Below are 57,671 nucleotides of genomic sequence, written 5' to 3'. Positions count from 1 at the left end.
GTGCGCATCTACGTAAAAAAATTACGCCGACCCTCTAAAAATTATTTTGGGTTCAATTATTTTCTTCTCAAAATCCATAACCTTGTTATCCATATGGCCCAGTAACAAATCAAAAGAACTGGAAACCATGGAGGGTATACATTGTTGCACGGTAGTCAACTCAGGTTCGCAAGCTATGCCCATGGGATCATTGTCAAATCCGATAACAGCAACGTCTTCCGGAACGCGTATTCCCGCTTTTTTCAAATATTTGATAACCCCTATTCCAATTTCATCCCTTACAGCCAAAATTCCGTCTGGCTTCTCCTTCAATCCCATCAGCTGCTGCGCAAGCTCAAAACCATCTTTCATGAAGAAACCTCCTTCGGCCACCAACTTTGGGTCATCCGGTAAACCGTAATCTTTCAATGCCTGCTTATATCCTGCCAAACGTTCTCCAAATATCTGATGCTTGTAATGCGTGGAAATGTAGGCAATCCTACTTTTCCCGGACTCCACCATGGCCTTTACCGCATCATAGGCCCCTTGGTGGTTATTGACCAAAACTTGCGGAGCACTAGATTCTTCTGGCGCACGATCAAAGAAGACATACGGAATGTTTTCGTCCTTTAGGGCATCAAAATGACCTTCATGGATCGTATCCTTGGTTACGGAAGCTACTACCCCCGAAACCCTATATCCTATTAAGGAATCAATTATCTCCTTTTCAAAACCAGGTTTTTCGCTCGATTGGAATATCATCACCGTATACCCAGCTTCCTGAGCCGTCTCCATAAAATCGGAAACAAACTTTGCAAAAAAGTAAGGTCGGATATCAGGTACCACCACCGCCAGAACATTGCTCCTTTTATTTCTGAAATCCTGGGCCAGGCGGTTGGGTTTGTATCCCAGTTCATTGGCTTTCTCCTTGATCAACTCCCTAGTTTCTTTCTTTACCGAACCCGTATCACGCAATGCACGCGATACCGTGACATGATGAATCCCCAGTTCCCGGGCCACATCCTTAATGGTAATGTTGTTTTTCATAGGGTTTTGAATAGGGCTAATATAGAAAGCTCACGTGAGCTTTACAAGAAACAATATGTATTTTAACTTTTGACCTTAGCGTCTCCTGAGATAAAAATGGTGTTGACATCCAAACGGTTTTGTAAAATCAACATCTCCAAATCCCTACTATTCAATCATTAAAAAAGGCCGAATAACTCGACCTTTTAAAACTCAACTAAATCAAACTATTAATTATTTATTTACTGCCTGACTCCTATAAGTTTATTCATTGCTATCGGAATCAAACTACAATGAAAACCATTACAATTACGGCAAAAATCCAATGTACTAACTATAAAAATTCAACTGAATATTGTACTTTTTTTGCAATAATTGATGTTTCTGTCTAAAAAACTCGTTATTTAGTCATACTTTTTATACAATTTTATGAAACTTCAATTCTTGGATAGAAGCAGTTTAAGGGACAATTCCTTCTCTGCAAAGCACAACTACTACCCTTATTTTTTAAGACTGTGGCATTTCCATCCAGAATTGGAACTGGTTTATATCCTTAAAAGCGAAGGCACACGATTTATTGGGGACAGCATAGAAAGATTTCGGGAAGAAGAAGTAGTTCTGATTGGTGCCAATCTACCACATATGTGGCTAAATGACGAACAGTATTTTGGTGAAAGCTCGGATTTAATTGCCGAGGGATACTCTGTACATTTCCGCAGGGATTTTTTAGGTAATGAGTTCCTAAATGCCCCAGAACTGAAAGCAATAAACAATCTTGTTGATACCGCTCAACAAGGTATTAAGTTTGTTGACCTGGACATTTCCATTAAAAATGAAATAGGTCTCCTACTGGATAAGGATCCTTTTGAAAGAATGATCAGCTTTATTAACATCCTCAACGGTCTTGCGAAACATGAAAACAAGATTCTTCTGGCCAGTAAAGGGTATCTAAATACGCTAAAAGGATTGAAAGGGCAGGGCATGGATAAGACCTATGAGTTTATCTTTAAAAATTTCAACAAATCCATTACCCTTAATGAGGTAGCAGAGGTAGCCAGTATGAACCCTTCCGCTTTTAGCCGATTTTTTAAGAAAGTCAATAGAAAGACCTTTAAAGAATACCTAAACGAACTACGTGTGGGCTACGCCTGCAAACTAATCTCGGAGGACAAGTACAATATTACCCGGATTTGCTTTGAGTCTGGCTATAACAACATCTCCAACTTCAACAGACAGTTCAAAAGAATAACCGGAATGTCCCCTTCCCAATACAGAAAAAAGCACATTCAGGCCTAGACATCCCATTTTGGCAAAAAAAATACCATAAAAGGCGATAAAATGAAAAGTTGAGCATAATGCCGAAGGTATCTTTGATCTATAACTTTTGCTATGCCAACAACCAAAATAACCAACATTTTAGTCAAAGATGTACGTTTTCCTACCAGTAGGAATCTGGATGGTTCTGACGCCATGAACCCAGATCCGGACTATTCAGCTGCTTACGTGATTTTGGAAACTGATCATGCGGAAGGACTTCAAGGACATGGTTTGACTTTTACCATTGGGAGGGGGAATGAACTTTGCGTGGCGGCCATACAGTCCCTCTCCCATCTTATTATAGGTAAATCGTTGGATAGCTTTACCAGCAATATGGCCCAGTTTTGGCGTATGATCACAGGAGATAGTCAGCTTCGCTGGTTAGGTCCGGAAAAAGGGGTGATACATTTGGCCACTGGAGCTTTGGTAAATGCAGTTTGGGATCTTTATGCCAAAGTTGAACAAAAACCTTTGTGGAAACTCCTGGCAGATATGACTCCGGAAGAATTGGTTTCCTGTGTCGATTTCACCTATATCACCGACGCCATCACCCCGGAAGAAGCATTGGAATTGCTTAAAAATAATGCAGCCACCAAACAGGAGCGAATAGATTACCTTACCCAATATGGATATCCAGCTTATACCACTTCCGCTGGTTGGTTGGGATATTCGGATGAGAAAATGAGGACGTTGTGCAGGCAAGCCAAAGATGCAGGCTTCAAGCATATGAAAATGAAAGTGGGATCGGATTTGGCGGATGACTTGCGTCGTGCAGCAATTATCCGCGAGGAAATTGGAGAAGAACTGAAGCTAATGATGGATGCCAACCAGAAATGGGATGTGGATGAAGCCATTGCCAATATGGAGCAACTAGCCAAGTATAACCCTTGGTGGATTGAGGAACCCACCAGCCCTGATGATGTGCTTGGTCATGCTAAAATTGCCCAAGCTATAGCTCCCATTAAAGTAGCCACTGGGGAACACTGCCAAAACAGGGTTATCTTTAAACAATTAATGCAGGCCAATGCCATTGGTTTCTGCCAAATAGATAGTTGTAGGATAGGTGGTGTCAATGAAATTCTAGGGGTGCTCCTTATGGCTGCCAAATTTGGTATACCCGTGTGTCCCCATGCAGGAGGTGTTGGCCTTTGTGAATATGTTCAACACCTGTCCATGATTGATTTTATTGCCATCAGCGGTTCATTGGAAGACCGAATCATTGAATATGTAGATCACCTGCACGAACATTTTTTAGATCCAGTGGAAATCAAGGATGGCTGCTATATGCCTCCCCAGTTACCCGGATATAGTATTGAAATGAAAGAAGATTCCTTAAGAGATCATGAATTTCCAAATGGAATTGTTTGGCAAGCCGAAGTTTTGGATCATAACAGCAGCATTTGAATTTGAAGGTTTCCTAGCTTGATAAAATGATTGTATTTCTTAGGTATGCAAGTTTGGAAAAATGAACCACTATAAATTATCCTGAAAAGGCATAAGCCTACCTTAAACAAAATATATGAAACTAATACGATTTGGAGCCGTAGGGCATGAGAAACCAGGGGTTCAACTCGAAGACGGTTCCCGTTTGGATATAAGCGGATTTGGCCGTGACTATGACGAGGAATTTTTTGGAGGAGACGGATTGGAAGAACTAAAGGAATGGCTTTCCCTGAATCAGGAAAACTGTCCTGTTATAGGACAAGATGTCCGGTTGGGAGCTCCATTGGTTCGTCCTTCCAAGATTATTTGTGTTGGTCTTAATTATGCCAAACATGCAGCTGAGAGCGGTATGGATATCCCAGAGGAACCCTTGTTGTTTTTTAAGGCAACTTCTTCTATTGTTGGCCCCAATGATGATGTGATTATCCCCAAAAACAGTCAAAAAACAGATTGGGAGGTGGAACTGGCGGTTGTAATTGGCAAAAAGGCTTCGTATGTCGATGAAGAGTCCGCCATGGACCATGTGGCCGGTTACACCCTCCATAATGATTATAGTGAACGTGAGTTTCAATTGGAACGCGGAGGACAATGGGTCAAAGGCAAGAGTTGTGATTCTTTTGCCCCGGTAGGCCCCTTCATTGCGACCCAGGACGAAATTAAAGATCCTCACAATCTTGACCTGTGGCTCAAACTAAACGGGGAGATGCTTCAGAACAGCAACACTTCGGATTTTGTTTTTGATATTCCCACCTTAGTTAGTTATATCAGTTCATTTATGACCTTGCTTCCTGGTGATATCATATCCACAGGAACTCCGGCTGGAGTAGGACTGGGACTTAAGCCCCCAAGATACCTTAAACCGGGCGATGTTGTGGAATTGGGCATAGAAGGTTTGGGAAGTTCGAAACAACAGGCCAAGGCATTTGAGTAATCTAAGGTTCCTTCAAAAAGTTTACCTTACCCTATGCGAAACCAAAAACAAATAGCATTCAACCCTAAATACCCCTCTGTTGATTTATTGAGGGAAAAAGCACGCAAACGTATTCCTCGATTTGCTTTTGAATATTTGGACGGAGGTTGCAATGAAGAGGTAAACATTAGAAAAAATACTCGGGAAATCAGGGATGTGGAACTGATTCCCCATTATCTGGGTTCCTACACCCAAGCAGAACTGGAAACGGAACTTTTTGGCCATACGTATTCAACTCCTTTTGGCATTGCTCCAGTGGGGCTACAAGGCCTGATGTGGCCCAACTCGGCAGAAATTTTGGCCAAGGCCGCAGTAGATCATAATATTCCTTTTGTCCTCAGTACTGTAAGTACCAGCAGCATTGAACGTATAAGTGAGATAACTGAGGGAAAAGCTTGGTACCAACTCTACCATCCTGCCGATCTTGCGGTTCGGGACGACATGATCAAACGAGCTCAAGCAGCAGAATGCCCGGTAATAGTATTGCTTTGTGATACCCCAACTTTTGGATTCAGGCCAAAAGATATTAAAAATGGACTTTCCATGCCCCCAAGAATGTCCGTACGGAACATGCTGCAAATTTTGGGTAAACCGCAATGGGCTTTCGAGACCTTACGCCATGGACAACCAAACTTTGAGACCCTTAAGCCCTATATGCCAGGCAATCTAAATCTTAAGCAACTAGGGCAATTCATGGACCAAATGTTCAGCAAGCGAATGGATATGGAGAAAATTAAGCCCATTCGTGATATGTGGAAAGGCAAATTGGTACTAAAGGGCGTGGCCTGTGAACACGATGCCGAACTGGCACTTCAAATGGGATTGGATGGAATTATTGTTTCCAATCATGGAGGACGGCAATTGGATGCTGGGGAATCAACCATTAAACCCATGACCCGTATTGCGCAGAAATTTGGGAATCAGATTACGGTAATGATGGACAGTGGACTCCGTTCTGGGCCAGATGTGGCCCGTTGTTTGGCCAGTGGGGCACAATTTACCTTTATGGGGCGTTCCTTTATGTATGGGGCAGCTGCCTTGGGAAAAGCTGGTGGTGATCATACCATTTCCCTCCTCAAAACACAGTTAAAGCAAGTCATGGAGCAACTAGGTTGTACCAAAACCCATGAGCTTCAAAATTATTTATCAGATCATTAATTGGATTAGCATACCCATACCATGAAAAAAATCTTTCTTTTTGCCTTTGTGGCCACCGCCTTGTTTTCTTGTAAACAAGAAGAAGAGTCTCTTATGCCCACGAGTTCCACCATTGCCATTGATAGTGATGACTCCAAAGATTCCATAATTCTAAAGGCCGCTCATGTGGTTCCCACAGAGAATCAGTTGAAGGCCTTAAAAAATGAGTTTATTGCCTTTATCCATTTTGGTCCCAATACCTTCACCAAAAAAGAATGGGGCAACGGATTTGAAGATCCCAAGATTTTCAATCTTCAAAATTTGGATACGGACCAATGGTGCAAAGCTATGAAAGCAGCAGGGATGAAGATGGTCATCATCACTGTAAAACACCATGATGGTTTTGTGTTATGGCAAAGCAGGTATACCAAACACGGTATTATGTCCACTCCCTACCAAGATGGTAAGGGCGATATTTTGAAAGAACTCGCTGAATCCTGTCAAAAACACGGCCTAAAATTGGGGGTTTACCTCTCCCCTGCCGACTTGTATCAAATAGAAAACGCCGAAGGTCTTTATGGGAATTTAAGTGAATACTCCGATCGTGTTATCCCAAGACCCGTTGAAGGCAGACCTTTTAAAAACAAGAAGACGTTCACCTTTAATGTGGATGATTACAACGAATATTTTCTTAACCAGCTGTTTGAACTCTTGACCGAATACGGTCCCATTCATGAGGTATGGTTTGACGGAGCCCATCCCAAACGGAAAGGCGGGCAAAAATACAATTACCTCGCATGGAAAGAGCTCATTTCCGAATTGGCTCCCAAAGCAGTAATCTTTGGCAAACAAGATATAAGATGGTGTGGGAACGAGGCAGGAGCCACCCGGGACACGGAATGGAACATAGTTCCATATGAGACCAATCCCCATGAGATGAATCGTTTTGCCGATATCATGGAAGAAGACATAGGAAGCAGGGAAAAATTATATAATGCCAAGTATTTACACTATCAACAAGCGGAGACCAATACTTCTATTCGCGAGGGTTGGTTCTACAGGGACGAAGACTCCCAAAAAGTTAGAAGCGCTGACGATGTTTTTGACATTTACGAAAGATCCGTAGGTGGAAATTCCACTTTCTTGTTGAACATCCCACCGAACCGGGAAGGAAAGTTCTCCCCAGAAGATGTTAGAGTTCTGGAAGAAGTGGGACAACGTATTGCGGAAACCTATCAAAATAATTTGCTCCAAGATGCCAAAGGACCCAAAAATGTCTTGGACGGAAATACAGCAAGTTATGAGTTGTTGACCCCTACCTCCAGCGAAATTATCATTAGTACCAAAACGCCTATAACCGTAAACAGACTAGTATTGCAGGAGGCGATACAAAGTCATGGAGAACGAATTGAAAACCACTTGGTCCAAGCCAAGGTTGATGGGGATTGGGTGACCTTGGCACAAGCTACTAATGTGGGCTATAAACGGATTCTGAGATTCCCGGAAGTCACATCGGACCAATTTAAAATCCAAATATTGGAAACACGGGCCAATCCCGCTCTGGCCAATATATCAGCCCATTATTATAACACCAGACCCCCTCAACTTGAAATTTCAAGATCTAAGGAAGGGCTATTGAAAATAGCACCAAAGCAACACGATTTTGGTTGGAAACCCCATGGTGAAAATGCAGTGGAGAATTTAAATTCCAAGACCGAAATCCGATATACCACTGACGGAAGCGCCCCTACCAAAAACTCCAAGCTATATTCCGAACCTGTTCCAGTTGCTTCAGTGGGAGTAAAGGCAGTGGCCTTCGATAAAGAGGAAATGGGAAGTGTAGCGACCAAAACCTTTGGACTACTAAAAAATCAATGGAAAATTGTCCAAACAGACAGCGAAGCTGAAGATCATGGGGCCGATTTGGCCATTGATGCAGATCCTAACACCTTTTGGCAGTCCAATTCCGGGTCCAACCAAAAACATCATTTGGAAATTGATTTGGGAAGCGTAAAAACGCTAAGCGGTTTTGCTTATACTCCTCAAACAGCGCATGCCAATGGGATGATCGAAGTAGGTTCCATCAGTGTCAGCAGCAATGGTAGCGATTGGAAAAAAGTGGAAGATTTTGAGTTCGGTAACTTGATCAACGACCCCGTAACAAGACGTCATAACTTTAATTCACCGATAACGGCCAAATTCATCCGAATTGAATCAAAAACCATAGCGGGAGATCATACCGCTGCCGCCATCGCAGAGCTTGACTTTTTTGAATAGTCAGCACCTGAAATAGAAATATTTTATGACTTCATCTAAAAAAATTGGGTCATAAAAGGTCATTTTGGAACTTTCCTTTGCATATTCGTGGAGACTTAGCGACTAATTCATGCGAGCTATTCTTTATTTGATCATAGCGACCTCCTTATTGGGTCTTAATTTCCATTTGGCGAGGGTTGTTCTTACGGAAGTAGGCTTCATTGAGGCAGGATTTTGGCGCTTTCTGTTTGGAGCAGGAACTTTGGCCCTCGTTGGGATTAGGAGCCTTCCAAGTCTTCAATCCATAAGAAACAATCTTAGAGGTGTTGCACTTCCCGGTTTGATTGGGCTGTTCGGTTTTAATTTTTTCTTCTTTTTGGGTCTTAAATACAGTACGGCCATCAATGCGGCATTGATTATAAGTCTGAACCCGGCCATAACTTTGCTATTGTCCCGTCAAATCCTTAAAACCAAGATTGAGAAAATTCAGTTGTTGGGTATTTCCATCGCATTTGTAGGGGCCATTTATATCATTATCAAGGGGAATATTACCGACTTGGCGGACATCCAGTTCAACAAGGGAGATATTTTGATTTTTATTGCCAATGTTTTCTTTGCCCTTCACCATGTATGGGTAAAAAAATTTGCCGGGCATTTTTCCAGTATCAATTTTACCATGCTCACGGGCGTGTGTTGTCTAATTGGGTTTGCATTTTTACTTCCCTTAACGGGAATGGAAAATGTATTGGACCACAGCACCAAATTCTGGATGGCGGTACTGGGCATTGGATGCTTGGGGACGGCCTTTGCTTACTTCCTTTGGCAAAAAGGAGTACACATTGTTGGAGCGGATAAAGCGGGTATTTACATGAACGTTGTTCCTCTTTCTGCTGCCGTATTAACATTTTTCTTCAATGAAAACTTGTACTCCTACCACCTTATTGGGGGGCTTTTGATTATCACTGGATTATTGATAACAAATCGAGGTTCCTCCAAAGCCAACTAGCTAAAATTGCTCACTTTCCTTAAGATTTTCTAAGCTAAACGATACATCCGTCAATTGAAACAGGGTATCTGTCAATTGAACCACCCAATTTTCTTGAATCCCATCTAGTTTGATGCAATCACATTAAACTGAAACGATATGAAATTTTTTAGATTATTTCGATGCATGCTTCCAATATTTCTATTGGTCTCGATTTCCTGTAGTCCCGAAGATGGGGCAAATGGAGCTGATGGCTTAGCAGGTTTGGACTGCCATGATACCAATGGTGACAGAATAAATCAAGATTCTGAGGACATTAATAATGATGGACAATGGAACTATTTGGATTGCCAAGGGATAACTGGTGACCAAGGAAATGATGGTAACAGCGGTATTAGTTGCTGGGACACCAATGGGAATGGACAAGTAGATCCGGGTGAGGATGTCAATAATGATGGAGACCTCAATGGGCTGGACTGCCAAGGTATGGACGGTGAAAGTGGGGAAAGTCTTGAAATTATGACCCAATACGGATACATTACACTTAACTTAGATGGTACTCGACCTGATGATCAGCCCTTTCAAGATGAAACAACCTTTAAATTTTTACCTGTAAATGGCAACTATCAGGTACTTTACAACTATGTAGAAACAATAGACTCGCCTGACGGGATGGTACACGATTTCGTACTAAGACGATATATCAGCACCCCGGGAATAATTCCACAAGACACATTTGTGGAGATTAGCTTCAGTATTGTGGACCCTGGAGGAACAAACGAGTTGGTTCAATCAGGAACATTTCTATTAGAGCATTATGCGGTAATTGGCGTTGATAACAAGTACTTTACTATTACAGGTAATTTTGATATGGAAGACAATACAGTGTTAAATTTCCAAATATCAAATGTGAATTATGATTTGGAATCAATGCATCTCACTTTTGATTATTCTTTTACGTCCACTGATGGAGATCAAAACGACACCTTACATAATTTGGATATTTCTGGTTCAGCAGATGTTAGGTTGTTAGAAGACATAGGGTAACTTTTGGTATATATCCTGAATGAAGTCCAATAGCAATTGATGTTGTTGGACTTTTTTCAATTGCCATGAAATTAGTATGCCTTTTGAATAATTCCCTTCTTACCTTTATAGCCATTCACCTAACAGAAACCCTACACCCTAAGCATGAATTTCAACAACTTGGATGGTATTGTTCCTTTGGAACTGGTTTTAAAAATTTTTGACCGAATGGGAAAGCAAAGTTTTTCCAAAAACCATCTACTTCATAAAAAAGGGGCTATTTGCGAACATATATATCTTATTCAGAAAGGTCTGGCCCGAACTTTTTTTTACAAAGATGGGAAAGACATTACGGTTCATCTAGCCTCCGAAGGCGAAATCATTACTGCCGTGGATAGTATTATAAGCCTAAAAAAGAGTCGGTACAATGTGGAATTGTTGGAAGATAGCGAAGTGTTCTCCATTTCTTATGCCGACCTTCAGAGTTTGCTATCGCAGCATCCAGAATACGAAAAATACGTAAGGCTTGTTTTGGAACGCATGTACACCGAAGGTGCAGATCGTATTGAGGAGTTTTTATTCTTTTCCGCAAAAGAGCGTTATGACAATCTGGTCAAGACAAGGCCGCAACTCATCCAACGGGTAAATTTGGGCCATATAGCTTCCTATTTGGGCATGACGCAGGAAACTTTGAGCCGGATTAGAAAAGCCCCTTAATTTTTTGACATTTATCAAAGAATGATGGCCTGATGGATCATTAATTTTGCTGAAAACATCAATCTTATGCATTCAAAATTTGTCAAGTTATTTTTAAGGCTATCCTTATCCACCGCATTTTTATCTGCAGTTGCAGACCGTCTTGGTTTTTGGCCAGAAGGGCTTTATTCCTGGGGCAATTGGGACGTTTTTGTTCAAAGCACCCAAGCCATGAACCCCTGGTTTCCCGAAGCAATGATTCCTGCGGTCGCATTTTTAGCCACAGCTTTGGAGGTTATTTTTGCCCTCTTACTTCTACTAGGTCTAAAAACTGAATTGACGGCCAAACTGTCCGGTTATTTGTTGCTGGCTTTTGCTTTGGCCATTACTTTTTCTTCGAGCATTAAAGGCTCTTTTGACTATTCCGTCTTTACCGCTTCTGCTGCTGCATTTGCCTTGGCCTTGATGAAAGATAAATATCTGGAATTGGATACCGTTCTGTCTTCGGGTCAAGATCAACAATAGTTAAGTTTCCAGAGCATATAAGAAGCCCCGACCTACGGTCGGGGCTTTCTTGGATAGGAACTACCCTAGATGATTTGAGTTAGTCAACCCATCATCCAGATTCTTAAAAAAAACGCGAAATAGTGAAGCGTAAAAAACTGTCTTCCCTAAAATTGGACAGAATCAGCTCCGTATCGTCAATCTTGCTAAATATTCTGGCCTCTACCTCCGCTCGCCAATTGGAACCAAAGCGCCTAGAGGCTTCCAAACTAAAAATCTTGCTGCTCGACTCCAAATCCGTTATCCCTCCAATCAAAATTGAAGTGTCTTGCACATCGTTAAAAGCGATTCGGCTTCCAAAAAATATATCATTTTGAAGTGCATTTAGAGACAATTCATCCCGTTCATCGTACAGATATTCTCCCAAAAGTCCAATATCCAGGCCATTGCCATCAATATTGCTGAAAGTGTATTCCAGTCCCGCCACCAAAGCCGTAAAATCCTGTGCATCTGCATTACGGTAAATGGCCTCCAATTTCCAAAGGAACGCATCATGGGTAATCTGCACGTCCAACCCAGTTTGATTAATTACGGGATAAAAAGCATTGATATTTCCTTGGTTGTCAAAGACAAATAGCGGTTCCCTTCCATTCCCATAAAAATGGGAAATTCCCACATCAAAAATGCCGAAGTAATGTTTCCAACGTACAGCAAAATCCTGACGCCACTCTTCCGCTCCACTTTCATAACCCAAATCGTCCTGATCAACTACAGTTCCAAACCGTAATCGACCCTTCTCACCTGGAAAAGTCCGCTTTCTATGATAAGGCAAATAGAAAAAATCAAAAGTTCCAAGCTTATTGGTTATGTAGCTGAACTGGGCCATGGGTTGCCCCAATTTTTCCTCCCCATCAAAGGTTTCCACCGCATCGGTCTGGTTAATGATATCCACCAAATGATTGCTCTCTGCAACACCCCAATAGATTTTTTTGAGTCCAACGCTTAACTCCCAATTGCCCTTGGCCTTTTGGTAATAGAGTTCACGAATGTCCCAATGGGTACGCTCGTCATCCCTATCCAGCCTAAAAAAACCAGTAAAGTTGATACTTTCATAACCCTTGTTCCACTCCAAGGAGTAATCGGGTCGCAGAGCAAAGGAGGGGTAATGATCCAATTGTCCCGTAAATTGGGCATCATCCAAAAAATAACGGTATTCCGCCTCCAGTTCCAACTCCAACTCATGGACAGGTTTGGGTTTTTCCTTTTCCTGGGCAAAACCAACAGTGGTTGCCATCAAACCCAAGGCCACCCAAAAAAGTAGCTTCTTATGCATGTTTATCTTCAAAATTCTTTGGATTTAAAATCAAAGCCAAGGTATTTACAAGCCTGTACCATCACACAACCACATTAACATGCTTGTAGCGAACATACCTTGGCCTTAACATTCTGAATCAGACAAAAATGGAACGGGACTAGCTACCCGCTCTTTTCAAAGCCACTTCGGTAAAATCCTCCTCGGCCAATTCAGCGCCAAAGTTGTACTCTCCAAATTTCAACAGGGTTTCCTTATTGCTTTGATGGTTGACCATGTTGAAGGTAGCGGCTCTCCAGAATTTGTTTTTGTAGAGTTTGTAATCACTATAGACCAAGGTTTTCAACAAGGCATTTTTACGGTCGTAAAACTCTATTTTTTCCAAGCGATATCCTTTGCCCTTGTTGTAGGTGACCACTCTTCTCGTATACCCGGATTTTGGGTCTACGGGATCCTGCTCCACCACTAACAAATCTCCATCCTCTTTTAGGAATTTGTAGGCATACTTCTCTACCTCCTGGGAAGACAAATCTTCATAGGCAAACTCACTGCCCACAAAAGGACCTGATTTATTGTTTGATGAAATCCTTTTCACCCTTTTGATTGATGGCAGATATAGCCATTGATCATCCGCTCCAACTTTATGGGTAAACGTCAAAGTTGCGGTTCCCTTTACATCCTTTGGACTTTCAAAAACGATCAAGGATTTATCTCCGTCCTCAGTTAATTCCAGGGTACGGGTAGTCAAAAACCGTTCGCTGGTTTGACCGTTTTTGTTCTTCAAGGTCATTTTAAGCTCCACAATAGAGCTTCCAAAGCCTTCATCCGCTTTCTCAGCTGCTTTGGCAATCTGCAATCCACGTTCTTCCGCAGACTGGGCATTTGTAGTTGCCACAGCTAGAACCGAGGCAATTATTGGTACAAAAATTCTACTCTTTTTCATGATTAAATTCGAATTGTGTGTTTTTAAATTATTTATCGAGTTGCATTTGCATTTTAGGTTCGGTAACCGTTTTCTCTTCTTTTTTGCTGACCAAAATCAGTAAGGAGGGGAGGAGAATAAAGTCAATAACCAGGGCGGCAATAATGATGATTACGGTTATTCTTGCCATATAACTGTTCAATGCGAAGGTGGATGTGGACAAAACCACAAATCCAGCGAGAAGCACAATAGTAGTGGTCACCAAAGCCTTACCAACCGTTTCAAAGGCATATATAATGGCATCCTTGGCATTATAGCCCAGCTCTCTTCGGGCACGCAGGAACTTGCTCATAAAGTGTACGGTGTCATCCACAATGATTCCCAATGTCATTCCAAATACGATAACCATCCCTGTGTTAATGGTTCCTTTGAGCAAAAACCAAAGTCCAAAACCAACCAAAACAGGGGTTACATTGGGGATAATACTCAAGAACCCAAGTTTGACGTTTCGCAGGGCGATCATCAACACCAACGAAATCAATATCAAGGCTATGATATTTCCTTTGAACATGCTCTCTGCTTGGCGAAAACCAAGTTTGGAGAACATCAAGGTAGGACTTACGCCCAAGGAGTGCATTGCTTCAGGAGCATTGTCCTCCAGCCATTTTTCCGATCGTTCTGCAAATGCAATCATCTCGGCACTGGAGTTGTTTTCCAAGGTAACCGTTACCCTAGATTCCGATTTATCCACATTGATTTGGTTGTTCAAATCCAAGCCAAAAGGAAGGGAAAGTTCATACAACAAAAGATATTGCGCTGCTTCCTCCCTATTCTCGGGTACCTTATAAAAACTTTGGTCATCGCCGTGCATGGAGCGATTCACCCGTCTGGCTACCTCACTAAAGGCATTTACGTGCACTACCTCGGGTTGTTCTTCCAACCAGTCCTCAAACTCGTTCAGTTTTTGCAGGTATTCGGGATTGTTGATACCTCCACTTTCCCCACTTCCCACGGAGAATTCCACATTGTAAAACCCTGTCAGATTCTCATTGATAAAATCACTGTCCTGTCTAAACTGAACCGTGGTATCAAAATACTCCACAAACTCATCGTTAAAGACATTTTTACTGGCCAAATAGGCAAGCATTCCAATAATCGCCAAGGATATGATGGTCAATCTTACCGGTTGTTTAACCACAAACTGACCCAATCGGGCATACATGCCTGTGTGTAGTTCTTTATCCTGTTTCTGGGCTGCTTTTTTGGATTTCCAAATTGGGAAAATGGCCATAAGCGCAGGAAGAGTGGTCGTTGAAAACAAGAAAGCCATTGCCATTCCGAAGGCCACAATATTGCCTAAATCCCAAAACGGTGGCACATCGCCATAATTCAGGGTTAAGAATCCGATGACTGTGGTTAAACTGGTAATGAAAACAGGCATAAAATTGAGACGCATAGACTCTACCAAAGCCGCTTTTTTGTCCAATCCATCCTTGCGTACCTTTTGCAGATAGGTTACCAGAATGTGGATACTGTCCGCAACGGCCAAGGTCAATATCATGGTTGGGAATACTGCTGATGGAGGCGTTAGTTTGATTCCATTCAAGCCGATAAAGCCTACCGCACTCATGATTGAAAACAATACCACTACGAGGGTGGCCAGGGTAGCAAAAAAGTTGCGGGTCAGGATCAAGGTTACGATGACCACAATCAACAACATTACCATGGTGAGCATCAGGTCCTTTTGGGATGATTCGAAAAATGCCGTATTCAACGGTACCAGACCAGTGGTATACACATCAAAATTGGGGTGATTTTCCTGAAATTTTGACATCATCTCGCGGGTGGCGATGGTCACTTCCGGAATTTCTGCTGCGCTATTTTCCCCTGGAAGGCGTACCGTGATATTAATTGCGGTTACACTTCCTTCCTCATTGATGATTCTATGGACGAGCAGCGGTTCCTTTAAGGCTTTTTCCCTGATTTCAGCGATTTCTGCATCCGTTTTATTTGCAGAATCATAGGACAGATCATCCACATAAAGGTCATCGCCCTGCGCACTAGTATGCTGAAAATTGGTCACGGCATCCACCCGAGAAGAGTAAGGCGTGTTCCAAGCTTCCGCGGTAAGTTCTTCGATGGCAACCAGGTTTTCCCTAGTAAAAATGTTACCGTCCTTCGGGGCAAGTACTACAATAATGTTATCGTCCTTAGTGTATTTTTCCTGAAGGGCATCAAAGGCTTCCAACTCTGGGTTGGATTCGCTAAAAAATACGTGATAGTCCCCATCGAACTCCATCTTGCCTTGGGAGGCAAGACCCATGGCGAGTAAAATAGTCAAAATGAGAACAGGCCATTTGAACTTGATTACAAAATTGGCCCAATTCTTCGCAAATGCATTGGCTGCATTTTTGGTTTTCTGAATTGCATTCATTGATTAGGATTGATTAAGGTTTATGATGATGTTTATTTTTTGACGTTCTGACTTGTACGCTTTGGACATTTATTTTTATTTTTTTTACTAATAACTGTCCGGTCAACTTTATCTTTTGCTGTGACTATTTATAGATGAGAAACAATGATGGTCAAATTGATAATTGACCAGTCATCTATAAAAAAGTCAAAAAAAATTTAACTAAACATGAACTTCCGTAGCATCGACATATAATTATCCACAGGATAGGCACTTTTCATTTCTTTCATGGTTGTCATTGCTCCCTTTCCTGCGTCTTCAAAAAAGGCAACAATATCCATAGCATTTATTGCACTATTTATCTCTCCTTTTTGCTGCGCCTCCAGGACAACGGCCGCTATTTCATTTCTTATGGTTTCCTCCTTGGCCGCAATAGCTGATCTAATCTTCTCACTATGTTCGGCCATTTCATTGCCCAGATTACAAGCTAAGCAGCCCATTTTGCACTCCAATTCATTTTTGATTACGGAACATCGGAATTCATAAAAGTCCAACAGTCGTTGCTTGGGCGATTTGGACAGATCATCCAAAATCTCCTTGGCTGGTGTATAATTCAAATTGAAATAGGTGGTAATGGCTTTAACCGCAAAGTCCTCCTTGCTATCAAAATAAAAGTAAAAGGAACCTTTTGGTACTCCTGCTGCCTGTACTATGTCATTCACACTTGTGGCATTGTAGCCTTTGGACCAAAGGACCTCCATCCCTTTTTCCAAAAGCTCATTGCATTTTAATTCGCCCTTAAGTGTTTTTGTCTCCATAGCGAACACAAATATATGACCAGTCGTCTAGTAACCAAAAGATCTTTAAAAATTTTAACAATTCTATGGTGCCACTTCCTCGGAGGACATTTCAGTAATTGTGTCCAAAACCTTGACCTTTTCAAGCCCCAATACCTCCTCCAAGAAATTTTCGGTTTCTAGTTGCACCGATGCCAAATCCTTGGAAGTAATGTGGCTGGTCATTACATGATCACCCACCTTGTCAAAAGCAACTTTTCGTTTTAGCCCAGCTGTTGTCCCCAGTTGGTCAAACATACTTTGCATGGCAGGAACAGAAACCACATTGTCCTGAATGGAATCGTTTTTATAGAAATAGCCCAAAAATACTGGCTGGCCAACCTTGGCAAAAGTTTCAGGAACCATGGTATTGTCTACTAAAGATTGCAGATGGGTCAGCGCTTCCAATCTGTACTTGGTGGTCCAATACTTCATTTTGTCCGCTTTGGCCTCAAATTCATGATAATCACTCTTTTTGACCGCTTTGGCCAACTGTAATCCCCAAGGCCCAGAAAGTAGTTTGGCGTTGGGGTCATAAATCTCAACATTAGGGGAGTATAAAAGCATTGCTGCTACATCTGGATCTCCACCCGCCAAATGTAATGCCAGGGTCCCCCCAGTAGAAGTAGCCATAATGATTACCTTGTCTCCCAACTGTTTTGCCACGGCAATGGCCTTTTTTGCAGACTCCAATACTTGGTTGGCCGTTAGATCCAGCATGGCCTCTTCTTCTTGCAATCCGTGTCCGGCCAATCTTGGCAGGTACAAATTACACCCGTAGGCCTTAGCTGTGTTTATATGGATGGGGTTCCCCTCTTCCCTACTCGCCGACCATCCGTGAAGGTAGACAATGCTATACGGTGTTTTGCTGGGGATGCTATCAAACCACACGATACGGGCATCGTTATCCGGTTTTATATTGGGGATTGCTTTTTCTGCTTGTTGGATTTCCCGATCCAATGCCAATAAATTGGTATTTACTTCGGGCAATGTAGTGTCCAAATGCGGCTTTTCCACTTTTGGCCCCAGAAAGAAAGTCACAAGCAGCACAGCCAATACCACGAGCAGGCCTTTGAGGATTCTAAAAATTAGTTTCATTCAGCTATTGAAATGATTTCGGATTAGTCCCACAATCAACCCTTGGAAAACGTTCATCTAGGGTACGGACTGCAGCAATTGAATATAATCGGAATTTTTTACCACTACAATATATTCTTTTTCATCCATTTTGAGCGATTGCATGTCCTTGACATCCCCTGGCACATAAAAACCGCTGGTATGGCCTTCTATTGGAATGAAATCACCCGCGCCATCACCTTTTAAGAGGAGCCCATTTCCAGCATCATTTCTTGGGGTCTCTACTTCTGAGCTGTGCAGATTCCCCGCAATAAGTACATCCAAATGGCCATCATGAGTATAGTCTTTTACCAGAATTTGGTTGATGGAGGACAACTGTGCCAGTTTGGGCAGCTCATGGCTTATAAATTTACCATCCTTGTTTTCCAAGTAGATACTTGCAAAGGATTTTACCTGATAGTGCAAGGATTCTTCCAGGCTTCTTTCCGTATACACATCCGTTAGGGTAGCTTGTGAAAAGGACTCATAATCCTTGAACTTATCCTTAATTCCCGGCATTTGTTGGGAGGAACATTCCCTACCCCGTAAAGGAAACTTTTCGCCCTCGTTGAAATAACTCAGCACAATATCGTTGGTATTGTTGTTGTCAAAATCATTGAGGTAAATATCAAAAGTCTCGTCCTTGCTCGCTTTGTACTTATAATTCAATCCCAAATTCCCTACGATGTAGTCCTTGTCTCCATCCTGGTCAAAATCCCCTTCCTCTATACTGAACCACCAGCTTCGCGAATCCTCCAGTCCATAGGCTTGGGAAACATCTGAAAAATAGCCTTGATCGTTTTTGAGCAGGGTAATGTGCATCCACTCACCCACAACAATCAAATCTGTCCACCCGTCGCCATCAAAATCGGACCAGACTGCATCGGTAACCATTCCCAATTTTTCCAACATCGGAGCTACTTTTGGGGTCGCATCCATAAATTTGGGTATTCCTTTTTCGCTTACATTTTCCAAAATGTAGCTGTTGGCAGGTAAAGGGTAGCTTGCTGGCACCAATCGGCCCCCGACAAATAAATCCAAATCCCCATCCTTATCATAATCAAGACTATGCACCCGCGATCCGCTACTGCCCATCAGAGGTAATGCCGAAACCGATTTTTCAAAGTTTCCATTACCATCGTTTACATAGAGCCTATCTTGAAGTAAATGGGAATCCGATGAAAATTCATTACCCCCGCTTACCATATAAATGTCATTATCGCCATCATTGTCCGCATCAAAGATGTGAATCCCCATATCCTCATGAGCGCTATCTTCATTCAAAATATCCATTTCCTTTTTCTGGAATCCTTCCGAATTTTGATAAAAAATGGCAGCAGGGCTTTGTGCCGCACCTCCAACAACAAAGTCGTCCAATTGATCACCATTAAGGTCTCCCACAGCTACATTGGGACCCAACATGGACATTTGGTGGGGCAATAAAATTTCCTTGTCAAAATCATTGTAGGGATTTTCCAGGTGGCGGTGATCTACGGCCATCGATGGATCCACCTGCTGAAACAGCTGAGCGGAATTGGACGGCTTTTGACCTTCCTCCATGGCAACCGCCATACCGTAATCCATAATCAACGAAGAATTGACTTCGGGTCCCCTTACCAGCTGCACCTTATTATCTGGCCAAACAATCTTAATGGAATCTATCTTTTGTGTATTTCCAAGACCAAAGTGCAGCTGTGGGGCCACTGAGGATTGAAATCCCCTGGTCAGTGTCATTTCCTGATATTGATGGCTACCATTGGCATATAAGGTAGCCTTAGTTCCTATCCCAAAGGGATTTTTGTCCACGCCCTTAAATTTTAAGGTCAGATGGTTGCTCTTTTCTGAACTTTTGTTTTCAAAGACCGTGGCCACATCATCAATGTTATTGGTAACAATTTCGAGATCTCCATCATTGTCCAAATCCACATAAACCGAGCCATTGGCAAAACCTAAATGCTCAATGCCCCATTCTTTGTTTTTTCGTTCAAAAGTTAAGTCTCCTTTATTTTTAAAGACAAAGTTGTCTATTTTCTCAGATGGAATTGCAAGACTTTTGATTAGTGTACTGTCTTCGCTTACCCCTGTTTGCTCTATCTTTTTGAAAAAATCCCTGTTGTTTATTTCCCGTCTAGTTCCGTTGGAAATGAAGATGTCCTTCCATCCGTCATTGTCCAAATCGGCAAATAGCGGTCCCCAACTCCAGTCGGTTGAGGAAATCCCTGCCAAGCGGGACACATTGCTAAAATCAGGTAAGGAATCCAGAAGATTTCCATTGTTCATTTGAAGGCTATTCTGCATGTACTGATAATGAAAGCCAGCATTTACAGTGCTCCAGAACAAATCGGGGTTCATGCTGGCCATATTGGCCTTGGCCCTACGATTTATATTGGCGGTCATATCCACCTGCAACACATCCAACAGCAAATCGTTATTGAAATCGGCAATATCCACTCCCATTCCATAAAATGAGGTGTTCTTTGTCACCGCTCTTACTTGCTCTGAAAAGGTTCCATTTTTATTGTTCATGAAAAGGTAATCCGGACTGCTAAAATCGTTGGACACATAAAGGTCTGGCCAACCATCTTGATTGAGGTCGCCTACGGTTGCACTAAGGGAAAGACCAAAGGTCTTTAAACCGGCTTCCTCGGTTACATCAATGAATATTCCGTCCTCATTTTTAAATAATCTATCCGTTTCCAAAGGTTTTGGAAATTTTTGTTTGAATGCATAGTAAAAATTAGGGGCATTAAATCGTGTGGGGGGGTAATTGGCTACATATAAGTCCAAATCCCCGTCTAAATCATAATCAAAAAAAGTGCTTTGAACACTATTGCTGGGATCATCTATCCCAAATTCTTTGGCCTTTTCTGTAAATGTATTATCGCCATTATTAATAAACAATTGATTTTCCTTGGGTCCAAATTTCCCGCCAACCGAGCAGTAAATGTCCAGAAATCCATCGTTGTTTACGTCGGACATGGTGGTGCCGGTATACCATCTATCATCTCCTGAAACTCCGGCAGATTCCGAAATATCTTCAAATTTCAGATTTCCTTTGTTCAGGTATAATTTATTGGGAACCATATTCCCTGTGAAATATAGATCCACTAGGCCATCATTGTTGATGTCTCCTGCAGAAATTCCTCCTCCCATGTAGATATAGGCGTAGGTAAAGTAATTGAGGGAATCATTTTCAATTAAATTATTGGCAAAATCAATCCCTGATTCTTGGGAACCAATTTTTGAAAACAATCGAGGCTTTTGATCCTGGTTTTGTCTATTACATGACAAAAACAATAAAATTGTCAAGCCTACAATGAAAAATGCCTTGCCTTTATACTTCATTGGAGAGATATAATAAATTCGAAAACAGGGCTTTTACACCCTGTTTTCTTAGTCAACTTAAACTTAATTTAATTAACCATGTAAACTAACCAAACTACTAACTCTTAATACCCAGTATTTTGTGTTAAACTTCCACCACTGAGGTCTATTGCACCAATTGGAATTGGGAATAAATCATGCTTAGCCTCATAAGGGTTGATCAAAGCCCCAAATCCAGGAATAGTACGTGCCTCATTGGTATAATATTCCGTCAGAACAGCCTGGGAAACACCCCATCTTCTAAGGTCAAACAAACGGTGACCTTCCATACCCAATTCCAAACGACGCTCAAAACGAACTGCATCTCTTGCAAAATTGGCATCTGGAAAAGACGCATAGGGTTCAATCATATAATTGGCAGCATCACCTGAACCATCTGTCGCCTGCATGTAATTGGAATTTTTTGCCCTGTTCCTAACCAGATTTACATAGTTAAGAGCAGTAGGCAAGTCGCCTGTTTCCACTGCAGCTTCGGCAGCCATCAACAGCACATCAGCATAACGCATCACATTATAATTGACACCGGACAGTTGTTGTCCCCAAGCACCTGTTGCCTGCTGTGTCCCAGCATCATCTGCCCAGTAGACGTTCTTTTTGGGCAAATATGGACCTGAAATATCGCCATTGGCAAATTTGGCCCTGATCCAGGCCTCACCAATATGCTCGCCATAACCGTTATAATCAATTCCTCTTCTTCCTACTGTATAATCAGCTCTTGGGTCTAGATTACCCGCAAACGGAGTAAAATCAGTCGGTTGTGGAGGGTCTGTATCTGGAACGAAAGAAAGAATGTCCCAATCGCTCGTTACATCGGTCTGGTTATAGGTGTCAAGCAACGGAAGACCGCTGGCATCTGTTTGAAATGCATTCAGCAAATCTTGTGTTGGTTGATAAAATCCGCAACAAGACCCAAAAGGACCCGGATTGGGGAAATTAAGCGCCCCAACTACATTACCGTTGTAAGACTGACCGCTATCTGTGGTAAACTGAATTTGAAATATAGACTCGGAACCATTCTCCCCAGCCAATCTAAAGTTTTCCACAAAATCTGCCAGAAGCGCATATGGCCCATTGTTGATTACATCATTAAGCAACGTTAGTGCAGCAGCCCAATCAGATTGATACAAATGTGTTTTTCCCAAAAATGCCTTAGCCGTCCAAGAAGTAGGCCTACCCACATTCCCGCTATCGCGAGTGTCAGGTAGATTGTCTATGGCAAATTGAAAATCAGCTTCAATTTGGTCCCATACTGGACCTGGATTTGGTTGATTGAATTCAGATGCAGCATAATTCTCTTCAGAAATGAAGGGTACATTTCCATACATTACCTGAAGTTGAAAATATGCCAATCCTCTTAGGAACCTGGCTTGCGCAACTTGATCTATAAAATCCCCAGGATTTTCCAAGGAACTTGATAGAGCCATCACAGCATTAGATCGATTTACCAAAGTAAATAGTTCGCCCCAGCGCGCATAAAAATACCCATTGGCTGATGACCAGTTCATAATTTCGATTTCTTTCAAATCGGCTTGGTCATCATTGGTACTCCCTTTATGTGCGTCATCAGACAATACATCCATCCACCAATTGTCCGCTGCTCTACCCCAGCCATTTCCATAGCTGGTTGAGCTTACAGCATTCAATGAGGAATAAGCTCCTGTTAATAATAATGCTAGTCCATCTTCATTGGCCAAAGCATCATCAGATAATGCTCCAACCGCTGGAGTCTCTGTAAAATCATCGCTACATCCAATTACCAGGACTAGTAAAACCAGAAATAAATTGATAAAATTTTTCTTTTTCATTTTTTTAGAGTTTTAAGTTAATCCCTAAGGTGTAGATCTTTGGTTGAGGGTAAACCCTTCTATCTATACCTAAATTTAAATTTTGACCGACTCCATCCGCATCAATTGGAATCACTTCTGGGTCAAAGCCTTCATAGTCAGTTATCGTGAAGATATTGGTTCCTTGAAGGTAAAGTCGTAAAGAGCTCAAACCAATCTTATTGGTAATATCACTTGGTAGCGTATAACCAATTTGCATGTTCTTTAACCTTAAGTAAGATCCATCCTCAACAAAGTATGTATTGGCGGAAGCTTCTTCCAATGGATAGGAAGCGGTCAAAGCCGGAACACTGGTATTGGTATTGGACGGCGTCCAAGCATTGAGTACCCTTGTACTTCTGTTACTATTAAAGAATAGTCCAAAGTCTGTAAATACCTTGCTATAGTTGTAGACATCGTTACCCTGAGAACCAGTAAAGAACAACTGCATATCGAATCCTTTGTAGGAAAGATTGGCATTGATACCATAGGTGAAATCTGGATGCGGAGAACCTATCTTAGTTCTGTCATCACCATCCACAAGAGACTCTCCATCCCCATCGATATCTTCATACATGAATCTACCGTTACTATCCAGACCAGTGATTCTTCTTCCATAGAAGAAAGAAAGCTCATCACCAACCTCTGTACGGGTCACCGATCCATTTCTTAAATCGCCCCTTCCAGGTACTGGTGCGTCATTGATCAACCTTGTCACCTCGTTCTTGTAGTGCGACAAGTTCAATGCTATATCATAGGAGAAGCCACCAGCTGTTGTATTCCCATAACCAATAGATAGGTCGAAACCTTTGTTCTCAACATCTCCCAAGTTTACCAATGGTGCTTCTGCATCAATCGCTGTTGAGCTGATCAAACTAAAGTCCCTAGTGATTAAGTTTTCGGTTTTGATGTTAAAATATTCGGCAGAAATATTCAAACTACTGTTAAACAATGAAAGCTCAACCCCAAAGTTTGTAGTCTGCGAAGTTTCCCACTTCAAATCGGCATTACCCACTTGGGTCAATAAGGCCCCTGTGGTTATGCTTGATCCGTCAAATGAGTAGTTGGCAAATTGCTCACTCAAACTGGAAATATTAATGGTTGGGTTGTTGGCAGGTAAAGTTTGATTACCCAATTCCCCCCAAGATGCTTTCAGTTTTAAGCGATTGACAATACCATCCGTAGGAAAAAAGTCCTCATCACTGATAAGCCATCCGGCACTTACAGCGGGGAATACCCCTGTTTGATTGTCTCCCAAAAATCTGGATGATTGATCCCTACGTAAAGTACCTGTTAGGAAGTAACGACTTAGATAGGAATAATTTACAGAGCCAAATATGGAGTAGAGCGTATTTTGCCGATCAAAAGTAACATCTACGTTGTCCACGGTAGTTGGAACATTGGGCGCACCCGATCCATTGCTTAACAAATAAAAATTGGGATCCTCAAATAAGAAACCAGTACGTGATACTTCCTTACTTTTTTGCCCCTCTTCCAAGGCTTCGATACCAGCAATGGCATTGATGGTGTGATCACCGAATGTTTTGTTGAAATTCAGGATGTTTGTCCAACTCCAGTTATAACGGGTTTGATCTCTTTCCGTCAAAGTATTGGTAGAAATCGGCTCACCATTTTCAGGATCCAAAGACGTAAATCGTCTTGAATCGAAAATTTCGAAACCACCAGCTAGTGTAGACTTAAAGGAAAGACCATCAATAATCTGATAATCTAGATAAATGTCACCGATACCAGTGTAGCGCTTATCATAATCATTTCTTGTTCTATACAATTGAGCAACGGGATTCCTTGGATTTCCAATTCCTGGAGGAGCTGATCCTGCAAAGAAACCATCGTCATCGCGTACAGGTACCAATGGTGAAATACGGTAAGCCATTTCTATGGCCTCGGAATTACCCGGTGAATTATTGGAAAATGAAAAGTTCACATGCTCCCCAATACGTAATTTTTCACCTATTTTGAATTCAGAGTTTAGTTTTGTTCCACCACGCTTGAATCCAGTATGGTTTACAACACCTTCTCTGCTCAGATAGGACGCTGACATAAAGTATTTACCATGCTCATTACCATTTGCAATAGAAATGGAAGCATTTGAAATAGGAGCTGTTTGGGTAATTTCATCCACCCAATCGGTACCTCCTGGCTGTACAGTTGCATTTACCTGGCCAGCAGGGAAGAAAACAATGGGGTCATAAGACTGTACTCTAGTATATCCCACTATGGAAGATGGAATAACTGGAGTAGCACCATCACCATACTGCGGATGGCTTGGAGCAATACCGTCATTGATTCTACTCTGCCAAATCATATCGGCATGCTGCTGCACATTTAATAGGTCAATAGGGTTGCTAACCTTGGAAAAACCAGTATAAAGGTCAACTGAAACCTCGGCCTTTTCCATATTGTAGCCACCACCTTTAGTAGTAATAATAACAACACCATTGGAGGCCCTAGCTCCGTAAATGGAAGCTGCACCATCCTTAAGGACGTTCATCTGCTCAATATCTGTTGGGTTGATATTGTTCAAAACGTTTGGATCATCTGTTTGTACACCATCAATAATGTAAAGCGGATTTGTGTTGTTGGTTGTACCAAAACCACGTACGTTGATTTTTGGAGCAGTTCCCGGATCACCACTAGTGATTACCTGAACCCCAGTTACCCGTCCTTGAAGTACTTCTGCGGCATTTACCACTGGAGTTTTTACTGCCTCATCAATATCAACAGAAGCAACCGAACCGGTTACATCACCTCGGGTTTGGGAAGCATATCCCAAAACAACCACTTCCGATAATTTGCTGGAATCCTCTTCCATACTTACGTTGACGGTCGTTTGACCGTTCACTGGAACTTCCCGTGTAGCAAATCCGATGTAGCTAAATACCAAAGTGGCATCTGGCGCAGCAGAAATGGTATAGTTCCCATCAAAATCGGTTTGGGTACCGTTGGTAGTTCCCTTAACCACGATATTCGCTCCCGGCAGAGGCTGTCCATCTGCGTCGGTTACCGTACCACTGACATCCGACTGTACGAATTTGGAATCATCATCCGATACTTTCTCTGGCTTTGGCAACTTTTTGACGATAACCACTTGGCGATCATCAATTTTATAGCTTAAATCGGTGTTTCTAAAAGCCTTTCTTAGGATATCACCAAGCTTTACATTCCTTAAGCTTAACGACACCTTTTTGTTTTTGTCCAAGACATCATCCTTGTAAAAGAATACATACTCTGTCTTAGCTTGAATTTCTTTGAACAAATCTTCAAGCACAACATCGTTTACATCAATGTCTATTTTGGTCTGTGCATAGGAAGAATTGGCATATGCAGTACTAAGGCCAATTCCAATCAATAAAAGAAGAACTCTCATAATAGTCCAGAAATAAGACCTCAAGGGTGTTATTGTACCTAAAGGACTGAGGTTAACAATTTTATTCATAATTTAGTTTTTTTTGTTAGTTGATGTTGCTGAACATAAGTTTTCAGCAATGTTTGCTTTAAGCCAGAGGATGTTGGCGCATCTTCTGGTTTTTTTGTGGTCTTTTTTATGTCATATAGTGCACTTTAGTTGATTATTATTTGATTTTCATTTTGCGTGGTATATTCAAAATCGGTTGTTTCCTTTATTATTTTCACCACATTCTCCACATCTTCCTTTAAATCCAAATAACCAGAGAATGTTTGGTCTTCCAGCTCCACATTGTTAATCACAATATCCACATTGTAGTATCTGGAAAGTCTTTTCATGATATGTTTTAGGTCATCACTCTTAAAGATAAATACACCCCTACGCCATGAAAAGTAGTTTTCCACATCTACCTTTCTGGCCGAAATCCTTTTGGCATTTTTGGTATAAACAGCTTGGGTGCCGGGAGCAATTTTCAACGCTTGTTTTTGCCCAAAGAAGGATTCCTCCCCATAGTGAATCTCAACACTTCCACTTTTAAGGGTTGTACTAATATTCCCATCATCCAGGTAGTTACTCACATTAAAGATGGTCCCCAATACTTCTATTTCATGGTTCTCCGCCTTTACAATGAAAGGTTGTTTCTCATTATGGGCCACCTCAAAAATACCTTCTCCTTCAAGGTAAACCTCTCTATTCTTGCCTTTGAAAATAACCGGGTATACCAGTTTAGATCCTGAATTCAACCAAACCTTGCTCCCATCGGACAACTCTATTTGAGAGCGTCTACCGTAAGGCACCAGAAGGGTGTTGTAAACAATTTCATTATTTTTCTCCGTAACCTGGTCAACCTCTTTTAAGGAGCCTATCTGCACCTTGCTCCCTGTATTGGAATATCTAATGTTGGTGTTGTCCTGATCTACATTGATGTTTGTCTCGTTGTCCAAGATCAATGTGACCTCCGTTGAGCTTCCCGCGTCCACTTTGGAACTGGTAGCCTTCACGTAGGACTCAATGGAAGTGGGATTATACACGGAGTTGTACAAATAAAAACCGGCGGATGCAATCAAAAGGACTGAAGCCGCAGTTCCAAATCCATACCTAACCCGTCTCTTAAAACGCTGGTACCTAAAAATGGAATGGGTGATTCTTTTCTTTAGGTGATCCTTCTCCTCTTGATTAATTTGAGCAGAGTGATTTTCTGTAGTTTCTTCTTTTCTCATTTTGTTCTCTGACGCCTTTGAAATCTACATCCATGGCAAATTCCAAAAGCTGCCCTTATTAATAAAAGCATTCAATACTTAGTTTATAGACAATTTTTTTAGATTTTTTTTAAGAAATCTTTAATTCCAGTGCTTCAAAATTGAGATTTTGAATAAAATCGGGTTGTCAAATACTAGTTACCCTACTAACTATCAAGACTTTATAAAAAGTAACTCACCAAAATAACTATGGGAAGAACAATATTTTTTCTTAGTGATTTAATTGCCCTATAAATGATGGTTCTGGAAGTTTCCACAGAAGTGTTCATTATTTCTGCGATTTCCTCATAGGATCTTTTCTCATAAAATCGCAAGGATAATCCTTTTTGCTGCCTTTTGGTAAGGAATTCCGTTGCTTTCAACAAGCTGTGACTTCTCAACCATTCATTTTCCATCTCTATAAGTTCCTCTTCTGGAGATGGGATGTGGTTTCGTTGATTATTTGGAAGTGGAGTTTCGTTGGTATAATACGTAAGCTTGCTTTTGTGCCGACGGATTATTTTTCTTTTCAGGGATGTCAGCAGGTAATACTTAACATTGGTGGTCACCGCCAATCGGGATTGATACTTGTATAAATCCAAAAAGAGATCGTGGATACAATCCATCACGTGGTTTCTATCCTCAGAAAACTGAATACCATATGAAAAAAGATCGTCAATGTAAATGTCATATACTTCGCCAAGGGCCAGGACATTTCCTTTCCTTATCTCATTCCATAAAGCTATTTCGTTCTTATTTTGGTTTTCCAACATAATCCGATCAATATACTTGAATTGCACCCCTATAATGGAGCACAACCAATACAGCATTGAATTGATACTATTCTTAGCGCGGAGCCATAAAAAGAAAACGGCTCCCCGAATTTCACCAAACATAGGGAAGTAAAGGTTCGATAAACACCTCTCATCCTGTTATTTGGTTAATGGAAGAAAATACATTCTTCCAAGCAGACCTTGATTAAGGGAAAAAAAGTCAACAGAAGTTTCCAGTCATAGTTTGAGTTAGTTTGAGTTAGATAGATTCATTGAGTTCCTGTATTTAGTGGTTTAATACCACATTAAATACATTGTTTTGAGTTAAATATTGATAAATATATAAAAATTGGCGGGATATTTTCTCACAAAAAAACTCAAAGCCGCATCTCTTTAGGAATTCCATACTCCTCAACATTTTTTCGATCAAATTACTCCGAATAGACCTGAAAGAAGCATTTTCCAGCAGTTTACTCAAACTGAACCAATTAAGTATTTTATGGATTTAACAATTCTTAAGCCAGGCGTATTTTCTAACAAAAAAAGAAATATTCCAAGGTTTTCTAAATGTTGATATCATAATCCAAAGCACTTTATGTTTTGCTCAGACCTATTAGTTCATTGCAGATTTCTGATCTCATTTTCAAATTCTACAGGATAATTCAGTCGGCTATTTTCCTTGTCTCAACAAAAAAGTTATTTTCGTTGCCAACACGTATTGATATTCATGTCAAAAATTAGGGTGCTTCTCAAAAATCTGGGGCCTGGATTGCTTTTTGCCAGTATGGCCATTGGCACCTCACATTTGGTATTGTCCACAAAGGCTGGTGCACAATATGGTTGGATCATGATCGTACCCATCGTGCTGGCTAATGTACTTAAATATCCTTTTTTTGAATTTGGCATTCGGTATACTTCCGTAACCGATCAAAGTCTTATCCAGGGCTATTTAAACATGGGCAGAAAGTACCTGTGGATTTACGCCTTGGTGACCGTAGTCTCCACATTTACCATTCTGGCCGCTCTCTATGTGGTAACGGCGGGCTTGTTAATGAATTTGTTTGGTATTACTGAAGTTGGAGAGGGTTTTGTAGCACTCTGCCTCTTCATTTTTATTGGTTCGCTTTTGATCATCGGTAAATATCGATTTCTTGAAAACTCCCTCAAAGCGGTGATTTCCATTTTGTTTGTGGCCCTTTTAATCACTACTGTGATGGTCGTCCATAAAGGTGCTGTTCCAGGTTCGGAAACCTACCAAAGACCTGAAATATTCAATGAGGTGGGGGTTTTGTTCCTGATCAGTCTTGTGGGGTGGATGCCAACTGCCGTGGAGGCATCGGGATGGGTGAGCTTGTGGAGTATCGAGAACCAAAAGGGCATGAAGGAAAAGCCGACCTTAAAAGAGGCACTACAAGAGTTTAATGTGGGCTACGTAATGACCGCAATCCTGGCAGTTTTCTTCTTGATTATCGGTTGGATGACCTTATACGGAACTGGAACGGAGCTAAGCGGAAAAGCCGCAGTATTTGCAGATCAAGTTGTTAACCTGTTTACCACCCATATTGGAAATTGGGCCTACTTTCTTATTGCGGTAGCCGCTTTCGCCACTATGTTCAGTACCTGCATGACGGCCCATGATGCAGTTTCAAGGGTGAGTTTGGACGTTTTGCAAAAGCTATTTCCCAAAAGGCCCGTATTTAGTCATAAAAACTCTTTTGCCGTTACCGTAATCCTAATGGCGGTAATCAATTGGATCGTTATTGCCGGTTTTGGAGCCAATATGGGCAACTTGGTAGCTCTGGCCACTTTCGTTTCCTTTGTAATGGCCCCATTAATTGGCTGGATGAACCTTAAAACGGTAATGGGTAAAGATGTTCCAGTTGCGCAAAGACCCAAAAGAGGTTTGCGGTTCCTAACTTATCTGGGAATGATTTTTTTATTGGTATTTGCGCTGTACTATTGTTGGATGCTGATCCGGTGATCAATTGAACAACAAATTATCGTTCAACACCACAATGAGCGACCGCTGGTTTCGTTTGTGTAAGACTTCCAAACAATATACCCCGTTGGTACAGTTATTCAGAATATTATTTTCCCCATGTCCAATGGAGTATAAAACGCTGGTTTCCGGCACTCCATTTTGAATCAGGTAGCTTTTTATGGCATCAGACCTCCCTTGTGTCAATCTAAAATTGGTACTGCTTCCCCCTCTACTATCCGTATAGGTTTCAATTCTTAGTTGTACAAAGGGAAAGTCCTTTACAAAGGCTACCACCTTGTCCAATTCGGTTTTGATTTCTTGGGTAAGTTGGGTTCTTCCACGGCCAAAATAGAAATCCTTCAGTTTTACAACAGTCTGCCCTTCCCTTTCCTCCACAAGATCATCATATGCTGCCAATTGAACATCATGGCTATTGCCTTCCATGGCTTCCAATTCTTTCTCACTAAACTGTTGTGAGGTTTCGGAAAAACGATCTTTTACCGCTTTCAAAACCAGCTCCTTTGTCCATGGAATTTCCAATCGATAACTTCCATCCTCATCTGAATAGGTTTCAGCCAAGAGATTTCCAACTGTATCCACCAATTGAACCGCAGCTTTGCCCACCACTTCTGTTGGTTTGTTCGATTTTACAACCTTCCCCTTTACAATCAAGGTTCTAAGTCCTGGTTTTTCATCTACCATAAACCCATAAAGGTCATCATTTCCTTTTCCGCCAGGTCTGTTGGAAGAAAAATACCCCAAAAGGCCATCGCCATCGTTACGCATGATGAATCCAAAATCATCTTTGGAGGAGTTGATTCCCTCACCCAGATTAATGGGGATGCTAAAACCGCTACCCTCCATATTGGATTTATAGATGTCCATTCCCCCTAAACCATAAAAAACATCAGAAGAAAAATAGAAACTGTTTTCAAAAATAAAAGGGGCTATTTCATTCCCTGGGGAATTTATTCTTGGACCAAGATTTATTGGAGCCGACATGATCTGCCCCCTATTGGTATGCACATAATAGATGTCTGTACCGCCATAACCATCTTCAAAGTTAGCCGAAAAATAAAGCTTGTCATCTTTATCATCATAGAAGGGGTAATAAAAAGAGGTGCTTAAATCTTTTAATAAGAGGTAAAAAGGTCCTTCCTTGGCCTGCATCCCAATCGCCAAGGCATTTTTCCCGTTCTCATCAAAACTTAATTCGCCATTTTGGGTGTTGGAGAGGACGTAAAACACACTTTCCAATTTTTCTGTATAGTAGGGTGTGGCCTTGTGATATTTTGAAGTGGGTATTCCTGTAAATGCAGTGGCTGTGGAAAACTGTCCGTTCGGTTGCAATGTCCCCTCATAAATATTCAAATACCCTTCCCCCGTGGGAACATATCTCCGTTTCTTGTCTTGGGACCTTGCACTTGAGAAAAGCAATTTATCACCATAAAATGTAGGCGAAAAATCAGATTGTGGACTGTTCCCTTCCAAATTGAATATTCGGAAATCCATAATTTCCGAGGGGTCGGTGCCCGCCAATAATTGGGTGTTGAACTCCAAGTTTTGCAAAAACTCTTTTTCAAAATTGGTTGATTTTGTGGCCAAAAAAGCTTCCGTGCGTTCTTTGTTGGAAGTTCTGGCAAAACTTTGCAACATTTTATTAAAGTGATGATTGCCCAACAGCGTATCTTGCTTGTACAACTTCATATAGGCTTCAGAAGCCTTTTCAAAATTGTTGGTTTTATAGTAGGAATCCGCCAGGTTCAGATATTGTTCCAAGGACAAGGTCCCCTCAGCCAAATCCGCTTCGTAGGCGGTCACCGCTTTTTGGTATTCGTATTGAAAAAAGTAATCATCGCCCTTGGACTTTTTGGACTGGCCGCTACCCACAACCATACCCAACAAAAAGGTAAATAAAACGGGGAATATTTTTTTGACTTTAAACATAGCTAGAAAAATCTGGGGGAATCTATTTGTTTAGGTTTACCTTTTAATTTTCTGTCCTTGTTCTTTGTTCGTGGACCTCTGTTGCTTCCTTCACGTCCAATATAAAACTTTAAAATAGCTTCATGTGACCCTCCTGTAAAATCTCCAAGACCATTGGTATTGTAATCATAGGAGTACCCGATAAAAAGCGAGTTGGAAACCTGAAACCCGGCCAAACCACTTAGGGCATTATCAAATCTATACGATGCACCGACAGTCAATGCATCAATGAACTGAAAGTTAGCGGATAAATTAACCGTAACGGGTGCTCCCTGAAGGTAATTTAATAAAAATGCCGGTTTAAATTTGGTTCTATCAGCAATCTGAAATACATATCCTCCAATAAAATGATACTGCCAACTACCTTCCACCACAGTGGCAACCTCCTCATTATAGAGCCCTTCTGTTAAGAAATTGGGCACTGAAAGCCCCAGATACCAGTCTTCTTCATACATAAACAACCCAGCTCCCACAGTTGGATAAAAGTTGCTGTAATTCTCCCCAAGAATAGTGGGATCGGAAGGATCAACAAAACTTCCCTCGGAATAATCCAAGCTTAGAAATGATCCCCCAGCAACCATTCCAAATGATAGTTTGGTGATATCCGAAAGGCTGATCTCATAACTATACGAAACATTGGCATAAGTCTGTTTGGACGGTCCCAATTCATCAAGTACCACATTAAGCCCCAATCCAGAGCGTTCATTGGCCAATGGAACATTGGCCCCAAACCTCATGGTGGTTGGTGCCCCTGGAATATCTACCCATTGGGCGCGGTATAGGCCAGAAATCTCTGGAGTCTCAACAGACCCCACGTACCCAGGGTTGAAACTTCCAATATTATACATGTACTGGGTGTATTGCGGCTCCTTTTGTGCGTAACCCATACCCAAAACAGCCATGAATGTTAACGCGAAAAACCTATATGTCTTTGAACCAAAAGTTTTGGGCATATTCAGCTTATCTAATTATTTGAATCCAACCTTTAACAATTTCTGTGCCATCTCCCTGAAGGTCCAGGACATAAAAATAGGTGCCATCGGGAACATCCCCACTACCTCTTGTACCATCCCATGAACTGTCGTATCCTGTCATTTCAAAAACACTATTGCCATAGCGATCAAAAATTTGGAGGTTGTTTTGAGGGAAATCCTGATGGTTGACTAGGACCAAAGTATTATTTATTCCATCACCATTAGGTGAAAATATGTTGCACAAGGTTCCAGGGGTTTGACATGGACTGCGGTTGGCTTGCACCGAAACGGATGCCGTATTGTTGGATGCCACCCCATCCGTAGGAAAGGAACTTGTTATAGTTGCTGTATTTTGAAGGGTTCCGGCAACCAAAACCGTTACCGTGATTTCCAGGGTGATGACTTCTTCTGGACCCATTTCATCAATGGACCATACTCCCGTGATTTGATCATACGCTCCACCGGAGGCAGTATGGGAAACATACTGAAAGCCAGCATCGGTAGAAATCAAATCGTTGACCACAATATCCAAAACCCTATCCATGGTTGTATTCTCCAAGGTAAGCGTAAATGTTATATTCGTTTGCAATAGCGGTGTTGCATTATCCACCTCTTTGCTTATCGCCAAATCAATATCTGCTGGATTACAATCAGGAGTAAGGAATGGATCACAGCTATCCAATGGATCCGATGCGTTTTCTGGAATTGCCGTTGTATTGGGGTCATCCACCACCAAAACTTCTTCCCCATCCGTTAATCCATCCCCGTCGGTATCTGTGTTGTTGGGGTCCGTACCCAAACTGGCTTCCTCCCCATCTGTTAGTCCGTCACCATCCGAATCAATAATACAGTCACTTACCGCGATGGTTACCTGCACAGAAGTATTTACACAAGGGGCAACAGCACCTGTTGTGGTAAACTCAAATACGTAATCCCCTGCAGCTAGGCCTTCAAAGTCCACATTGTTTTCGGAATCAATAACAAGTGTCCCTCCAGATGGATCGGTAACAATAGACCATGTTCCCTCTCCTTCGCCCGTCAAGGTATCATCCAAGTCGATAATTGTAGGTCCTCCGTTTCCAGCAGTATTACAAGCAATGGTATTGGTAGGAGTCCCAGTGGCAGGGTTCGGGTTGATTGTGGCCACTACCTCTGTTCTCACGGAATTACAACCGTTGGCTGAAGCTTCAACAAAGAAGGAAGTGGTTTCCGTAATTGTAGGGGTTTCAAAAGTGTCACCATTACCTAGGAAAGTTCCTCCTGTTGCGCTATCATACCAATTTAACAAAGCATCATCGGTAGTTGAAGCTGTAAGGGTCAAAGTACCCTCCCCGCATCTGGAAGCTCCTGATGAACTTAGGACAACAGGGGTGTTGTTCAATACCAAGGTCACTGTTAAGGTTGGACTGGCGCACCCATTTACTTCATCATAAAAGAAACCAAAATAAGATCCAGGAGCAATAACAATGCTACTTCTGTGTGCAATGGTTTCCAAAGGATCGGGATTGGTACTCCAAGTGAGCACACTTCCAGCAGGAGCTGTGTCAGTTACATAATCATTTAAATCAGCAGAAACCACATCGCAGAAATCCGTGGGTTGCGAAGTATCCAAGACGGGTGCTGTGTCCCCTGCATCACAAGGAGTGGAGCAATCAATAACGGTCACTGTCAAGGTGGAAACTTGGTTCACACATGGTGCAACCGCACCTGTTGTTGTGTAACTAAACTCGTAATCTCCTTCAGGCTGACCATTAAAGTTCACAATATTACTTGCGTTGATGGTTATTGAAGCACCTCCTGGAGCATTGGACAAAGACCAAGTTCCAGCATCCGCTCCAGTTAATTGATCATCCAAATCCACAATACTATTGCCGTCTGCAGAATTGCTACAGGCTGAAATGTTGGTTGTTGTACCTGCTGAAGGAGTACTGTTTGAAACCAAGGTAATTGTCAATGTTGGGCTGGCGCAATTGTTAAGGGCGTCGTAGAAAAATCCAAAATAAGTACCGGCAGTACTAACCGTGCTTGTAAGCAGAAAATCAGCATCCACTGATGTATCCGAATTGGTACTCCATCTAAGATCCGATCCCGCAGGTGGAATGCTTATGACGTAATCATCCAAATCCTGCACAAAAGCGTCACAAAAGGTAGTAATTACAGAGCCATCTTGCACGGGAGCTGTTGTCCCGGCAGCGCAGCTATCATCGTTGTTTATCGTGACAACACCGGTATCCGTTATATCCACTGGTAAGGTGGTACTACCCAAATTTTGCATGGAAATGTTTACCGTTTCATCACCTTCTATAGCCGAATCAACTGTAGGTGTAATGCTAAAATTTTCAATTTCTCCGGCGGTTCCATCAAAATTTAGGGTTTGCAATAGACCTGTATAATCATTGTCTGCTGTAGTAGCAGTCCCATCATCGGAAAAAACCTGAACGGAAAAACCACCAGTTACTTGCAAATCCAAAGTAGCAGAAAGCTGAATAGCTCCATCATCCTCATTTCCAGAGGCATTGGCAATGGTTACCGTAGCTGTGTCATCGCTCTCTATCGTCACGTCGGCACTGCTGGGGGTCCCGACAGTATAGCCCGTGCCCGCGTCAAGGGTCACCGTCACCGTCTCGTCCGCCTCAACGTCGCCGTCGTCTATAGGGGTCAATAGTATCGTCGCGCTGCTGGCCAGGTTCGCTATGTCGACACTGCCCGTGAGCGCAACAAAGTCGCTGCCCGAGGTCGCGTCCCCGCTGACCGTGTAATCGACCGTTATCGCACCGCCGCTGGTGTTCGCAACGTCAAGGCTAACCGTATATTCGCCCGTGGTCGTGCCAGCCTCGGTCGCCGTACCGTCCGTCGCCGTTATCGTGGCGACAGGGTCGGGGGCCACATCGTCGCTCTCTATCGTCACGTCGGCACTGCTGGGGGTCCCGACAGTATAGCCCGTGCCCGCGTCAAGGGTCACCGTCACCGTCTCGTCCGCCTCAACGTCGCCGTCGTCTATAGGGGTCAATAGTATCGTCGCGCTGCTGGCCAGGTTCGCTATGTCGACACTGCCCGTGAGCGCAACAAAGTCGCTGCCCGAGGTCGCGTCCCCGCTGACCGTGTAATCGACCGTTATCGCACCGCCGCTGGTGTTCGCAACGTCAAGGCTAACCGTATATTCGCCCGTGGTCGTGCCAGCCTCGGTCGCCGTACCGTCCGTCGCCGTTATCGTGGCGACAGGGTCGGGGGCCACATCGTCGCTCTCTATCGTCACGTCGGCACTGCTGGGGGTCCCGACAGTATAGCCCGTGCCCGCGTCAAGGGTCACCGTCACCGTCTCGTCCGCCTCAACGTCGCCGTCGTCTATAGGGGTCAATAGTATCGTCGCGCTGCTGGCCAGGTTCGCTATGTCGACACTGCCCGTGAGCGCAACAAAGTCGCTGCCCGAGGTCGCGTCCCCGCTGACCGTGTAATCGACCGTTATCGCACCGCCGCTGGTGTTCGCAACGTCAAGGCTAACCGTATATTCGCCCGTGGTCGTGCCAGCCTCGGTCGCCGTACCGTCCGTCGCCGTTATCGTGGCGACAGGGTCGGGGGCCACATCGTCGCTCTCTATCGTCACGTCGGCACTGCTGGGGGTCCCGACAGTATAGCCCGTGCCCGCGTCAAGGGTCACCGTCACCGTCTCGTCCGCCTCAACGTCGCCGTCGTCTATAGGGGTCAATAGTATCGTCGCGCTGCTGGCCAGGTTCGCTATGTCGACACTGCCCGTGAGCGCAACAAAGTCGCTGCCCGAGGTCGCGTCCCCGCTGACCGTGTAATCGACCGTTATCGCACCGCCGCTGGTGTTCGCAACGTCAAGGCTAACCGTATATTCGCCCGTGGTCGTGCCAGCCTCGGTCGCCGTACCGTCCGTCGCCGTTATCGTGGCGACAGGGTCGGGGGCCACATCGTCGCTCTCTATCGTCACGTCGGCACTGCTGGGGGTCCCGACAGTATAGCCCGTGCCCGCGTCAAGGGTCACCGTCACCGTCTCGTCCGCCTCAACGTCGCCGTCGTCTATAGGGGTCAATAGTATCGTCGCGCTGCTGGCCAGGTTCGCTATGTCGACACTGCCCGTGAGCGCAACAAAGTCGCTGCCCGAGGTCGCGTCCCCGCTGACCGTGTAATCGACCGTTATCGCACCGCCGCTGGTGTTCGCAACGTCAAGGCTAACCGTATATTCGCCCGTGGTCGTGCCAGCCTCGGTCGCCGTACCGTCCGTCGCCGTTATCGTGGCGACAGGGTCGGGGGCCACATCGTCGCTCTCTATCGTCACGGGCACTGCTGGGGGTCCCGACAGTATAGCCCGTGCCCGCGTCAAGGGTCACCGTCACCGTCTCGTCCGCCTCAACGTCGCCGTCGTCTATAGGGGTCAATAGTATCGTCGCGCTGCTGGCCAGGTTCGCTATGTCGACACTGCCCGTGAGCGCAACAAAGTCGCTGCCCGAGGTCGCGTCCCCGCTGACCGTGTAATCGACCGTTATCGCACCGCCGCTGGTGTTCGCAACGTCAAGGCTAACCGTATATTCGCCCGTGGTCGTGCCAGCCTCGGTCGCCGTACCGTCCGTCGCCGTTATCGTGGCGACAGGGTCGGGGGCCACATCGTCGCTCTCTATCGTCACGTCGGCACTGCTGGGGGTCCCGACAGTATAGCCCGTGCCCGCGTCAAGGGTCACCGTCACCGTCTCGTCCGCCTCAACGTCGCCGTCGTCTATAGGGGTCAATAGTATCGTCGCGCTGCTGGCCAGGTTCGCTATGTCGACACTGCCCGTGAGCGCAACAAAGTCGCTGCCCGAGGTCGCGTCCCCGCTGACCGTGTAATCGACCGTTATCGCACCGCCGCTGGTGTTCGCAACGTCAAGGCTAACCGTATATTCGCCCGTGGTCGTGCCAGCCTCGGTCGCCGTACCGTCCGTCGCCGTTATCGTGGCGACAGGGTCGGGGGCCACATCGTCGCTCTCTATCGTCACGTCGGCACTGCTGGGGGTCCCGACAGTATAGCCCGTGCCCGCGTCAAGGGTCACCGTCACCGTCTCGTCCGCCTCAACGTCGCCGTCGTCTATAGGGGTCAATAGTATCGTCGCGCTGCTGGCCAGGTTCGCTATGTCGACACTGCCCGTGAGCGCAACAAAGTCGCTGCCCGAGGTCGCGTCCCCGCTGACCGTGTAATCGACCGTTATCGCACCGCCGCTGGTGTTCGCAACGTCAAGGCTAACCGTATATTCGCCCGTGGTCGTGCCAGCCTCGGTCGCCGTACCGTCCGTCGCCGTTATCGTGGCGACAGGGTCGGGGGCCACATCGTCGCTCTCTATCGTCACGTCGGCACTGCTGGGGGTCCCGACAGTATAGCCCGTGCCCGCGTCAAGGGTCACCGTCACCGTCTCGTCCGCCTCAACGTCGCCGTCGTCTATAGGGGTCAATAGTATCGTCGCGCTGCTGGCCAGGTTCGCTATGTCGACACTGCCCGTGAGCGCAACAAAGTCGCTGCCCGAGGTCGCGTCCCCGCTGACCGTGTAATCGACCGTTATCGCACCGCCGCTGGTGTTCGCAACGTCAAGGCTAACCGTATATTCGCCCGTGGTCGTGCCAGCCTCGGTCGCCGTACCGTCCGTCGCCGTTATCGTGGCGACAGGGTCGGGGGCCACATCGTCGCTCTCTATCGTCACGTCGGCACTGCTGGGGGTCCCGACAGTATAGCCCGTGCCCGCGTCAAGGGTCACCGTCACCGTCTCGTCCGCCTCAACGTCGCCGTCGTCTATAGGGGTCAATAGTATCGTCGCGCTGCTGGCCAGGTTCGCTATGTCGACACTGCCCGTGAGCGCAACAAAGTCGCTGCCCGAGGTCGCGTCCCCGCTGACCGTGTAATCGACCGTTATCGCACCGCCGCTGGTGTTCGCAACGTCAAGGCTAACCGTATATTCGCCCGTGGTCGTGCCAGCCTCGGTCGCCGTACCGTCCGTCGCCGTTATCGTGGCGACAGGGTCGGGGGCCACATCGTCGCTCTCTATCGTCACGTCGGCACTGCTGGGGGTCCCGACAGTATAGCCCGTGCCCGCGTCAAGGGTCACCGTCACCGTCTCGTCCGCCTCAACGTCGCCGTCGTCTATAGGGGTCAATAGTATCGTCGCGCTGCTGGCCAGGTTCGCTATGTCGACACTGCCCGTGAGCGCAACAAAGTCGCTGCCCGAGGTCGCGTCCCCGCTGACCGTGTAATCGACCGTTATCGCACCGCCGCTGGTGTTCGCAACGTCAAGGCTAACCGTATATTCGCCCGTGGTCGTGCCAGCCTCGGTCGCCGTACCGTCCGTCGCCGTTATCGTGGCAATTTGGCCATGACCTACACCAACAGCTAAAAGAAAAATTACTAATAACAAGTTTTTTCTTCCGACAAGAAAGGAATTAGTGCTCCGTGAGGTTTTTTCTAAGAAGGTTAACATTACCTATTCAAGATTATAAGCTGGGTTTTTATGCCACAATAGGTAGGTTAATTGGGAAGAATCAATATTACTAAAAAATAAAGGAAGCCCCCAAAATTGTGGATTAAATCTAGGTTTATTGGCTGAACTGTAGTAATTCGTGGATAAATAGTATGCTAGAGGACAGCGGATGATGTCTCAACCCCTGAGTCAATTTTCTTTACCAAACCTTGTAATACTTTGCCTGGACCAACTTCTACAAAAGTATTTCCCCCATCCTTGATCATTTGTTGTATGCTCTGCGTCCATTTGACCGGGGCAGTAAGCTGTAGCATTAGATTGTTTTTAATCTCAGAGGCACTGGTCACAGCAGTAGTAGGAACATTTTGGTAGATGGGACAATTTGGTTCATTAAAATTGGTAGCGTCTATTGCTGCTGCCAATTCTTCCCTAGCCGGCTCCATCAATGGGGAATGGAAAGCACCCCCAACCGGAAGCAACAATGCCCTTCTGGCTCCTGCCTCCTTCATCTTTTCACAGGCTTCATTTACAGCTTCCACATCACCTGAAATAACAAGCTGTCCAGGACAATTATAATTTGCGGGTACAACAATACCATCAATACTATCGCATATTTCTTCCACTACCTCATCCGCCAAGCTTAACACAGCTGCCATAGTACTGGGTTTTAGCTCACAGGCATTTTGCATGGCCAAGGCACGCTGGCTAACCAATTTGAGTCCATCCTCAAAATTTAGGGTTCCATTGGCAACCAATGCGGAAAACTCCCCTAAAGAGTGGCCTGCAACCATTTCAGGTTTAAATGCATCACCCAACACCTTACTAAGTATTACTGAATGTAAAAAAATTGCGGGTTGGGTAACTTTGGTTTGCTTCAGGTCATCTGCTGTACCTTCAAACATTATATCTGTGATGGAGAACCCTAAAATATCGTTGGCTTGTTCAAATAATTCTTGTGCCAAGGAGTGGTTTTCATAAAGATCCAGCCCCATTCCAACAAATTGGGCGCCTTGTCCGGGAAATATATGTGCTTTCATTATAGTCTGGTTTTGATTCTGCTAAAATAGGGATATTTTGAAATGTTACAGCGCATTTTTGACGAGGAGTTGTGGGTTGTGGGCAAAGGGCCAGGGGATGCTGGATGATGGGTGTTAGGTCATGGGTCATGGGTCATAGGTTATGGGTTATGGGTTATGGGTTATGGGTTATGGGTACCTTAATCATTTTCTTTGAACCAACCTGAATACGTAACATAAGCGTTGGCAATACGATCAATCTCCCCTGAGCTGAGTTCGGGACTTATATCCTTGATTTTCTTAGCGGGCATTCCTGCATATATGCTTCCTGCCTCTACATGGGTTCCCTGGGTAACCACTGCACCTGCTGCTATTATGGAATTGCTTTCCACAACACAATTATCCATTATTATGCTCCCCATACCAACCAGCACATTGTCTTTAATGGTGCAGCCATGAACTAGTGCATTATGACCTATGGAAACATTGTTTCCAATGGTAGTTGCTGCTTTTTGATAGGTTCCATGAATCACGGCTCCATCCTGCACATTGACCTTGTCCCCCATTTTTATGTAGTTCACATCGCCCCTAACCACTGCATTAAACCAAATACTGCATTGGTCTCCCATGGTTACTTCCCCAACAATAGTGGCATTTTCCGCAATAAAGCAATCATCGCCAAATTCCGGGGTTTTACCCCTTACTGATTTTACAATCATAATTCTTTAATTCTTATTTAAAATAAGAGAGCAATGTAGCCTTTTTTGATGCTGAAACGGACAGTTCCTTTCCATTTGACAACACCACGCTCCCCCCTTTTCCTTTTTTGTACTTAACCACTTCAGCCACGTTGACCAAATAGGATTTATGTATTCGCGCAAAGGCATAGGAACTGAGGGCATCCTCAAAATATTTAAGGGTTTTGCTCACTAATATCTTCTTATGCTCCAGATAGATTTCCGTATAGTTGTCATCAGCCTTACAAAAATAGATATCACCCACTTCCAATACTTGAAACCCATCTTGTTGGGGCAAGGTAATTTTTCCTTCCGCCTTAATAGGTCCGGTATTGAGCACCCGTCCATCCAAAGCACTTTCCTTATCCTTGACCTCTTTTACGTAATCAACGGCCTTAATCAATTCGTCAATATTGATAGGCTTCATTAAATAATAAGCTGCATGGCTGTTCAAGGCATCCATGGCGTAATGGTTGTAAGCCGTAACAAAAACGGTCTCAAAAGTTCTGTCAGGTAGCTTGTCCAATAAATCAAAGGCATTTCCAAATGGCATTTCCACATCCAAAAAGACCATGTCAGGTTCCTTTTTCTTAATGAGCTCCAGCCCTTCGTCAATATTGGAAGCTTCCCCTAAAAGCTTCACTCCTTGGCAATACTTCGCCAGATAATTTCGCAGAATCTCCCTGCTATTGGCCTCATCCTCTACTAAAATTGCTGTCAAATCCATCAATCCTTTCTTAGATTTAAGGTAACTCTTGTTCCCGTTTGATCCTCCTTCAAATCCGCTATGGACACCTCCACCTTGTTCTTATACATATCGTTTAGAATTTGAATCCGTTTTTTAATGTTCCCCATTCCCTTGGACTTCTGCTTCTTTTGATTTTCTGTCTTTAATGCAGCCGACCTCTTTCTCCCAATCCCATCGTCCTCAATCACAATTTTCAACTTATCCTTGGTAACTTCACCCACATTAATTTTCAAAAAGCCCTTCTCCTCTTTATATCGAAGTCCATGCCAAATAGCATTTTCAATATAGGGCTGTAAGAGCATTGGCGGAATCTCAAAAGCCTCTACATCAATTTTATCATCAATTTCTATGGAAAAATCAAACTTGTCCGAAAAACGGGAGTGTTCCAATTTTACATAGAGTTCCAAAAGTTCCAATTCCTTGGGCAAGGGGATAAAATCCTCTTCGGAATTTTCCAAAACACTCCGCATAAGCACAGAAAAATCGCTTAAGAAGCGGTTGGCGCTCCGCTCATCACTCTTAGCAATAAAGTTGTTCACGGAATTAAGCGCATTGAAGATAAAATGGGGGTTCATTTGGGTTCGAAGCGACTTCAGTGCCAAAAGATTGTTGGCCAATTTTTGCTGCTGATTGTTTCTATAGAACAGAAATGCCGTCAAGGCCATCAATACCATTCCAAAAATCAGGGAGTAAATGATCCATTTTTGCCTTTTGCTGGCTTCCTCAAACAATTGCTGCTCTGTTAAGGCCAGGCTATACTTGCTTTGCGATAATTCCCTTTCTTGCTCTAAGCTGGATATGCGGTTTTGTTTGGTGGCTATTTCCCGGTTCAATCGGGCTGCCCTTGAAATCTCTTGCTCTTTTCTTGCATACAAACTGTCCACGACCGCCACATAATCTTGATAGGTTTCCAAGGCTTTGGCAAAATCACCCTTATATCGGTATGCTTCGGACAATCTTCTTGTAGCATCCTTTTGCACAACCAAATCGTCCTCACTGTCCGCCTCAACGATACTCTTTTGAAGATAGGGTATGGCCTCATCCAGTTTATCCTGCGCTATGTACGCCCGACCAATCTTATAATTTATTTGCTGGGAAGTGATAGAATCCGGCAGTCCGGCAGCGGCATTATCTTTATTAACGGAAACACTGGGAAGTTGCTGTAGCTCATTCAAACTCTGCTTGCGCAATTGAATCTCATCCTCATAACGATTTTTCTCGTTATAGAAATCCGCCACTTTCTCATTTTCCTGGATTTGGCGTTCCGGAGCCACTTTTTTGGAGAGATTCAAGGAGTTGGCAAAAAATCCTTCCGCCTCAACAAGCCTGTTGTCCCTGGCATAGGCGTCTGCAATCTTAGAGTTTAGATCAATTACTTTAGGGGAAATCTGATTTTTTTCGGCTATTTGAAGTCCTTCTTGATAGAATTCCAGTGCTTTTTGAACATTTCCCAAGCCTTTGTTGGCATCTCCCAATCCTTCGTAAATTTCAATTCGTTGATAGGGCACCAGTCCATTGACATCTACCAATGGTGCCAGCATGGACTCGCCATTCCCAAATTCCCCATTTAAAATATGGGCCCGGCCCAAAAGCAACTCTGTTTTTACAGTCCTTCTAGCCGCAAGGGCATCCTTGAAACTGCTTATGGCCAAATCGTATTGCTGATGATATAAATAAATTTCGCCCAGCGCCGTCAACGAATTGGAGAGTTCTGTTTTGTTTCCCCGTTTACCCAATTGGGAAATGGATTGTGCGATGAAGTCGATACTCTTTTCCAGATCGGTTCTTTTATATTGGTTGGCTGAATCCAAAAAACGCTGATGGCCTTCCACTTTTCTGGAAATTGAGCTTGACTTTTTCTCTTTTCTACTGCTTCTAGAGGGGGCATAGCCTTCAACCAATACGTCCACATCCTCATCGGAGGTAATCCGATGCCTTGCAGTTTCAAACTCACCGCTTTCAAAAATGAGGAGATCGCCAATAGCCGCCCTGATTCTGAACTCTCCCAGACTGTTGGTGGTGGTATAATACCCCGAATCCGTGGACACGTCCACACCAGAAATGGGCTCATAGTTCTCCTTGCCCTTTACAGAGCCTTTGATCTGCACCCAATTTCGTTCATTCTGCTGCCCGAAACCCATGCTGGTAAAAGCCAAAGCAAGAATTAATATAATATGACGGTGTCCCATTTCTTTATTACTCCTGTAAACTTAGTTCATCCCGAGCTTTTTAAAAAATGACATTCCCTTTAAAACAGGCAATTTTGAGGCCTTTTTCCCCGCGTTACAAAATGGTTTGCCCTGCTCCCTCACTAAAGTGACCTGTTTACTCATTCTGGATTTTAATTCAAAAAAGTTGGAAATAGTTTTACCCCATTCATCAGCTAAATTGTTGCAAATGACCAAGTATCGCAAAATAAAAAAAACAGTATTCCTGCTAAGTTTTGGATTGGTTCTACTATTCCTATTTAAGTTGATTCAAGGATATACCAAACCCACTTACAATGATTCCTATATGCATTCCGATATGCTCATGGAAGTCCCTTTGGAAATTGGAATGCGTAAAAATTATGCTACCACAAAATACCCTTCTACAAATCATTCGGCTATAAAAGTCGATCAGAAATATGAAAAAATAGCGGATATCGATGCAACCACCCATCAGTTTGATCAGGATGAAAAACAACTAAAAACACAGATTGAATCTTTAAAAGGACTTATTCAGTTTGAAAACAAAACGGGAAACGAGGGAAATCGTCGCCTTTATCTGGTAATTGGTGTTCCTCCAAAAAATTTCGACGAACTATACTATAAGCTTATTGAAATTGGAAGCATCACCTCCAAAGAAATTACCAAAAAAGACAAAACCAACGAATACAACGAACTTAAAGCAAAGCGAGCCTCACTGACCAAAACCAAACAATCCTTGGAAGACCTGAAGCTGAAGAGCGGTAAAATCAACGAATACATGCTCTTGGAAAACAGGATTCTTGAGATTGAACAACAGCTTCAAGAGCTGGGTGTGAGTCTAGGCAGTTTTGATTCTGAAAATGAGTTTTGTACTGTCAAATTTGAGCTGTCCGAGCGTCGGCCCTTACAAATAGAACACTTACAAATCATTAAAAATGCCCTAGAATGGAGCATCATCACATATTTAAAGATCATGTTGATTTTGACCGTAATCGCACTGTTCTCATATCTCGTGGTTTTGATCATCGAAAAAATTAAAAACAATTTCTAAAACATTGTACTATGAAACATTTGAAACACCTATTTGGAATAGCCCTTATGACAATGGCAACCGGAACACTATATGGTTGCAATCTTAAGGCACATCAACCGGAAACTGCTGCTTTGGTTACCTCCGCGGTAGTTGAAAAGCCAGCAAAGCAATATGTAAAAATAGCCCTGTTATTGGATACCAGTAACAGTATGGACGGACTTATTAACCAGGCAAAAGCACAACTTTGGGACATTGTAAACGAATTTACCCATGCCCGTTGCGGAAACGAGACCCGCCCATTGCTTCAAATTGCACTTTATGAGTACGGCAATGATAATTTGGCTTCGAGTGAAGGCTATATCCGTCAAGTGCTGGGATTCAGTGAAGACTTGGATGAGATTTCCGCAAAACTGTTTTCCCTGACCACCAATGGCGGGGAAGAGTTCTGTGGAGAAGTTATTCAAACCTCATTAAAGCAATTGGAATGGGGTAAAAATGCGGATGACCTTAAAATGATATTCATTGCGGGGAACGAGCCCTTTACCCAAGGAAAATTGAACTATAAGGATGCCGCCCACAATGCCAAGGAAAACGACGTTATAGTAAACACCATCTTTTGTGGCAACTACGAACAAGGCATCTCCACGAAATGGAAAAATGGTGCCATCTTGACCGGCGGTGAGTATATGGCCATTGATCATAACAGACAGGTGGTCCATATTGAAACTCCTTATGACGATATCATTATTCAACTCAATTCCAAGCTCAACAAAACCTATGTTTCCTACGGATACCTTGGTGCCCAAAAGGAAGCTGCACAGGCGGCGCAAGATATGAGGGCGAATGAAATGAACAAGGGTGTTGCCGTAAAACGGTCGGTAAGCAAAAGCTCCAGGCTTTATAAAAACTCCAAGTGGGATTTGGTGGACGCCATTGAAGAGGACGAGATGGAAGTTTCCGAAATAGCTGTGGAAGACCTGCCCAAGGAACTTCAGGGCAAATCAGAGAAGGAAATCAAAGAATATGTGGAAGGCAAAAAAGAGGAGCGTGAAAAGATCCAGAAGCAAATCCAGGATTTGAACATAAAGCGTGAGGCCTATATCGCCAAAAATCAAAAAGAAGAGACTGGAGAGCTGGAAAATGCGCTGTTATCGGCCATTAAAAACCAGGCAGCCAAGAAAAACTACAAGTGGGATTAGTTTGTGTTGATTGTAGTTAAGGTGGTCCATCCTAACCGATGGGCCATTTTTTAGTTATTGGCGGCGGGACAATAACAATCGTAGCGTTTGCTTTGATCATTCTGTCCAAATTCGTAGCCCAAGGTAATTTGATGAAATCCACCATTGTCAAAACGAATGTCCCCTGATTGGTAAGAATAGTTATAGGAGAACAAAAATTGGTTCCAGTTTACCCCTACAATGGGCGTGAACAACTGTAAACGTTGCTCTCCAAATCCGCCATTGGTCTGGAATTGTGCACCATCAAAGCTTCGTCTATAGGAAAGTCCGGCCCAAACGGTACCAAAACTCACATCTTTATACACTTTGGCGTTGATATCCACTGTCTTTTCACGGGTAAAATCTGTTAGCTGGAACAAAATGGAGGGTTCAATCCTCGTTTTTCTCCCAAAAATATATCCTGCTGAAATTAAATATCTTCTGAGGTTATCAAATTCTTCAACGGTATAAAGGTCCCGTCCGCTACCCAAAACGTTTAAAACAGCAAAGTGCGCGTAGAACTCCATATAGTTGTAGGAAGCTCCCAAATCAACATTAAAATAACTGACCGTATTCTTGGTCCCGGTTACCACCGGATCTGGAATAATGGATCTGAACTCGGTTTCGTCCAAACTGCTTAAAATTACCCCAGCACTAAGTCCCAACGAAATCTGGTTCAAAGTCCTAAAATCCCCACCCAACTGTAGATGTTGGGCAAATGTGCCCTTAAATCCTGTTTGGGAGTGATAACCGTTGCTATCATTGAACAAAATGGCACCAATTCCGCTACGATCCCCAACCCTAGAATTAAAGTTCAAGGTCTGCAAACTGGGTGCTTCATCCACGTTGAACCATTGTTTTCTTGCCGTAAGCCTGATCTTGGTTCCTTCCGCTATACCAGCCATTGAAGGATACACTAAATAGTAGTTGTCCGCCAAATAATCAAAATAAACGGGGATGCCCTCTTGGGCCTTAGCGGAAAGCCCTATGGTAAGGGCAACGATCAGTGAGGTTACATAGCGTCTCATGCAGTGTTTGGGGCTATAGTTGGGGTTTAAAGGTAATCAAACATTTAAATAACGCCCTCCGGCATACATTATTATATATTTTGCCCCTCATCTTTACTTTGGTATTTTTGTACAAATTTTGGCTATGAAGGAATATAACATCACGGTTGTACCCACCAACAACCCAAAAATCATAAAATTTGAGGCAAATCAGTTCCTTGCAAAAGGCAATTATGAGCTCAAAAACATAGACGAGGCAAAGAATTCACCTTTGGCCCAACAACTTTTCTACCTTCCTTTTATTAAGACGGTATATATCTCTGGAAATTTCATTGCCCTAGAGCGATTTGATATTGTGGAGTGGGAAGATGTCAAGGATGAAGTGGCCCAACAATTGGTGGAATATCTAAACGACGGCCAGCCGGTGATTCTTGAGGAGGAAGTGCAAAAGAAACAGCCCATTACCGTTTATGCCGAGGTTACACCCAACCCGGGAGTTATGAAGTTTGTTTCCAATAAAAAAATAGTACCCGCAACTTACGAGTTCAAGAATATAGACGAGGCCAAGGATAGTCCGCTTGCACAAGAACTTTTTCACTTTCCCTTTGTCAAGGAGGTATTTTTGGATGAAAACTATGTTTCCGTGACCAAATTTGACATCGCTGAATGGGATACGGTGACTATGGAAGTACGCGAATTTATCAGGGATTTTTTGGCCAATGGCAAAGAAGTGATTTCTGCGGAAAGTATTCAAAAATCCAAAGAAAACGCAAGTCAAAACCAAGCGCAAACGGCTTATGATGACACTTCCAAACAAATTATTGACATCTTGGACGAGTACGTAAAGCCAGCGGTAGCCAGTGATGGAGGCAATATCCTATTTCAGTCCTATGAAGCTGATAGCAAAACGGTCAACGTTATCCTCCAAGGTGCCTGTAGTGGTTGTCCATCATCCACATTCACCCTTAAGAACGGTATTGAAACCATGTTAAAAAACATGATGGGTGACAAGGTAAACGAAGTGGTCGCCATCAACGGTTGATTTCAAGCTCCCCTGCCATAGGTGTGGTCAATTTTTGTTAAATTGAATAAATTTAAAATCATTAACTATTATGGCAGTATTAAAAGTAATCGAAGTATTGGCCAACTCGGATGAAAGTTGGGAACAAGCGGCAAAAAATGCGCTGGATCAGGCATCAAAGTCGGTAAAAAACATACGTTCTGTTTACATTAACGAGCAAAGTGCTTCCGTTAAAGATGGCAAAATTGATGAATACAGAGTCAATGTAAAGATTACCTTTGAGGTAAAATAATCAAAGGGCAAGAAAACAATGCGCCCTTTATGGGCGCTTTTTTTATGTCCAAAAGAATTGTTATGATCAAAAGAATTATCCTTTTATCGGTGATAATTTCACTGAACCAGGGCTGCACCCAAAAAACCAGTAAAGTGACCCATAAACACACCAATGCCTTAATCAATGAAACCAGTCCCTATCTGCTTCAACATGCGCACAATCCGGTGAATTGGGAAGCTTGGCGGCCCGAAGTGCTGGAAAGGGCCAAAAAGGAGGATAAACCCTTGCTCATAAGTATTGGCTATTCATCCTGCCACTGGTGCCATGTTATGGAGAAAGAGTGTTTTGAGGATGAGGAAGTGGCCCAAATGATGAACGACAACTTCATCAACATAAAAATTGATCGGGAGGAAAGACCCGATGTGGACCAGATTTACATGGACGCCATTACCATGATGTCCGGAAATGGCGGATGGCCTCTAAACATAGTTGCCCTACCAGACGGTAGACCCTTTTGGGGAGCCACCTATGTGCCCAAGGACAATTGGATAAAATCCCTTCAACAACTCATCGACCTATACCAAAATGATAAATCCAGGATAGTCAAGTATGCAACAGATCTATCCAATGGAATCAACGCCATTAATTTGGTGGAGCATAAACCCGATTCCGGTTTATTTACCATGGAGCAACTGGATGCTTCTGTGGAGAATTGGGCCAGGCATTTTGACAACTTTTTGGGAGGCTATAAACGGGCTCCAAAGTTCATGATGCCCAACAATTGGGATTTTTTGATGCATTATGCCGAAACCAACAACAAACCTGAACTCATGGAGCAGGTGGATGTTACCTTAAGGCGTATTGCCTTTGGTGGTGTTTTTGATCATGTTGGTGGCGGCTTTTCCAGATACGCAGTGGATACCAAATGGCACGTTCCCCATTTTGAAAAAATGCTTTATGACAATGGCCCCATGACCAGCTTATATGCCCGTGCCTATGCTGTCACCAAAAATGAGCTGTATCTGGATGTAGTTGAACGGACCATTGCCTTTGTGCAAGAGGAACTATTGGATGAAAATGGCGGATTCTACTCTTCGTTGGATGCGGACAGTCTTGATGAAAACGGCGAATTGGAGGAAGGTGCCTACTACGTATGGACCAAAGAACAACTTGGTCAACTCCTTGGAGCTGATTTTGAGGTTTTCAAGGATTATTACAACATCAACTCCTATGGCCTGTGGGAACACGGTAATTATGTGCTGATTCGGGATAAAGAGGATGCTGAAATAGCCGAAAAACACAACATTTCTGTGGAAGAACTAAAGCAGAAAATGCAAAATGCCCAACAAATCCTGAAAAAGGAACGTGCCAAACGCTCCAAACCTAGATTGGATGATAAAATCCTCACTTCCTGGAACGGCCTTATGTTAAGTGGATTGATTGATGCGCATCGGTACTTGGGAAACCAGGAATACTTGGATATGGCACTGAAAAATGCCGAATTTCTTGAAAAGGAAATGATCAAAGACGATTATTCCCTATTTAGAAACCATAAGGATGGTAAAAGTGACATTGATGCGTTTTTGGAAGACTATGCCATTATAAGTGAAGCTTTTTTATCGCTATACGAGGTAACTTTTGACGAAAAATGGTTGAATCACTCCAAAAAGTTGGTGGAATATGCCAAAGTTCACTTTTTGGACCCAAAATCGGGAATGTTCTTTTATACTTCGGATGCGGACACCTCGCTTATCCGACGATCCATTGAGACCGTTGACAAGGAAATTTCCTCATCCAATTCCATCATGGCGAAAAATCTCCTCAAATTCCACAAACTATATCCAGATGAAGGCTATGGGGACATGGCCAAGCAAATGCTTAAAAATGTACAGGACGATTTTGTGGAAAGTGCGCAGGGATATGCCAATTGGATGAACTTGGTCCTTTTTGAGAATCAGAATTTCTACGAGATTGCCGTAGTTGGGGAGAACTATAAAACCCTTGGAAAGGAAATCAGTAAGACCTACATTCCCAATAGTATTTTGGTGGGATCCGCCAAGGATGGCCCTGTAGAACTATTGACCAATAGATATGCCGAAGGAGAAACCTTTGTGTATGTTTGTATAGAAGGTACTTGCAAACTTCCAGTGCAAACGGCAGACAAGGCCGTGGCGCTAATCAACAACCCATAAATTTTTTATCCACTTCACGTTATGAAACAACTCAGGGATTTTGAGCAACATTTAGAGCATGCCATAGAATGGTTTTGGGGCTTCATGCCCAATCTGATATTGGCCGTTGTCATATTTTTTGTTGGATTTTGGATCGTTCGGTTGATCAACAAAATGGTACACCGATTTTTTGAACGGAAAGACTATGACCCCACCCTGGAAAGCTTTCTTCAGAGTTTTATAAGCATAGCCCTAAAAGTGCTACTTTTTGTTGTTGTGGTAACCCAGTTAGGGGTCAAATCATCCTCCTTGGTGGCCATGGTCGGTGCCGCGGGATTGGCCATTGGTCTGGCACTACAAGGTTCGTTGGCCAACTTTGCCGGTGGTGTACTGATTTTGGTTTTCAAACCCTTTAAAGTTGGGGATTGGATTTCCGCCCAAGGGCAGGAAGGTAGTGTAAAACAAATCAGCATCTTTAGTACCAAGCTCAATACCTTTGGCAATCAGGTGGCCATCATACCCAACGGACAGTTGTCCAACGGCAGTATTGTAAACTACAATATGGAAAATACTCGGCGTGATAAATTTGATGTGGGTATTGGATACGGCTCCGATATTAAAAAAGCCAAGGAAATTTTATTGCAAATCTGCGCGGATAACCCAGATATTTTAACCGACCCCATTCCCGAAGTGTATGTCGGAAACCTTGGGGATAGTTCCGTTGATCTTACATTGCGTTTTTGGGCAAACAACGATGTATTCTGGCCAGCACATTTTTATGTCATTGAGGAAACCAAACTTCGTTTTGACCAGGCGGGAATAGAAATTCCATTCCCACAAAGAGTGGTTCACGAAGGGGATTAAGCTTTTTTCTTGGTTTGCAACACGAAATCCTTAAGGTAATAGGGCTCAAAGTAGGCCACATCCTCAAATTCCTTAGCTTGAAACTTGGTGTAAGCCAATTCGGACATTTCCTTTGCTGATGGAACCACTTTGGTATGAAATTGAAAATTGAAATACTGAAGTACCTCTTTGCATTTTTCTGCTCCGCTCCCAACCAGATGTACTTTTTTGAAGTCGGCAAACTCGCTAAAGGTTTGGTCATCAACTACCTCTGCCCTTGTTTCACGGACTTCTTCTCCTTGAGCATCGAAAACAGCGGAATACACTTCCATGCGCCTGGCATCCAAAACAGGAATGGCAAGCTCACCTGCTTTGAGTTCCACTTGTAAAGCCATTCCTTGCAGTGTAGGAATGGAAATCAAGGGAATATCCAGCGAAAAACAGAGCCCTTTGGCCGCGGAGACCCCAATCCGAAGTCCCGTGTACGAACCAGGGCCCTTGCTCACGGCAATGGCATCCAGGTCTGAAAAAGACAAAGAAGCCTCTTCCAAGGCTTCTTTTATAAATACGTGCAACTGCTCTGAATGGGAATAGTTTATTGCATTATTCTCCTTTAAGCACAGGATTTCCTTTCCTTTGGAAATGCTTACAGAACAATTGGTCGTTGCGGTTTCTAAATTGAGTATTATGGCCATAGCGGCCACAAAGATACTAGTTTAGGGAAATGGGTATACCAAAGTAGAACTCCAAAATTTTCAATCTAAAGATATAGTCGTATTTGGTACGAATTACATCCGCTTCTGCGTTGTCCACCCTGGATTGCGCTTGACTAAAATCAAATGCATTCATCAAACCCACATTAAAACGTTCCTTGGCATAATCATAGGCCAATCTTCGGGCTTCCAAAGTTTTTTCTGCAGCTTCGTAAGCCTTAAAAAAGGTGGTAACGTCTACGTAAGCTTGCTGGATGTTGGTTTCCAAATCCAACTTATCCTGCTCAAACTGCAATTTGGCCTTTTCCAGATTGATTTGGGAACGTTTTACGTTGTTTCGAGTACTCCAACCATTAAAAATGGGAACATTCAACTGGGCGCCATAGGAAACCCCATCAAAAATCCACAACTGATCAGTGAAACTTGGCGTAAAAGGCACCCCATTCTGATCGGGGATTTGGGTTACGTCAGAATATCTTGTCCCATATTGGAAAAATGCCGACAATGTAGGGTAATAGGCTCCTTTCGAGATTTTTAAATCTTCTTCCGCAAGTTTTACGTTGGACTCCGAAAACTTAATATCATTTCTAAAACCCAAGGCTTTGTCAAAAATGACTTTGGCAGAGTTGTTCAAAATGTCCGATGGTGGAATCTCAAACTCCTCATCGGCTATATCAAAATTTTCGTAATCCGTAATTTGAAGCAGCTGTGCCAAATTGATTCTGGCAATCAAAACCAGACTCTCCCCATTTACAATTTGCTGCTCTTGATTGGCTGCAGTGGCCTCAATTTCCAACAAGTCCCCTCTAGGCACCACCCCGGATTCCACCAACTCCTCGGTTCGTTTCAAATCCTGTTCGGTAACTGCATATTGGGCCCTAAAGGTCTTTAACTGCTCTTTATTGGAAATTACCTGCAAATATGCATTGGCCACATTTAAGCGAATATCGTCTTTCAAATCGTCCAACCTATACTGACTGGCAATAGCGTTCAATTTGGCCCTCTCCAACTGGCGCATATTACGCAAGCCGTCAAACAGGGTTACATTGGAACTCAACGATCCATTTACGTTGAAAGCTGTACTGTTGGTGGGCAGGTTATTTGTTGGATTAATGGAAAAACCCGTGTTACTTGAGATTGTGGACGACCCATTTAAATTGGGAAGCATATTGCCAATGGCATCCGACTTATCAATTTTGGCACTTTCCAAGTCCAATTCAAACTGTTCAATGGTCAAGTTGTTCTCCACAGCAAATGTTACACATTCCTGCAGGGTCCACTTTTTCATTTGAGCGTTGGTGGCGAGCATGGCAAAAAATGCCATGATCACTGTGATCTTAAATTTCATTCGTTTTTTGATTTTTTGATTGATTATTGTTTGGCCCACTCTAGGAATCATCCTCATCGCTCTTCTTCTCCAATTTGTTCCAAACCTTTATTTTGTCTCCTTCCTCGATTCCGGAAACCACTTCTACATCAATGCCATCACTAACACCCAACTCCAAATCCTTTCGCTCAAATTCATTCTCACTCACTTCTATTTCCACATAGGGTTTTTCTGTTTCCTTATCAAATTGCAACAATGCTTCCTTGATGGCCAGAACATCCTTCTTTTCTTCCAAAACAATGGAGGCATTGGCACTGTATCCCGCTCTTACATAAGTGCTGTCATTTACCACCAAATCACCTTCTATTTTAAACTGAACGGCACCTTCTTCCTCTACTCCTTTGGGGGCAATAAACTTAAGTTCTGCATCAAATTTGTTCTTTTCCAAGGCACCCAAGCTAATTTCCAAGGGCATTCCAACGCTAAGTTTGCCTACCTCAGCCTCATCCACTTCCCCTTCAAAGATCATTTTGGTCATGTCCGCAATAGTGGCAATGGTTGTTCCATCGTTGAAGTTATTACTTTGGATGACCTGATCTCCTTCTTCCACAGGGATTTCCAATATGGTTCCAGATACCGTAGCCCTAATATTGGTATTGGCGCTTGAGGATCCACCCGCAGAACCTATTCTGATGATCTGATAATCGGCTCGGGAATTGGTAAGTTCCTGCACTGCCTGATCATACGTCAACTTTTGATTGTTGAAATCTTGGCTCGAAATAACGCCTTTGTCAAACAAGGCTTTGTTGCGATCAAATTCGATTTTGGCATTGTTCAAAGCCAATTCTGCATTTCTTACCCTTCCCGCTGCTTGGTTCAAGGATTGCTCATTGGGCACTACCTTAATGACAGCGATTAGATCACCGGCCTTAACGTCCACACCTTCTTCCAGGTGTATCTTGTCAATGATCCCGGAAATCTGAGGTTTAATATTGATCTCATCTTCTGGAATAACCTTACCCGTAACAATAACTTTGTTTACAATGTCTTTGCGTTCCAAGGATTCCGTTTCATAAATCTGGGTTGGGGTACTATTTTGTTTAAGGAAATAAACCACAGCACCTAAAATTCCGACCGATACAATCGTGATTAACCCGTATTTTACGTATTTGTTCATTACTACTTATTTGATCGTTATCTAAATTATTTTTTCAATTTCAAGTTATTCTTCGCGCAAGGCTTCAATGGGACGCACTTTAATAGCTTTGATTGCTGGTATCAACCCAATCAACAAGCTTAGGAACACCATCCAAAAGAAGGAGAAACTAAACTGTCCGATACTCACCATGGGCTTGACAAAGGGAAAATCTTCCCCACTTCCCCAAAGCGAATCCAGGACAGCCAGAATTCCGACAGAAATAGCAAATCCAACCAATCCGGCAAATGAAGTCAACACCACAGCTTCCATCAAGATTTGCCTTAGTACCAATCTCGGGGTTGCACCCAAAGCTCTTCGCACTCCTATTTCCTTGGTCCGTTCCTTTACGGTAATCAATAGGATGTTACTAATGGCAATCACCCCTGCCAGTAAAGTGAGAAGTCCTACGAAGTATGAGAACCCCCTTAGTACCATGGTAAAGGAAGAAATGTTGTTGAATATCTCAGACATATCGAAGCTTCCAATGGCTCTCTCGTCATTGGGATGTATATCGTATTTGTTTTTGAGAATATCCTTAATCTTGCTTTCCACCACGGGAACCTTGGTATTGGGTTCTACCGCTATGGCCATCCACCCCATACGATCTCCAGAGTTAAAGGCTTTTTGAAAAGTTGTAAATGGGATAAAAACCGCATTCTCCCCATCAATATTGATATTGTTGTTGGGCTTATAGATGCCCACCACGGAGAAGAACACTCCATTGATCCTGATATCCTCACCAATCGCATCTTCACCTTTCTCAAACAAAAGTTTATAGGTTTCCTCTCCAATTACGCAGACTTTTTTGGAATTTTCAATGTCTGTTTGATTCAAAAAGCGCCCTTCGACCAACCTCTTTTTGGTGATATTATCGATTTCGGGATAATCGCCATACACGGAGGATCCGCTGGTTTGGCCCTTTCTGTATACTGTGACCACACTCCTGTGGCTTCCCAATTCGATTCTTGGTGCCAAAACCTCAATTTCAGGAATTTCCCTTTTAAGGATTTCCGCATCCTCAATTTTGTAACGAATCCTTCGCCCTCTTTCAAAACCCTTGTAAGGTTCAGAGGTAGACTGTCCCCAAACAAAAAGACTGTTGGACGCTGTACCTGCAAAAATTTTGTCGAATCCGTTGGTCATTCCATTGGAAGATCCCAAAAGCAGCATCAAAATGATCATGGCAAAGATGACCCCCAACATGGTCAAGAATGTGCGAAACATGTTCTTTCCCAAGGTGTGGAAAACTTCAATCCATAAATCTCTATCGAATAACCACATATTACTTATCGCTTAAGGCCACTATTGGTTTTACATTGGCAGCTTTTACTGCAGGAATCAATCCCGCCAACACCCCTGCAACAATTAGAATAATGGTTGCTGTGATTACTGTTGACAAGCTAACGTTTGGATTGGTAAAGGCCGGGGTATTAATGGTAGGTCCTATCAAGGACAAAATAATCCACGCAAATCCAAGGCCGATAAAACCAGATAAAGCTGTTATAAATGTGGATTCCAAAAGCACCAAATTAATGATTTGCTTGGGCTGTGCACCCAATGCTTTTCGAACCCCAATCTCCTTGGTTCGCTCCTTGATGGTAAAGACCATTATGTTTCCAATGCCCACAATTCCAGCAATCAATATTAAAAAGCCCACGCCAATACTTATCGCACTTAAAACCGCAGAAAAACTACTGATGTCATCAAAGGCTTCTGCATAGTTCCAAACATTGATTCCAGCCTGATCCTCAGGAGCCACTTTATGTCTTCTTTTCATTAAATCCTCCAAACGATCGGAAAATTCCAAGGCCTTGGTGAGATCATAGGTTGGGTTGTAGGTCAACACAATTTGGTGGATATCATTGGTATCCCCAAAAATTCTTTGATATGTTGTTATTGGGGCATAAATACCTCGCTCCGCATTGTCATCACCATCATCTGTAAAGACCCCAACAACTCTAAAAGGTAGTCCGTTGAATTCGACAAATTGACCTAAGGGATCTTCATCCTTAAATAAATCTTCGGCTACTTTTCTTCCAATTACTGCAACTTTGGCCCTGTTGACAACATCGGCGTTATTAAAGAACCTCCCCTTCATGATCAACGTCTTTTCTATGATCTGATGGTCCGGGTGTACGGCTTGCACAGAGTAGTTCCCTGTCTCACTTTTGTAGCGCGCCGTTGTATTTGAA

41 protein-coding genes (1 of these 41 only partly in view) are annotated in these 57,671 nt (G+C 43.3%); 16 read left to right on the top strand and 25 right to left on the bottom strand.

Annotated elements, in window-relative coordinates; translation table 11 throughout:
* Positions 1–21: 21 nt before the first annotated feature.
* Entirely contained in the window at positions 22–1,026 is a 1,005-nt protein-coding gene (locus ACOOE0_RS09380) for a LacI family DNA-binding transcriptional regulator (RefSeq protein ID WP_420398669.1), read from the bottom strand.
* Positions 1,027–1,434: 408 nt separating this feature from the next.
* Between ACOOE0_RS09380 and ACOOE0_RS09375 the strand changes: the two genes are divergently transcribed.
* The 9 genes from ACOOE0_RS09375 (at position 1,435) to ACOOE0_RS09335 (ending at position 11,360) form a co-directional block, all read left to right on the top strand.
* Positions 1,435–2,301, top strand: a complete 867-nt coding sequence (locus tag ACOOE0_RS09375) for an AraC family transcriptional regulator (RefSeq protein ID WP_420398668.1) — start codon at positions 1,435–1,437, stop codon at positions 2,299–2,301.
* 93 nt (positions 2,302–2,394) lie between these two features.
* Positions 2,395–3,726, top strand: coding sequence for an L-fuconate dehydratase (locus ACOOE0_RS09370; RefSeq protein ID WP_420398667.1), 1,332 nt, complete (start codon positions 2,395–2,397; stop codon positions 3,724–3,726).
* Between the two features lie 115 nt (positions 3,727–3,841).
* Entirely contained in the window at positions 3,842–4,696 is an 855-nt protein-coding gene (locus ACOOE0_RS09365) for a fumarylacetoacetate hydrolase family protein (protein WP_420398666.1), read from the top strand.
* A gap of 33 nt (positions 4,697–4,729) precedes the next feature.
* Positions 4,730–5,893 carry an alpha-hydroxy acid oxidase gene (locus ACOOE0_RS09360; protein ID WP_420398665.1) on the top strand — a complete coding sequence of 388 codons (1,164 nt, stop codon included), beginning with the start codon at positions 4,730–4,732 and terminating at the stop codon, positions 5,891–5,893.
* Positions 5,894–5,914: 21 nt separating this feature from the next.
* Positions 5,915–8,149 (top strand): alpha-L-fucosidase, encoded by a 2,235-nt coding sequence (locus tag ACOOE0_RS09355; RefSeq protein WP_420398664.1) that lies wholly within the window; start codon positions 5,915–5,917, stop codon positions 8,147–8,149.
* A gap of 109 nt (positions 8,150–8,258) precedes the next feature.
* The gene (locus tag ACOOE0_RS09350; RefSeq protein ID WP_420398663.1) at positions 8,259–9,134 is read left to right on the top strand and encodes a DMT family transporter; all 876 of its coding nucleotides are present in this window, start codon (positions 8,259–8,261) and stop codon (positions 9,132–9,134) included.
* A gap of 165 nt (positions 9,135–9,299) precedes the next feature.
* Entirely contained in the window at positions 9,300–10,160 is an 861-nt protein-coding gene (locus ACOOE0_RS09345) for a hypothetical protein (RefSeq protein WP_420398662.1), read from the top strand.
* 144 nt (positions 10,161–10,304) lie between these two features.
* Positions 10,305–10,856 (top strand): Crp/Fnr family transcriptional regulator, encoded by a 552-nt coding sequence (locus ACOOE0_RS09340; RefSeq protein WP_420398661.1) that lies wholly within the window; start codon positions 10,305–10,307, stop codon positions 10,854–10,856.
* 66 nt (positions 10,857–10,922) lie between these two features.
* Entirely contained in the window at positions 10,923–11,360 is a 438-nt protein-coding gene (locus tag ACOOE0_RS09335; RefSeq protein ID WP_420398660.1) for a DoxX family protein, read from the top strand.
* Between the two features lie 103 nt (positions 11,361–11,463).
* On the opposite strand, the gene ACOOE0_RS09330 is transcribed toward ACOOE0_RS09335, so the two are convergent.
* The 10 genes from ACOOE0_RS09330 to ACOOE0_RS09285 form a co-directional block, all read right to left on the bottom strand.
* A complete protein-coding gene (locus ACOOE0_RS09330) occupies positions 11,464–12,672 on the bottom strand; it encodes a hypothetical protein (RefSeq protein ID WP_420398659.1) in 1,209 nt (402 codons plus the stop codon).
* A gap of 139 nt (positions 12,673–12,811) precedes the next feature.
* Positions 12,812–13,594: an outer membrane lipoprotein-sorting protein gene (locus ACOOE0_RS09325; protein WP_420398658.1), complete on the bottom strand. Its 783-nt coding sequence runs from the start codon at positions 13,592–13,594 to the stop codon at positions 12,812–12,814.
* Between the two features lie 28 nt (positions 13,595–13,622).
* A complete protein-coding gene (locus ACOOE0_RS09320; protein WP_420398657.1) occupies positions 13,623–16,007 on the bottom strand; it encodes an efflux RND transporter permease subunit in 2,385 nt (794 codons plus the stop codon).
* A gap of 197 nt (positions 16,008–16,204) precedes the next feature.
* Positions 16,205–16,804, bottom strand: coding sequence for a TetR/AcrR family transcriptional regulator (locus tag ACOOE0_RS09315; RefSeq protein WP_420398656.1), 600 nt, complete (start codon positions 16,802–16,804; stop codon positions 16,205–16,207).
* A 63-nt stretch (positions 16,805–16,867) separates the two neighbouring features.
* A complete protein-coding gene (locus ACOOE0_RS09310) occupies positions 16,868–17,920 on the bottom strand; it encodes an alpha/beta hydrolase (protein WP_420398655.1) in 1,053 nt (350 codons plus the stop codon).
* Between the two features lie 57 nt (positions 17,921–17,977).
* The gene (locus ACOOE0_RS09305) at positions 17,978–21,190 is read right to left on the bottom strand and encodes a VCBS repeat-containing protein (protein WP_420398654.1); all 3,213 of its coding nucleotides are present in this window, start codon (positions 21,188–21,190) and stop codon (positions 17,978–17,980) included.
* Positions 21,191–21,387: 197 nt separating this feature from the next.
* The gene (locus ACOOE0_RS09300) at positions 21,388–23,127 is read right to left on the bottom strand and encodes a RagB/SusD family nutrient uptake outer membrane protein (RefSeq protein WP_420398653.1); all 1,740 of its coding nucleotides are present in this window, start codon (positions 23,125–23,127) and stop codon (positions 21,388–21,390) included.
* 4 nt (positions 23,128–23,131) lie between these two features.
* Positions 23,132–26,533, bottom strand: a complete 3,402-nt coding sequence (locus ACOOE0_RS09295; protein ID WP_420398652.1) for a TonB-dependent receptor — start codon at positions 26,531–26,533, stop codon at positions 23,132–23,134.
* Between the two features lie 194 nt (positions 26,534–26,727).
* Positions 26,728–27,792 (bottom strand): FecR family protein, encoded by a 1,065-nt coding sequence (locus ACOOE0_RS09290; RefSeq protein ID WP_420398651.1) that lies wholly within the window; start codon positions 27,790–27,792, stop codon positions 26,728–26,730.
* Between the two features lie 200 nt (positions 27,793–27,992).
* Entirely contained in the window at positions 27,993–28,706 is a 714-nt protein-coding gene (locus ACOOE0_RS09285; RefSeq protein WP_420398650.1) for an RNA polymerase sigma factor, read from the bottom strand.
* 604 nt (positions 28,707–29,310) lie between these two features.
* On the opposite strand from ACOOE0_RS09285, the gene ACOOE0_RS09280 reads away from it, so the two are divergent.
* Positions 29,311–30,564 (top strand): NRAMP family divalent metal transporter, encoded by a 1,254-nt coding sequence (locus tag ACOOE0_RS09280; RefSeq protein WP_420402188.1) that lies wholly within the window; start codon positions 29,311–29,313, stop codon positions 30,562–30,564.
* Here ACOOE0_RS09280 and ACOOE0_RS09275 read toward each other — a convergent pair whose 3' ends face one another.
* The 8 genes from ACOOE0_RS09275 to ACOOE0_RS09240 all read right to left on the bottom strand — a co-directional run bounded on the left by ACOOE0_RS09275 (position 30,565) and on the right by ACOOE0_RS09240 (position 44,675).
* Positions 30,565–32,511, bottom strand: a complete 1,947-nt coding sequence (locus ACOOE0_RS09275) for an OmpA family protein (RefSeq protein ID WP_420402187.1) — start codon at positions 32,509–32,511, stop codon at positions 30,565–30,567.
* Between the two features lie 2 nt (positions 32,512–32,513).
* The gene (locus ACOOE0_RS09270; protein ID WP_420402186.1) at positions 32,514–33,437 is read right to left on the bottom strand and encodes a type IX secretion system membrane protein PorP/SprF; all 924 of its coding nucleotides are present in this window, start codon (positions 33,435–33,437) and stop codon (positions 32,514–32,516) included.
* Positions 33,438–33,510: 73 nt separating this feature from the next.
* Positions 33,511–37,824, bottom strand: coding sequence for a Calx-beta domain-containing protein (locus ACOOE0_RS09265; RefSeq protein ID WP_420402185.1), 4,314 nt, complete (start codon positions 37,822–37,824; stop codon positions 33,511–33,513).
* Positions 37,718–39,922 (bottom strand): beta strand repeat-containing protein, encoded by a 2,205-nt coding sequence (locus tag ACOOE0_RS09260; RefSeq protein WP_420402184.1) that lies wholly within the window; start codon positions 39,920–39,922, stop codon positions 37,718–37,720. Before ACOOE0_RS09260 ends, ACOOE0_RS09265 begins: the two co-directional genes overlap by 107 nt.
* A gap of 218 nt (positions 39,923–40,140) precedes the next feature.
* Positions 40,141–41,022: an ACP S-malonyltransferase gene (gene fabD / locus ACOOE0_RS09255; protein WP_420402183.1), complete on the bottom strand. Its 882-nt coding sequence runs from the start codon at positions 41,020–41,022 to the stop codon at positions 40,141–40,143.
* 179 nt (positions 41,023–41,201) lie between these two features.
* On the bottom strand, positions 41,202–41,720 hold the full coding sequence (locus ACOOE0_RS09250; RefSeq protein ID WP_420402182.1) for a gamma carbonic anhydrase family protein: 519 nt from the start codon (positions 41,718–41,720) through the stop codon (positions 41,202–41,204).
* Positions 41,721–41,733: 13 nt separating this feature from the next.
* Positions 41,734–42,465: a LytR/AlgR family response regulator transcription factor gene (locus tag ACOOE0_RS09245; RefSeq protein ID WP_420402181.1), complete on the bottom strand. Its 732-nt coding sequence runs from the start codon at positions 42,463–42,465 to the stop codon at positions 41,734–41,736.
* The gene (locus ACOOE0_RS09240) at positions 42,465–44,675 is read right to left on the bottom strand and encodes a histidine kinase (RefSeq protein ID WP_420402180.1); all 2,211 of its coding nucleotides are present in this window, start codon (positions 44,673–44,675) and stop codon (positions 42,465–42,467) included. The genes ACOOE0_RS09245 and ACOOE0_RS09240 overlap by 1 nt, the downstream gene beginning before the upstream one ends.
* Positions 44,676–44,883: 208 nt before the next feature.
* Between ACOOE0_RS09240 and ACOOE0_RS09235 the strand changes: the two genes are divergently transcribed.
* Positions 44,884–45,726, top strand: coding sequence for a DUF4349 domain-containing protein (locus ACOOE0_RS09235; protein ID WP_420402179.1), 843 nt, complete (start codon positions 44,884–44,886; stop codon positions 45,724–45,726).
* Positions 45,727–45,737: 11 nt separating this feature from the next.
* A complete protein-coding gene (locus ACOOE0_RS09230) occupies positions 45,738–46,907 on the top strand; it encodes a VWA domain-containing protein (protein WP_420402178.1) in 1,170 nt (389 codons plus the stop codon).
* A 50-nt stretch (positions 46,908–46,957) separates the two neighbouring features.
* On the opposite strand, the gene ACOOE0_RS09225 is transcribed toward ACOOE0_RS09230, so the two are convergent.
* Complete coding sequence (locus ACOOE0_RS09225) at positions 46,958–47,953, bottom strand: type IX secretion system membrane protein PorP/SprF (protein ID WP_420402177.1); 996 nt, start codon at positions 47,951–47,953, stop codon at positions 46,958–46,960.
* Between the two features lie 124 nt (positions 47,954–48,077).
* Between ACOOE0_RS09225 and ACOOE0_RS09220 the strand changes: the two genes are divergently transcribed.
* The 4 genes from ACOOE0_RS09220 (at position 48,078) to ACOOE0_RS09205 (ending at position 52,262) form a co-directional block, all read left to right on the top strand.
* Positions 48,078–48,974: a NifU family protein gene (locus ACOOE0_RS09220; RefSeq protein WP_420402176.1), complete on the top strand. Its 897-nt coding sequence runs from the start codon at positions 48,078–48,080 to the stop codon at positions 48,972–48,974.
* A gap of 70 nt (positions 48,975–49,044) precedes the next feature.
* On the top strand, positions 49,045–49,245 hold the full coding sequence (locus ACOOE0_RS09215; protein ID WP_136466086.1) for a dodecin family protein: 201 nt from the start codon (positions 49,045–49,047) through the stop codon (positions 49,243–49,245).
* Positions 49,246–49,307: 62 nt separating this feature from the next.
* Positions 49,308–51,419, top strand: a complete 2,112-nt coding sequence (locus tag ACOOE0_RS09210; protein WP_420402175.1) for a thioredoxin domain-containing protein — start codon at positions 49,308–49,310, stop codon at positions 51,417–51,419.
* Between the two features lie 21 nt (positions 51,420–51,440).
* The gene (locus ACOOE0_RS09205; protein ID WP_420402174.1) at positions 51,441–52,262 is read left to right on the top strand and encodes a mechanosensitive ion channel family protein; all 822 of its coding nucleotides are present in this window, start codon (positions 51,441–51,443) and stop codon (positions 52,260–52,262) included.
* Here ACOOE0_RS09205 and tsaB read toward each other — a convergent pair.
* The 5 genes in view from tsaB to ACOOE0_RS09180 are tightly spaced (at most 58 nt apart) and all read right to left on the bottom strand, a layout consistent with a single transcriptional unit that may run on beyond the window.
* Positions 52,259–52,936 carry a tRNA (adenosine(37)-N6)-threonylcarbamoyltransferase complex dimerization subunit type 1 TsaB gene (gene tsaB / locus ACOOE0_RS09200; protein WP_420402173.1) on the bottom strand — a complete coding sequence of 226 codons (678 nt, stop codon included), beginning with the start codon at positions 52,934–52,936 and terminating at the stop codon, positions 52,259–52,261. The two genes, ACOOE0_RS09205 and tsaB, sit on opposite strands and share 4 nt — an antisense overlap.
* 16 nt (positions 52,937–52,952) lie before the next feature.
* A complete protein-coding gene (locus ACOOE0_RS09195) occupies positions 52,953–54,302 on the bottom strand; it encodes a TolC family protein (RefSeq protein WP_420402172.1) in 1,350 nt (449 codons plus the stop codon).
* A 40-nt stretch (positions 54,303–54,342) separates the two neighbouring features.
* Positions 54,343–55,458, bottom strand: a complete 1,116-nt coding sequence (locus ACOOE0_RS09190) for an efflux RND transporter periplasmic adaptor subunit (RefSeq protein ID WP_420402171.1) — start codon at positions 55,456–55,458, stop codon at positions 54,343–54,345.
* A 45-nt stretch (positions 55,459–55,503) separates the two neighbouring features.
* A complete protein-coding gene (locus ACOOE0_RS09185) occupies positions 55,504–56,703 on the bottom strand; it encodes an ABC transporter permease (protein WP_420402170.1) in 1,200 nt (399 codons plus the stop codon).
* Positions 56,704–56,761: 58 nt separating this feature from the next.
* Positions 56,762–57,671, bottom strand: the 3' portion of a protein-coding gene (locus ACOOE0_RS09180) for an ABC transporter permease (protein WP_420402169.1). 320 nt of this gene lie beyond the right edge of the window; the window shows 910 of its 1,230 coding nt (coding positions 321–1,230); its start codon lies off the right edge, out of view — the gene reads right to left on this strand; the stop codon is at positions 56,762–56,764.

The organism is Flagellimonas sp. (assembly GCF_965215805.1).
In the GTDB taxonomy this organism is placed as follows: Bacteria; Bacteroidota; Bacteroidia; order Flavobacteriales; family Flavobacteriaceae; genus Flagellimonas.
This window is presented reverse-complemented; position numbering and strand designations above follow the sequence as displayed.

Bases quoted from the DNA above. Each gene is read 5' to 3' on its own strand.
- ACOOE0_RS09380 (WP_420398669.1), bottom strand. From the start codon at position 1,026: ATGAAAAACAACATTACCATTAAGGATGTGGCCCGGGAACTGGGGATT.
- ACOOE0_RS09375 (WP_420398668.1), top strand. From the start codon at position 1,435: ATGAAACTTCAATTCTTGGATAGAAGCAGTTTAAGGGACAATTCCTTC.
- ACOOE0_RS09370 (WP_420398667.1), top strand. From the start codon at position 2,395: ATGCCAACAACCAAAATAACCAACATTTTAGTCAAAGATGTACGTTTT.
- ACOOE0_RS09365 (WP_420398666.1), top strand. From the start codon at position 3,842: ATGAAACTAATACGATTTGGAGCCGTAGGGCATGAGAAACCAGGGGTT.
- ACOOE0_RS09360 (WP_420398665.1), top strand. From the start codon at position 4,730: ATGCGAAACCAAAAACAAATAGCATTCAACCCTAAATACCCCTCTGTT.
- ACOOE0_RS09355 (WP_420398664.1), top strand. From the start codon at position 5,915: ATGAAAAAAATCTTTCTTTTTGCCTTTGTGGCCACCGCCTTGTTTTCT.
- ACOOE0_RS09350 (WP_420398663.1), top strand. From the start codon at position 8,259: ATGCGAGCTATTCTTTATTTGATCATAGCGACCTCCTTATTGGGTCTT.
- ACOOE0_RS09345 (WP_420398662.1), top strand. From the start codon at position 9,300: ATGCTTCCAATATTTCTATTGGTCTCGATTTCCTGTAGTCCCGAAGAT.
- ACOOE0_RS09340 (WP_420398661.1), top strand. From the start codon at position 10,305: ATGAATTTCAACAACTTGGATGGTATTGTTCCTTTGGAACTGGTTTTA.
- ACOOE0_RS09335 (WP_420398660.1), top strand. From the start codon at position 10,923: ATGCATTCAAAATTTGTCAAGTTATTTTTAAGGCTATCCTTATCCACC.
- ACOOE0_RS09330 (WP_420398659.1), bottom strand. From the start codon at position 12,672: ATGCATAAGAAGCTACTTTTTTGGGTGGCCTTGGGTTTGATGGCAACC.
- ACOOE0_RS09325 (WP_420398658.1), bottom strand. From the start codon at position 13,594: ATGAAAAAGAGTAGAATTTTTGTACCAATAATTGCCTCGGTTCTAGCT.
- ACOOE0_RS09320 (WP_420398657.1), bottom strand. From the start codon at position 16,007: ATGAATGCAATTCAGAAAACCAAAAATGCAGCCAATGCATTTGCGAAG.
- ACOOE0_RS09315 (WP_420398656.1), bottom strand. From the start codon at position 16,804: ATGGAGACAAAAACACTTAAGGGCGAATTAAAATGCAATGAGCTTTTG.
- ACOOE0_RS09310 (WP_420398655.1), bottom strand. From the start codon at position 17,920: ATGAAACTAATTTTTAGAATCCTCAAAGGCCTGCTCGTGGTATTGGCT.
- ACOOE0_RS09300 (WP_420398653.1), bottom strand. From the start codon at position 23,127: ATGAAAAAGAAAAATTTTATCAATTTATTTCTGGTTTTACTAGTCCTG.
- ACOOE0_RS09295 (WP_420398652.1), bottom strand. From the start codon at position 26,533: ATGAGAGTTCTTCTTTTATTGATTGGAATTGGCCTTAGTACTGCATAT.
- ACOOE0_RS09290 (WP_420398651.1), bottom strand. From the start codon at position 27,792: ATGAGAAAAGAAGAAACTACAGAAAATCACTCTGCTCAAATTAATCAA.
- ACOOE0_RS09285 (WP_420398650.1), bottom strand. From the start codon at position 28,706: ATGTTTGGTGAAATTCGGGGAGCCGTTTTCTTTTTATGGCTCCGCGCT.
- ACOOE0_RS09280 (WP_420402188.1), top strand. From the start codon at position 29,311: ATGTCAAAAATTAGGGTGCTTCTCAAAAATCTGGGGCCTGGATTGCTT.
- ACOOE0_RS09275 (WP_420402187.1), bottom strand. From the start codon at position 32,511: ATGTTTAAAGTCAAAAAAATATTCCCCGTTTTATTTACCTTTTTGTTG.
- ACOOE0_RS09270 (WP_420402186.1), bottom strand. From the start codon at position 33,437: ATGGGTTACGCACAAAAGGAGCCGCAATACACCCAGTACATGTATAAT.
- fabD (WP_420402183.1), bottom strand. From the start codon at position 41,022: ATGAAAGCACATATATTTCCCGGACAAGGCGCCCAATTTGTTGGAATG.
- ACOOE0_RS09250 (WP_420402182.1), bottom strand. From the start codon at position 41,720: ATGATTGTAAAATCAGTAAGGGGTAAAACCCCGGAATTTGGCGATGAT.
- ACOOE0_RS09245 (WP_420402181.1), bottom strand. From the start codon at position 42,465: ATGGATTTGACAGCAATTTTAGTAGAGGATGAGGCCAATAGCAGGGAG.
- ACOOE0_RS09240 (WP_420402180.1), bottom strand. From the start codon at position 44,675: ATGGGACACCGTCATATTATATTAATTCTTGCTTTGGCTTTTACCAGC.
- ACOOE0_RS09235 (WP_420402179.1), top strand. From the start codon at position 44,884: ATGACCAAGTATCGCAAAATAAAAAAAACAGTATTCCTGCTAAGTTTT.
- ACOOE0_RS09230 (WP_420402178.1), top strand. From the start codon at position 45,738: ATGAAACATTTGAAACACCTATTTGGAATAGCCCTTATGACAATGGCA.
- ACOOE0_RS09225 (WP_420402177.1), bottom strand. From the start codon at position 47,953: ATGAGACGCTATGTAACCTCACTGATCGTTGCCCTTACCATAGGGCTT.
- ACOOE0_RS09220 (WP_420402176.1), top strand. From the start codon at position 48,078: ATGAAGGAATATAACATCACGGTTGTACCCACCAACAACCCAAAAATC.
- ACOOE0_RS09215 (WP_136466086.1), top strand. From the start codon at position 49,045: ATGGCAGTATTAAAAGTAATCGAAGTATTGGCCAACTCGGATGAAAGT.
- ACOOE0_RS09210 (WP_420402175.1), top strand. From the start codon at position 49,308: ATGATCAAAAGAATTATCCTTTTATCGGTGATAATTTCACTGAACCAG.
- ACOOE0_RS09205 (WP_420402174.1), top strand. From the start codon at position 51,441: ATGAAACAACTCAGGGATTTTGAGCAACATTTAGAGCATGCCATAGAA.
- tsaB (WP_420402173.1), bottom strand. From the start codon at position 52,936: ATGGCCATAATACTCAATTTAGAAACCGCAACGACCAATTGTTCTGTA.
- ACOOE0_RS09195 (WP_420402172.1), bottom strand. From the start codon at position 54,302: ATGAAATTTAAGATCACAGTGATCATGGCATTTTTTGCCATGCTCGCC.
- ACOOE0_RS09190 (WP_420402171.1), bottom strand. From the start codon at position 55,458: ATGAACAAATACGTAAAATACGGGTTAATCACGATTGTATCGGTCGGA.
- ACOOE0_RS09185 (WP_420402170.1), bottom strand. From the start codon at position 56,703: ATGTTTCGCACATTCTTGACCATGTTGGGGGTCATCTTTGCCATGATC.